Consider the following 57,671-nt stretch of genomic DNA (forward strand, 5'->3'; position numbering starts at 1 on the left):
CCCTTGTTGACCGGCAGCAGGCCGGCGATGGCCCGCAGGATGGTGGACTTGCCGGAGCCGTTGCTGCCGATCAGCCCGATCGCCTCGCCCCGGTACGCGGTGAAGGAGACGCCCTTGACCGCGTGCACCTCCCGGACGTTCGGGGCGTGGGTGCGCTTGACCAGCCGGCGCAACGCGGCCACCGGCGTGGTGCCACCGGAGGCTCCCTGGTGCACCCGGTAGATGATGTGCGCGTCGTCGACCACCACGGTCGGGATGCGCTCCTGGGTCGAGGTCATTGTCGCGCTCGCCTCGGGGGAGGCCTCGATGTGCTCAACCACGGCCGTACTCCTGTTCGCCGCGCCAGAAGTAGATGAAACCGCCGATTCCGGCGACCAGCGCCCACCCGCCGCCGACCAGCCACAGCTGGGTCAGTGACTCGTTGAGCAGCGGCGCGTCCTCGAGCAGCGCGTACCGGGCCAGCTCGATGTAGACCAGCATCGGGTTGTACTGCACCAGCGTGGTCGCCCAGCCGGGCAGTCGGTCGAAGAGGGTGACGCTGTAGAGGACGCCGGAGCCGTACATCCAGGTGCGCAGGACGAACGGCATGACCTGCTTGAGGTCGCTCGCCTTGGACCCGAGCCGGGCCACCAGCAGCACCACGCCGGCGTTGAACAACGCCTGCAGGATCAGCGCCGGCACCAGCAGCAGCCACTTCAGCGTGATCGGCTCGCCGGTGACCAGCACGATGCCGATCAGCACCACCATCGAGGCCAGCAGTTGTTGGAACTGGGTCAACGTCGTGGACAGCGGCAGGCTGGCCCGGGGGAAGTGCAGTGCCCGGATCAGCCCGAGGTTGCTGCTGATCGACTGGGTGCCGGCCAGGACCGCGCTCTGGGTGAAGTTGAAGATGAACAGCCCGGTGGTCAGGTAGGCGATGAAGTTGGGGATCGCCTGCTGGTCCAGCACCACCCCGAAGATCAGGTAGTAGACCGCCGCGTTGGTCAGCGGGGTCAGCACCTGCCAGAGCTGGCCGAGCTTCGCATTGCTGTATGAGGCGACCAGCTTGGCGTTGGCGTACGCGGCGATGAAGTGCCGGTAGGCCCACAATTGGCGGCTGTACTCGACGAGGGTGGGGCGCTCACCGGCGACCCGTAGCCCGTGCCGAGCGGCCAGCTGCGCCTGGGTCAGGCCCGTGTCAGGGTCGACCAGCGCGGTGGTGGCCATGGAAATGGCGCTCCGATCTTTCGTGCAGACGGGTGGCTCACGACGATGGAATCCTAGTTGGACACGTGCGCGGGGCGCCGCCTCGTCGCTGCACGGACAGTAGTCCGAAACACGTCGGGACGCAACCGTATCGTCGTTGCGCTACCCTGGGCACCGTGAGCTGCGAGAAGAGTCCCTGGTGACGACTGAGAAGAGGCGTGCCCCGGCCGGCGCGGCGGTGCTCCGTGGCGAGATCACCACGGCCATCCGACGCGCGTTGACGCAGGAACTCGCCGCGGTCGGCTACGGCCGGCTCTCCATCGAGGCGGTGGCCCGCCGCGCCGGCGTCAGCAAGACGGCAATCTACCGGCGGTGGAACTCCAAGCTCGACCTGGTGCTGGAGATCGTCGCCGCGGCGGCGCACGGCAAGCTGCCGGCACTGGACACCGGCACCCTGCGCGGCGACCTGGCGCTGCTGTTCCAGGCGGTGGCGCACGCGCTGCGCCACCCGCTGGCGTCGCAGATCATCCCGGATCTGCTGGCCGAGGCGGCCCGCAACCCCACCATCGACGCGACCCTGCGTGAGGTGCTGCACGCCCGCCAGCAGGAGATCGGCGGTCGCCTGGTCAGCCGCGCCGTGCAGCGGGGTGAGCTGCCCGCCGACACCGACCTGGACGCGGCGATCGACCTCATCGTGGGCCCGCTCTACTGGCGGCTCGCCATCGCCCGCCTCCCGCTCACCGACAGCTACCTCGACAACCTGGTCGAATCCGTGGCTGCCGGGCTCGGCGCCGACACTGCTCTGTCCCGCCCTCGGGCCGCTCCGATCTCGGGTTGACCAGGCCCCCGACACCCCGCCGGCCGCAGCAGCGGTTCCGCTGTCCGATTCCGCTAGGCTGCCCCCTTGACACCCGGCTGTCGTCGATCAGACATCCGTTTTTCGCCCTCTCAATCCGCCGCCGGACGACAAGGACGCCCCGTGACGCAAGTCGAAGACGCTGCTGTGGCTCCAGCGCCAGCCGACCAGAGGAACGCCCCGAGCGCGGGTGCTCGACCTGGCGGCACCAGCCGGCCCGGCCAGGGTCGCGGTCTGATCGGGCGGATCAACGCCGCGGTGGCGGCTGCGCCCGTCGTGGTCACCGACGTGGCGGTGGTGAGCTTCGCCATCTGGACGCTGCTCTACCACCTCAACCTCGGCCTCGACCTGCGCCCGTCCGTCGTCTTCCTCGTCTGGGTCGTCCTGCAGCCGGTCGCGGCGTACGTGGCCTGGAGGCTTCGCCGTCGCGACCCCGTGGCGCGGCGTGCCGACGACGAGTCTGCGGCGAGCCAGACCGCGGCGCCCGTCGACCGCGCGTCGCTGCTGCGTCGGTACGCCCTGCCGGTGGGCACCGCGGTCGGCGCGGCGATGTTCGCCGCCCTCGGCAAGGGGTCGCTGAGCTGGTGGTTGGCGGCCGCGCTCGGCCTGGTCTCGGTGGTGTCCGCCTGGCTGGCGCTGGGCCGCCGCGGTGACACGGCCGACGCGCCCGCCGCGCCGGCCGTCCAGGCGACCACGCCGGCGCAGGGGTACGTGGTCCTCGTCCTCTCCCTGGCCGCCGCCTACTTCGCCACGCTGATCTCCCGGGTGTCGCTCGACGACGTCTTCTACGTCGGCAAGTCGGTCTGGGTCGCCGAGCGGGACAACATCCCGTTCCGGGACTTCCTGTTCACCGAGGGTGTCCTGCCGGGCGGTTCGGCGAACCCGCCGCTGCCCTCCTTCGAGGTGTTCGTCGGGGCGCTGGCCCGCGCCCTGCACGTGCACACGGCGTCGGTGTTGTGGTACCTCCTGCTGCCGGTGCTGGCCGTCTTCACGATCTTCGCGCTGTGGCGGCTCGTGTTGCGGTGGGCTCCGCGGCGTCCGCTTGTCGTGTTCGTCGTCGCGCTGGCCTACATCCTGCTCGTGGCGTACTACGCCGACGCGCTGAACACCTACCACCTGCCCCGGCTGACCCAGGGCAAGAGCGTCTTCGTCCACGCCCTGATCCCACTCGCCTGGGTGTACCTCACCGACTACCTGGAGCACCGCTCCCGACGTGCCCTGATCCTGCTCACGCTGCTCTCCGTGGCGGGTGTCGGCTACACCACCACCGCCGTCATCCTGCTGCCCCTGCTCGCCGCGGCGGCCGGCGTGGTGCTGCTCGCCATGCGGCGCACGCGGGAGGCCATCGTGTGCTTCGCGGTCCTCTCGGTCTACCCCCTGCTGTCCGGCGTACTCGTCCAGGTCCTGCGCGGCGGGGTGGAGGAGGCCGCCGCGACGTACTCGCCGCTGCTGCCCCTGCGGACCATCTACGAGCTCACCCTGTGGCTCGGTGTCCTCGGCATCATCGGTGGGCTCGCCGTCTGGTGGTCGCCCCTCCTGCTCCGGCGCGGGGTGCCGCAGCAACTCGCCGCCGGCGCCGCGCTGGCGATCACCGCTCTGATGGTCCCCGGCCTGTTGAAGTTCGGCGGTGACCTCAGCGGTCTGACGGCGGTGCTGTGGCGGGTGCCGTGGATCCTGCCCGTGCCGGCGCTCGTCGGTGTCCTCGCGGTCATCCGCCTGCCGGGGCTGGCCCGGACGAGCCGGGTCCTCGCCTTCGCCCTGCCGGTGGTCCTGGTGTTCGCCTTCTACACCCTGGGCGAGCCGATGTGGAAGGGCGACGCGGTCCAGACGAAGCCGACCTGGCGGATGCCGGACAACCGCAAGGCCGCCTCCTTCTGGATCCAGAAGCTGGACCGCCCCGACGGCCTGGTGCTCGCCCCGTCGTCGGTCATGCGGGCGCTCCCGCAGGTCACCTCGGAGGTACGGGTGGTGCTGCCCCGCGACCTGTATCTCGTCGACTACGGCTCGGAGACGCCGTTCGCGCTGGACCGGCTGCTGCTCGCGAAGTTCGCCGACGGAGAACTCGTCTCCATCCCCGAGGTCGCCGCGGCCATGGGCAGGGTGGGCGTGGGCATGGTGTGCGTGTGGAAGGGCAACACGGCCGTCACCGAGGCGGCCCCGACCCTGGGCCTGGAACCCTTCGCATCAAGGAAGGCGCCTGGCGCCATGGTCTGCTATCGCGTCGGCGTGCCCGGCGCGACGACCGGCGGATCCTGAGCCGGTGGTGGCGAGCGTTTTGACCGTTTTACGGCACGGATACCCGCTCGATACCTTCGCGCAGGCTCACGTTAGGGTCGCAGGCATGTCCGTCAGCCTCCGGGCGGCGTGACGTGACGAGCGCCCACCAGGCGCTTCAGTCTCGGCTCCTGGTGTGCGCGATGACCGAGCCCGGCCCGATACGGAAATCGTAGGGAGCGAACTCGTTTGTTCGGCACGTTCTCAGGTCGCATCGGAGTGGCCGCCAGCGCCGCGCTGCTGGTACTGACCTACCTGGTCACGCTCGTCGCAGGTGCCTTCGGCTGGGTCGGCCTGTTCGCCGTCGCCGGCCTGGCAGCCGTCATCGGCGAGTTCGCCGTCGCCCGCTGGTCGCCGCCTTCGCAGCTGCTGCTGGAAAAGGTGGGCCTGCACCTGTCGTACCGGCAGTTGACCCGCGACCTCGCGGCGGTGCTGCTGGTCGCCGCCGAGGTGCGGCTCAGCGGCGGCGAGCTGACCCTGCTGTTGGTGCTGCCGGCCGTGGTGTGGGTCGTCTCGGTCTTCGCCGGGGCGTTCTCCATCATGATCGAGCGTCGTAACCCGCTCTCCGCCATGGTGCGCAACATCGAACTGGGTCCGCTGCAGGCCGCCCCCCAGCCGCCAGCCTGGGCGGCGGCGGTCGCCGGTGACCGGATGCCCCTGCTCAACCTGCTGCTGGTGCCGGCCGCCGTGGCCGCCGCGGTGCAGCATCACCCGACACCGTTCTTCGTCGCCGCCGCGGTGGCGGTCGCGGCGACCGGTGTGGTGGGCGCCATCGTCGCGCTGACCTGGCTTCGGGGCCGGGGCGCGGGAGAGGGGCCACTGCTGCCCGCCGTGCAACGGTGGCTGGACAGCTACCAGCCCGAGGTGGCGCTCTACTTCGCCGGCCCGGCCAAGGACGTCTACCAGGCCAACATGTGGCTCGCCCCGACCGAGGCGCTCCAGCAGCGCGCGGTGGTGCTGCTGCGCAGTCGGGACGCGTTCCTGGAACTGGCCGACACCCGGTTGCCGGTGATCTGCGTACCGACCGGGGTCGACTTCATGAACCTCGAACTCGGCAGCGTCCGTGCGGCCCTCTACTCGGCGAACGTCGGCGCGAACATCCACATGCTCCGCGAGCCGAGCACCAAGCACGTCTTCGTCGGGCACGGCGACAGCGACAAGCAGGCCAGCGTCAACCCGTACAGCAAGGTGTACGACGAGGTCTGGGTCGCCGGCCTGGCCGGCCGGGAGCGTTACGCCCGGGCCGGTGTGGGGGTGCTCGACCAGGACATCGTCGAGATCGGCCGGCCGCAGCTCGCCGGGGTGCACACCTTCGGCGCCGAGTCGGTGGACCGGCCCTTCACCGTGCTCTACGCCCCCACCTGGGAGGGCTGGCTCGACGACGACCCGTACCACACCTCCCTGGTGCTGATGGGTGAGCGGATCGTCAAGGGCATGCTCGCCGCGACCCCTCGGCTGCGCCTGATCTACAAGCCGCACCCGCTCACCGGGTCACGGTCCAAGGCGGCCAGGGCGGTGCACGACCGGATTGTCGCGGCCATCCGCGCTGCCGGCGGCGACGCGAACGCGTCCTCCCTGGACGGCACCGCGCACCTCGTGGTCACCGGCCGTACGCCAGCGCTGTTCGACTGCTTCAACCAGACCGATCTGCTGGTCAGCGATGTGTCCAGTGTGGTCTCGGACTTCGTGCAGAGCCAGCGCCCGTACGTGGTGGCCAACCCGGCCGGCCTGTCCGAGGACGACTTCCGCCGTGAGTACCCGACGGCTCGGGCCGCGTACCTGCTCTCCAAGGACTGTGGCGAGTTGGAGAAGATCGTGGCGGTGACCCGGGCCGGCGACGACCCGATGACCGAGGCCCGCCGGGAGTTGAAGACCTACCTGCTCGGCCCGGCCGAGGCGAACCCGATGGACCGGTTCCAGGAGGAGATCGACCGCCTCTGCCGCCGCTGAGCAACGCGCGTACGGCGCACGGATGGTGCTACGCGCCCGGCCCGACACCTTTCGGGCCGGGCGCGAACGTGTCAGCCCAGCAGGGCGGCCACCGCGTCGGCGACCGGAGTGTCCGCCGGCAACGCCTGCGCCGCCACCACCGCCGCGACCGGCAGCGGGCCGTACACGTGCGGGAAGAGTTGCCCGCCGCGCGACGGCTCCCAGCGCAGCGCGTCGCCCAGCGGGTCCTCGGCCACGCTGAGCAGGGTCAACCCGGTCGCCCCGGCGAAGTGCCGGCGGGCCGTCTCGACCACCTGGTCGGGGCCGGAGAGGTGGATGAAGCCGTCCTGCCGGTCCACGGCGGAGCCGGTGAAGGCACCGGCGGCGAGGGCGTCGTCCCATTCCGTGGTCGACAACAGTTTGTAGATCACCACCGCAGCCTACGGGGGTGCCGTCGGCGCGCTGGCCCGGTTTTCGTCGGTACCGCCGCGCCCGTCGCCTCCCGCCGGGCATGCTCAGGTCAAGGGCCGCGGAGGGATGGGCGATGCAGAGCTACGACGACGACTGGACCGACAGCCAGCGTGCGCTGTACGACGAGTGCTACCGGGCTGGCGGCGAGTGGGCCGAAGACCCGGACACGCCGTCCGATGACGTACAGCACGTGATCAACCTGGCCGAGGCGGACGACGACGCCTTCCAGGACGCGGAGATCGACTACCCGCCCCTGGTCGACGCGGTCACCCAGGCCAGCGGGGTCACCGTCACAAGCGTGCCGGCCAGCCACGAGGATCCGGGCTTCCGCGGCTTCACCGACGGCGTCCGGGACGCCACCGCCGACGACGTCTTCGGTCTGTAACCGGGCCGTGGCAATGTGGGGGCTCCCGCTTCGCGCACGCTTCTGCCACCATTCGCAGAACGGTTGCGACGGACGGGGGCACGGGTGCGGATCCTGCTGGTGGAGGACGACCGCCGGGTGGCCGCTGCGCTCCTTTCCGCCCTCACCCGCCGCGGGTACGAGGTCGAGCACGCGGCCACCGTCGCCGCCGCGCTCTGCGCCGCCCCGTGCGACCTGGCGCTGCTCGACCTGACCCTGCCCGACGGGGATGGCACCGACCTGTGCCGGGAGCTGCGCCGGCGTAGCAGCCAGCTCGGCATCATCGCGGTGACCGCGCGGGGCGAGGAACGCGATCGGGTGCTGGGCCTGCGCCTCGGCGCGGACGACTACGTCGTCAAGCCGTTCTCGATGGTGGAGTTGCAGGCCCGCATCGAGGCGGTGCTGCGCCGGGCCAAGAACGCCGCACCGGAACGGCACCTCATCGAGGCCGGGTCGGTGCACATCGACGTGGCCGCGCGGACCGTGACTGTGGACGGCCGCGCTGTCACGTTGACCCGCAAGGAGTTCGACGTGCTGCTCTCGCTGGCCCGCCAGCCCGGGGTGGCGGTGCCCCGCGACCGCATCCTGCTCGACGCCTGGGGCACCACCTGGGCCGACCGGCACACGGTCGAGGTGCACGTCGGGTCGCTGCGCGGCAAGCTCGGCGACGCCCGCCTGGTGGAGACCGTCCGCGGCATCGGCTACCGGCTGCGTGATGCGTGAGGGGCTGACATGCGTCGGCGACTGGTGATCAGCTACCTGCTGCTGATGGTGCTCGTCCTCATCGCGTTGGAGACACCGCTGGCCACCACCACGGCCAACCGCGAGACCGAACAGGTCCGCGCGGACCGGCTCGCCGACGCCACCCGGTTCGCCTCGCTGGCCGGGCCGGCGTTGCGCGACGGTGGGCCGGGCCCGATCGAGTCGGAGCTGACCAGCTACGACAACCTGTACGGAATCGGCGCCGCGATCGTCGACCGGGACCGCCGCACCTCGGTCGCGTCGCCACGGTGGGAGCCCGGCGCGGGGACCACGGCGGTTCTGGACGTCGCGCTGTCCGGGCAGCAGACCAGCGACCCCGAGTCGGTCTGGCCGTGGACGACCGGCCCGGTGGTGGTGGCGGTGCCGATCAACGACGGTGGTGAGGTGCGCGGCGCGGTGGTGATCGTGACCCCTGCCGCCCCGATCCGCCGGGCGGTCGTCGCGTGGTGGCTGCTGCTCGCCCTGGCCGGTCTGCTCGCCGTGCTGGCCTGCGTGCTCACCGCGTTCGGGCTGGCCGGTTGGGTGCTGCGCCCGGTCACCGAGCTGGACGCGGTCACCCACGAGATCGCCGAGGGCGACCGGGGCGCCCGGGTGCAGCACCGTCTGGGTCCGCCGGAGCTACGTCGCCTCGCGGCCAGCTTCAACCACATGGCCGATGTGGTCTCCGACGTGATGGACCGGCAGCGCGCCTTCGTCGCGCACGCCAGCCACCAGTTGCGTAATCCGCTCACCGCGCTACGGCTGCGGGTGGAAGAGCTGGGCCCCAGCCTCACCGACGAGGACGGTCGATCCGAGCACCGGCTGGCGTTGGAGGAGACCGACCGGCTGGCGTTGGTGCTCGACGCGCTGCTCACCCTCGCCCGCGCCGAACGGGAGGAGAACGAGCGGGTCACTGTGGACGCCACAGCGGTGGCCGCGTCCCGGGTGGCCGCGTGGGCGCCGCTGGCCCGGCACCGTTCGGTCGCGCTGCGGCTGGACACGACCGACACCCCGGCGTACGCACAGACGGTGCCGACAGCCGTCGACCAGGCGCTGGACGCGTTGATCGACAACGCGGTGAAGTTCAGTGGGGACGGTGGGGCGGTCACTGTGACAGTGGCCCGCCGGGACAACGGGGTGGCTCTGGAGGTGCGCGACTCCGGCCCGGGCATGACCGAGAGTCAGCTCGGTCAGGCGACCGAACGGTTCTGGCGGGCGCCGGACGCGCAGAACGTCGACGGCGCGGGGCTCGGCCTGACCATCGCCGCCGTGCTGGTGGACGCGTCCGACGGGCGGCTCACCATGCGCCCGGGGGAGCCGCGCGGGCTGATTGCCGCCCTGTGGTTTCCCGCGCCGGAGGTCGACCCCTCGGTGGAGCCCGTGGACGACGAGCGGCCGGCCGACCTCCTGCCCAGCTCGGCGCGGTAACGCCCGGCCGTCAGGGTTTTGCCGCGCGGTACCAGGCGGCGGCCCCGGGGTGCAGCGGCAGCGGCGCGGTCACGATCGCCGAGCGAGGGCTCATCCGCCCCGCCGCCGGATGCGCGAGGGCCAGCTCGGCTCGGCGCTCCATCAGCAGCCGGGTCACGTCCCGGACCAACTGCTCCGGCAGGTCGGCTCGGACGACCAGGTAGTTCGGATCGGCCACTGTGGTCACAGCGTCCACTCCGTACACCGAGTGGGGAATGTCCCGGGAGACGTAGACCTGGCCGTAGCGGGCGCGCAGCGGCTCGGTCCATTCGCTGAGGTCCACGATCCGGGTGGCGCTGCGCCAGGCCAACTCCGTGATGCCCCGCACGGGCAGGCCACCGGAGAAGAAGAACGCGTCGATTCCACCGGAGCGCAGCGCGGACACCGAGGCGTCCAGCCCGAGTCGTAGGCGTTGCACCCGGTCGCCGCCGAGGTTGGCGACCTCCAGCAGCCGATTCGCGGTGACCTCGGTGCCCGATCCGGATGCGCCGACGGAGACCCGGCGGCCCCGTAGGTCGGCGATCGTCCGGATTGGACCGCCGCCCGTCGTGACCAGGTGCAACTGATCGTCGTACACCCGGGCGATGGCCTCGACCGACGGGTTTTCCGCCGTGGTGGTGGGCAGCACGTCGGCCTGGGTGAAGCCCAACTCTGCTCCACCGGACTCGATCAGTCGGACGTTCTCCGCGGAGGCGGCGGTGAGCACCACGCTGGCCCGGACGTCGGGCAGTTCCCGGTTGAGGATGGCCGCGAGGGACTGTCCGAACGCGTAGTAGACGGCGGTGGGGCTGCCGGTGGCGATCCGGATCGCCGTCGGCTCGGTCGGGGCGTCCCGGCAGCCGGCGGTGTTCAGGGTCGCGGTCAGCAGCACCGCCAACAGGGCGGCCGTCCCCGGGCGGCGGCGGCCCGGTCGGCTGGACAAGATACGACTCACGCGGTGCACTGTGCGCTGTCGGACCGGCGGGCGCAAGCTCCTGGGCGGTGGTGTGCCGGGTGGGTGCGGCCCGAGCACCGATCAGCAGGCTGGGCGGCGTGCCGGTGGCACGACCTCGCCCCACGCCGGTTCCGGCGCTGGCCCGCGCGCCGGCTCCAGTGCCGCGCTGCTCAGGATCCGCGCCCGGTCCGGGCCGGCGGCCACGCTGACCAGGAAGCATCCGGTGCTCGGGCGGAGCCGGGCCGGCACGTCGAGCACGGCAGCGCTGCGGATCAGCACCGCGGCCAGCTCCCGGTCGGTGAACCGCACGCCGAGGATGTGCCGGCGGATGTGCCGCCCGGCGGCCAGCAGCGCCGAACGCCAGGCAGCCGCCGCGAGGCGGGACACCGACCGTCGGCGCGCTGGGGAGGCGCCGGGAGGCGGCCCGCTGAGCAGCTCGCGCCGCCCCTGCCACCAGCCCGCGTCCAACATTCGGGTGTACGCGCCCTGGTGCTCCTGGGGCACCCAGAGGCGGTGCAGCTCGTAGCGGCGGCGCAGGCCGCGGACGGCCACCTCCTGCGTGACCGGGATGTCCAGCCGGGCGAGCAACTGCCGCATCCGCTGCGCGGCGTCCTCCCGGTTGAACTCCACCGGTGCGTGCGCCGCGAGTACGGCGCTCGGCCGGGCGGCGGTCGGTGGCGCTGTGCAGCGGCGCAGGCAGGCGGCCTCGAACGCGTCGCCCAGGGTCAGCCAGTCCAGCGGGGGTGGCGGCGTCGCGGTGCCGGGTCGATCGAGCAGGGCGGTTTGGCGCGTCAACGGGGGCTCCCTCGTCGGGGTCTGGGTTCCCCTACCGTGGCCCCTGGCTCGCCGTTACGGAACTGGTCCGGCCCAGCCTTGAGCAAATCTTGCGGCTGCCCCGCCGTCAGAGGTCGGTGACCACCAGGTCCACCTGCCGCGCCCGACCGGGCGCGGTGGCCTGCTCCTCGACGGTGTGCTTCAACTCCCGCAACGTGCCGACCAACTCCGCGGCGGTGCGCGGTCGGGCGCCGGCGACGAGCAGGTCGCGGACCAGCCGCCCCTTGGTCGCCTTGTTGAAGTGGCTGACCACCGAGCGGACCGGTACGCCGTCGACCTCCCGCTCGTGCAGCACCCGCACGGTGACGGTCCGCTCGGCCAGCTCCCCGCGCGGCGTCCAGGTGGCCGCGTACGCGCCGGAGCGCAGGTCCAGCACCAGGCCCCGGCCGGCAGCGGCGTCCAACACCGGTGCCAGCTCCCTGCGCCAGTACGCCGACAACGCCCCGACGCCCGGCAGGCGGGCGCCGATCGGGCAGCGGTACGGGGGGATCCGGTCGGCCAGTCGGACCGCTCCCCACAGCCCGGAGCTGATCAGGATCGACCGGCGGGCCGTCCGTTGCGCCGCAGCGGGCAACGAGGCGAACTCCAGCGCCTCGTAGAGCACACCGGTGTAGAGCCGCTCGGCCGGCGCGGTGGCGGCCTCCCGCAGGCGGGCGTTGCGCCGCAGCTCGCCCCGCTGGCCCTCGCTGAGGCCGAGCGCCGCCCGTGCCGCCGCCTCGTCCGGCCCGGCGCTGAGCGCGGTGAGGGCGTCCAACACCCGCTCCCGGGCCGGGTTCAGCTCGGGCAGCGAGAGCCGGTCCGGGGACCAGCGTCGCCCGGTGCCGGCGTCGGCCTTGCCCTCCGAGGGTGGCAGCAGGATGAGCATCGGGTCTCCTCGACGGGCGGGACGGCGGCCCGGCCAGCGTACGACCCGCCGTTACCGCCAGGGCCGCACCGGGGTGTCGGGGTGGTACACGCGATAGCCGCCAACCTCGCGCACCGGTGCGGCGTCGGCCCGGTCGGCGAGCAGCCTGCGCAGCCGCCGATCCATCGGGGAGCCGACCTCCACCACGTAGCCCGGTCGCTGGGCACTGCCGACCTGCCGCCAGTACGGGCGGTAGCGGTTCTGGCCGGGGGACAGGTCACCGTCGAGCACCCCGCAGATCACCGTCTCGTCCGTGTTGAAGATCAACCGATTGCAGGTCCAGTAGTCCCCGTACACCTCGTGGGGGCCGTTGGCGCGCAGCGCGGCGGCCAACTCGCGGGCCTGGCGTTCCTCGGTCCGCGACGCCGCGGTGCCGCTGGCCGCGAAGAACACGGTGATCACCAGGGTGGTCGCGGTCAGGGCGACCAGCACGGCGGTGGACAGCGCGCCGGTGAACCGCCCCAGCACGCTGCTGGTGCCCCGCCAGGCCGTCAGCGCCGCCACCCAGAGCGGCCAGAGCACCGCCGGCAGCGACAGTTGCAGCACCGACAGGTAGCGGGCGTTGTCCAGTGGGCTGGTCGCGGCGAGCGGGCTGCGGACGTACGACAGCAGGGTCAACCCGGCACCGGCGACCAGCGCGAGCTGCACCACCGGCCCGACCCGCTCCCCGCGCGACCCGGCGGCGCGGCGGTACGCGAGCACCGCGAGGACCGCGCCGGCCACCAGCAGCACCGGGTACAGCACGCCGAACCACTGTTGCCAGCGGCCGCAGCCGTCCACCGGGCAGAGCCCGTGCGCCAGCGGCACCCCTTCGAGCAGGCCGCCCCGGATCCGTTCGGACCAGGGCGGGAGTGGCCCGGCCTTCGTGCTGATCTCCCGGAACACCGACAGCGAGTCCGCACCGGGCTCGGCGCGCAGGTTGTCGACGATCATCGGCGCCACCCCGACGACGGCACCCGCCACCAGCAGCAGGCCGGACCAGCCGAGCAGTTCCCTGCGCGCCGCCCACACCAGGGCGAGCCCGGCCACCGCCAGGTACGGCAGGATCAGCCAGTCCGACCAGACGGCCAGTCCGACGAGCAGGCCGAACGCCGCGACCGCGAGCCGTCGGCGGCGGATCGTGCCGGCGGCCAGCCCCACGGTGATCAGCAGCATCAGCAGCACCGCCGGCTTCACCTCGGGCCGGCCCCCGACCACGGTGAGTTGGTCGCGCACCACCCGCTCCGGCCCGAGCGCGAGCAGGCCCACGACGAAGACGGCGAACCAGGGTGTGCAGAGCCGGCGGGTCAGCCGGTAGATCAGATAGAGGAAGACCGCGTACAACGCGAGCATCGGCAGCCGCAGCACCGGCCAACTTGGCCCGGCCACCGCCACCAGGGGAGCGGCCAGGTAGGACTCCAACATCCCCATGTAGTGCTGGCCGTACAGGAAGATCGGGCGTTCCCGGCCCTGCCCGATGTGCAACGCGGCGAGGCCGAAGGTCGCCTCGTCGCTGTTCGACACCGGCACCGTGTACAGCGTCAGGACCAGCCGGTAGACGACACCGGCGAGCCCGATCAGCAGCGCGACGAGCGCCGGCCGGTCGAGTCGCGGACGCCATCGCCCGCGGTGCTGCTCTGGATGTGACACGACCACGCCCCCGTCGTCGTCCCGACGGAGTGTTTCACGTTTGGTGGGCCCGCCGAGGTCGATCGGCGGAGCCCGGCCCGGCCCGGCCGGCACCGGCCGGCTCTGCCGGGGCCGGCTCGCGTGGCCGTGGCTCTCGACGTGTGGCAGGGTTGGCGCGTGCCACCCACTCCCGCCGGCCAGCTTGCCGTTCCGAACCTGCATCGGGCTGCACGGATCGAGGACGCCGTCCACCAGCTCGTGCAGCGCCGGCTGCGGCGCACCGGCTGGCGGGTCAACATCGTCGCGTACACCGGCTACGGCGCCCCGGGCTGGGTGCGGGTGATGTGCCGGGTGCTGCTGGGCCGTCCGGACACCCGCCAGCGGGGTCGGCTGGACAAGGTCCGTGGCTGGCGCAGCTTCACCACGCTGCCCAACAAGCACGTCACCGTGACCATCGAGGCCGGCGGGGTGCGGCACGAGACGCAGGCGGATCGCAGCGGCTTCGTCGACACCCTGGTCGAGGCCGACCTGCCACCCGGTTGGGGCACGGTACGCCTCAGCGTCCCGGACGCCGACCCGGTCGACGCGCCGGTGCGCATCCTCGACCCCGACGTCAAGTTCGGCATCATCTCCGACATCGACGACACCGTCATGGTGACCGCGCTGCCCCGGCCGCTGCTCGCCGCGTGGAACACGTTCGTGCTCGACGAGCACGCCCGGGCCGCCGTGCCCGGCATGGCGGTGCTCTACGAGCGGCTGGTCACCGCGCACCCCGGCGCCCCGGTCTTCTACCTCTCCACCGGCGCGTGGAACGTGGCGCCCACCCTGACCCGGTTCCTGTCCCGACACCTCTACCCGGCCGGGCCGCTGCTGCTCACCGACTGGGGCCCGACCGCCGACCGCTGGTTCCGCAGCGGGATGGAACACAAACGGTCCACCCTGGCCCGGCTGGCCCGGGAGTTCCCCGAGGTGCGCTGGCTGCTCGTCGGCGACGACGGCCAGCACGACCAGGAGATCTACCGGGAGTTCGCCGCCGCCCACCCGGAGAACGTCGCCGGGGTGGCGATCCGCCGGCTCTCCCCGACGCAGTCGGTGCTGGCCGGCACCCTGCCCGCTCCGGCCGGTCGCCCGTCGTCGGGGCCGGTGGGGCAGAAGTGGCTGTCCGCGCCGGACGGCGCCGGCCTGTGGCAACTGCTGCGCGACGCCGGCCTGGTCTGACCGCCGGTCCGGCCGAACTGCCGTCTCCCGGGTGGCGACCGACCGGGTGCCTACGGCCGAACGGCAGGCGCCGAACCTCGGCAGTCCCAGGATGAGCGGATCAACTCCCGTTCGGTGGCGGCGAGGTGGGCAGTCGTGGCGAGCCAGGCCCAGGCGTACCGGTCCGGGTCGGGATCGGTACGCCGCCCGAACGCGTCCCGCCCGCGCCGGTCGGACTCGTCGGCGAGCGCGGAGGCCACCGTGGCGGCGGTCGTGAAGCCGGCGCGGCGCAGCGGACCCGTCAGCCCGGTGCCCTCGCCGCGGGCCGCCTCGACGACGGCGCGGCGGCCGCCGGAGACGGCCAGCTCGACCAGCCGGCGAACCCGCCACAGCGGGGACTCCGCGACCGCGTCGGCGTCGAGGGCGAGGACCGGTTCGGTCATCGCCGCCGGGTCACGCGGCGGTAGGTGATTGCCCTGGATCTCGTCGTAGCCGAGGTCCGCCCGGCCGTGCCAGTCCGTTGGCAGCCGGAGCGTCGTGGCGGCACCGGGCACCGGGCCGACCGCGAGCGGTCGCAGCGTGCTGGCCCGGTCCGGGTCCAGCCGGCCGACCACCCGGATCCGCAGGCCCGGCCGGGAGGCGAGCCGCCGCAGGTTGGCCACGTGGGCCAGCATCGGGTGGGAATCGGCTGGCGCCAGCCGGATCACCGGGCCGTCCGGCACCGGCGCCCGCTCCGGTCCGGCGTCGGTGGCGGGGGCCAGCTCGCGGGCCAACACCTGGTCGCCGACGGCACCCACGACCATCAGATCACCGCCGACCAGCGCGGTACCGGCCCGGATCGGGTCCTCCGGGTCGTCGGCGGCGAGTTGGGCGGTCACCACCTCGGCGAGTGGACGCGCGAACAGTTCCGCCAGCGGTCCGGTGGCCCAGTCGGTCTCGATGAGCGGGCTGGCGCGGACCCCCTTGCCGGCGCCGAGCCGGCCGTCCGGTGAAACGGTGGTGCCGGTGATCCGCAGGCCGCCGCGGGCCAACACCGCATGGTTGACCGCGACAGCGCCCATCTCGGTGACCGCCCGGGCGCAGTCCCGCGCCCGCTCCGGGCCACCCGGTTTCACGTCGCCGAAGGAGAGCCGCCGCCCGTCGGCGGCGACCAGGTGGGTGACCACCCCGGCGTATCCGTTCGCGCTGATCACCGGCTCCCGGCAGACGCCGTACACCTCCAGCGTTCCGTCCGGCTGGTAGGCCCTGCGGAGGATGCCGACCAGCGCCGGGTCGGGATCACCGGCGGCCAGCCGGCCGGCCACGTACAGCAGGTCGTGCAGCACCTCGACCAGCTCGGCCAGCCGGTGTCCGGCCTGTCGTTCCCGGTGGGCGCGCAGGCCACGGACCGCGCGCAGCGCGGCGCTCTCGGCCCGCGGCAGGCCGGCCAGCCGGGCGCTGTGGGCGGCCCGCAGCAGTTCGGCCTGGGGAACCGCGCCGGCGGCCGGCACACCGGCCGCGAGCACTGCGGAGGCGGCCCGCCACAGCGCACCGGCGGCGGCCCGTTGCGCCTTCGTCGGTGCCGTGTTCTGACCGGCACGACCGGCGGCCGATCTCTCGGTTCGCCCGGTCCGGCTGGGTTTCGCGCCGTCGCTGTCGGGAGCGGACGACGCGCCGGCGGACGCCGGGTCGGGATGGGTGGCCGGATCGGCGACCGGGCAGGCGACCAGGACCGCGGTCCGGTGCAGACAGCGGGGTGCCAGCAGGCAACTGCACCGTGCCTGGTGCCCCTCGGTGACCGCGCCGGTCGGCCCGGGCGTGAGGGTGACCAGGGCCTCGGCGCCGCAGTCGACCGACACGCCGCCGTCGACCCGGCCGACCGGTACCCCGGCCAGCCGTTCGACGGTGGCGTCCAGCCGCTTGTGCAGCCGGGGTGGCAGGGCGGCTACCGCCGCAGCGGCGACCTCCGGCAGCACCGGCGGCAACAGGTCGGTGGGTGGGCGGTCCGTCAACGTGATCCTCCACGGATGCGATCGCCCACCCAGCGGGCGAGTTCGAGCGGGCTGAGAGCGGCGACCGGCATCCCGGCCGCGACGAGCTGCTCGGCGACCGGCACCGAATAGCAGGGCGCGCCCCTGTCGTTCAGCGCGGCGCAGCCGAGCAGATGCACACCGGAGGTGGCCAGGGTGCGGACCTCGCCGAGCAGCCCGGCCAGCGGGTAGCCCTCCTCGAAGTCGCTGACCACCGCGACGATGGTGCGGCTCGGCACGGTCACCAGCGAGCGGGCGTGGGCCAACCCGGCGGCGATGTGTGTACCGCCGCCGACGCGCACCTCCAACAGCAGCGACAGCGGGTCGTCGACCCGGTCGGTCAGGTCGACCACCTCGGTGGAGAACGCGAGGAAGTGGGTGGAGAGGGTCGGCACCCCGCCCAGCACGGCGGCCGTCAACGCCGACCACACCACCGACGCCTCCATCGAGCCGGACACGTCGACCACCAGCACCAGCCGCCAGTCGGCCTCCCTGCGGGTCCGGGTGTTGAAGACCGGGCGTTCCGGCACCACGACCGTCCGGCCGTCGTCGAGCCGCTGGGTGTGCTGCAGGTTCGCCCGCAGCGTACGGGCGAGGTTGATCCGGCCGCCGGGACGGCGGGACGGACGCGGGTTACTCAGCCCGGTTAGCGCCGGACGCACCTGAGTGGCCAACTGCTTGGTCAACTCCTCGACCAGCCGCCGGACCAGTGGCCGCAGCTTGGCCAGGTGCCCCTCGGGCAGTCCGCCGGCCAGTGACAGCACCGAGGTCAGCAACTCCATCGAGGGGCGTACCGCGGCCGGGTCGAGTTCGGCGAGCACGTCGGTACGGCCGTTCTCGGCCGCCCGGGCGATGACCTCCTCGCGTACCGAGGTGCCGAAGAGCGCCTCGAGTTCGTCGGCCCACTCGCGTGCGGTCGGGAAGGAGGTTCCCTGGCCACCACCGCCGGCCGCCTGGCCGAGGTCGGTGGCGCCCTCGCCCTGGCCCGCCCCGTACAGCTCGTCCAGGGCGAGGGCGTAGCGCCGGGCGCCGGCCGGCAACCGGTCGGGTTGGCGGCCGAGGAGCAGCCGCCACCGGTCGGTGGGGGTGAGCTGGGCGGCCGACGTGTCCAGGTCGGGTTCGGAGTCGGCGGAGCCGGTCGGCGTCTCCGGGCCGGGTTCGGTGTCGGCGGAGCCGCTCGGCGTGCCCGGGATCGGTATGTGACGGGCGATCAGGGCGGCCCGACCGGCGAGGTCGGCGGCGGTCCAGCGGGCCAGCATCTCGGGCGGGACGGACAGTGCCAGATCGAGCCGATCGCCGAGCCGGTCGGCGACGGTGTGCAGCAGCCGGTCCCGGGCCGCCGGGGTGAGCACGTCGAACCCGCCCCGCAGCGCCGGCAGCCGGTCCAGGAACTCGGTGTCGGTGAGCCGCTCGATCCGCTCCAGCAACGGGTCCAACGCGGCCGGGGCGGACTGCAGCAGCGGATGCGCCGCGGTGAGCAGACCCCCGAGTAGCCGGTGCAACTGCCGCCGGGTGTCCGGTCCGGTCGCCGCGTCGATCCAGCCGGCCACCCGGGTGCCCAGGACCTCCACGCCGGTCAGGTCGAGCAGCACCCGGGCGGCCAGGGCAGCGCCCTGGATCAGCGGCGAACCGGCCCGGGTCAGGTGGCCGAGGGCCTCGTCCAGACGTAGGCCGATCCGATCCTCGCCGGCGCGGACCGCGAGGTCGACCAGTGCGGCGGCGTCGGCGGTGGCGTCGCTGCCGGCGAGGCCCGGCAGCCCGCGGACCGCCGCGTCCAGCAGCACGACGGCCAGCTCGGCGGCCCGGACCCGGCCGTCGGCGGTGGTGCCGGGCAGATGCGCGCGGCGCAGGGCCTCCAGCAGGTCCAGGGCGGCCAGCATCTCGGGCAGCGTGCCGGTGCCGGGCAGCACCACGGTGGCCAGTTCGAGCCGGTCGGTGACCAGCTCGGGCAGGTCGCAACGGGCGGCGTCGCGTAGCCCGGTGAGCAACTGCGCGGCGGTGGGGCCGCCGTCGGCGGCCTCCCGGCGGAACCGGTCCCGCAGGGTGCCGGTCGCGGCCAGCGCCGCGGTCACCCCGCGTACGCCGACCAGGTCCAGCCGGGCCGCCACGGACGGCGTCCAGGCCAGCTGCCAACGGGTGGTCAGGGCGGTACCGTCGCCGGTGCCGGAGACCGCGATCGGCTCGCCGTAGCCGACGCCGCAGATCTGCAGGCGTTGCAGCAGGATCTCCCGCCGCCCGTCCAGCTCGGTGCGCAGCGGATCCAGCCGGACCTCGCGGGACTTCGGGCTGTCCGGGTTGGGCAGCCGCAGCGCGGTGAGTTCCGCCTCGACGGCGGGACCGAGGCCGGACCGCGGCGTACCGGGGGCGATCCGGCCGCGCTCGGCGCCAACCAGCACGATCTCCAGCGCCTTGGCCAGCGCTCGGCCGCGGCCGAGCAGCTCACCCTGGCCGAGCACGGTGGTCACCGCCTCCAGCACCTCGCCCCGGCCGGGAGCGGGCAGGTCCCGCAGTCGGGCCAGGTCGCCGCACAGCCGTACCGTCTCGGCGGCCTCGCCGGTACCGGCGGTGTGACCGGCCGAGCGGAGTTCCCGGCAGAGGTCGGTGACCGCCCGTGCGGCGGCGGCCCGGATCTGTTCTGGGTCGCCGGCAGCGGTGAAGACGGACTGCTGCCAGCGGGGGTCACGGATCCCGGCCGGGTAGCCGGAGCGGGAGTCGAGCAGGTCGAACGCGTACGGCACGAGCGAGGTGATCGCCGTGCCGCCGTCCGTGGTGGCCGGCCCGGGCCGGGTCGTCACGGACCGGACCGAACCGGCCTCTGTGGCGTCACCGGCCGTGCTGGCCGTCGGGGTGGGGCCGGTGGCGGTCGACGGGGTGGCGAGCAGGGCCGGGGCGTGGAAGGCGCCGATGACGGCGGCGACCCGCCGGCCGTCCGCGCCGGCCTCGGCCAGCACCCGGCGCATGTGTCGCTCGCGGGCGAGGTCCCGGGCCGGTATGCCGTCGCCGCTGGCGCTGTCGGTACGCATCGCCCAGCCGACGCCGAGGGCGGCCCGCCGGACCGCCTCCGGCGTGCAGCCCGGGGCTTGCACCTCGACCACCCGGTCCCACAGGTCGTCGCCGTCGCGGCCGGTGCCGCTGGCGCTGAGGGCGGCGGCGTAGCCGGACCGGCGCGGGCCGCGCACTGGTTCACCGGCGGCCGGCTCGGACCCGGCGGTCGAGTCGGTGGCCGGGTCGATGGTGTCGGCGCTCCAGCCGGGGTCGGTCAGCGGCAGGTCGCAGCAGACCACCTCGACGTCATGCTGTCGGGCCCAGCGGATCGCGGCCAGCTCCGGGGAGAAATCGGCGAACGGGTAGAAGCCCGTCGGCCCGTCCTCGCCGTGGCTGCCGACCAGGGCCAGCGGGGCCCGGGCGGCCGGGTCGGAAAGGTACGGCAGCCAGCGCTGGAAGTCGGCCGGCAGCTCGATACAGACCACCTCGGCTGCGGCGGCGTCCAGCAGCGCCGGGAGCACCGCCGCCAGGGCCGGACTGTGATGCCGCACCCCGATCAGGTACGGCCGGACGCAACCGGCGAGCGCGTCGACCACGGCTCGTGGGTCGGCCGGCGTCGAATCGACCGTCGAAGGGTCGACCGTCATCGGGTCGACGGTCGGCGGCGCCCCACCGGGCAACGTGCGGGATGCGCTCGTCACCGCAGGTTTTCCCGCAGATCCCAGAGCCGGCGCCACATCGCCGAGCCGTCCTCGGCGCGGCGGCGAACCGGGCCGTCCCAGTAGCCGAGCAGCCGGGCGTGGTCGTTCTGGTCGTCCTTGCGGACCACGCCGAGCAGGTGCCCGGGGACCAGGTCGAGCGCGTCCCCGCCGGGCAGGTACGCGGCGGCCAGCCCGAGCGACGCCGCCACCTGCACCGCCTCGGCGGTGGACATCACCGTGCCGGGCCGTTCCACGTCCCAGCCCTCACCCGACCGGCCGGAACGCAGGTCGCGGAACACGGTGACCAGGGCGTCCAGCACCGCGTCGTCCACGGCGTACGCCGCACCGGCGCGCTGCACGGCGGCGGTGGCCTGCCGGCGTACCAGGTCGGTCTCGGTGTCCACATCCGAGATCGGGTGGATGGTCTCGAAGTTGAACCGACGCTTGAGGGCAGAGGACATCTCCGACACGCCCCGGTCCCGCAGGTTGGCGGTGGCGATCACGCTGAACCCGGGTGCCGCGCGGATCAGGCCGTCCTCGGTGCCGCTCAGCTCCGGTACGTTCATCCGCCGGTCGGACAGGATGGACACCAGCGCGTCCTGCACCTCGGGCAGGCAGCGGGTGACCTCCTCGATCCGGACGACCCGGCCGGTACGCATCGCGGTCAGCACCGGCGAGTCGACCAGCGCCTGGGGGGTCGGGCCCTGGGCGAGCAGCAGGGCGTAGTTCCAGCCGTACCGGAAGGCGTCCTCGGTGGTGCCGGCGGTGCCCTGCACGGTCAGCGCGCTGGTGCCGCAGACCGCGGCGGCCAGCAGCTCGGACAGCATGGACTTGGCGGTACCGGGCTCACCGACCAGCAGCAGGCCCCGCTCGCCGGCCAGGGTGACCACGCACCGCTCGACCAGGCTCCGTTCGCCGACGAACTTCGCCGGGATGGTCATGCTGGCCGGCAGTTCGGTGTCGGCCGGGCAGGTGCGCCGGTCGGCGGGCAGCTGCAGCGCCTCGCCGTCGCTGCCCCGGATGAAGGTGACCACGGCGCGCGGGGTCAACGCCCAACCCGGTGGCCTGGCCCCGTCGTCGTACGCGGCCAGGAACGCCAACTCGTCGGCGTACCGCTGTTCGGCGGAGAGGACCTGGGCGGCGGTCTCCGGCGCCACGGTGGAGCGGACGTGTTCCGTCACGGTCACTGATGTTCCTCGATCTCTGTCTGGTTCGGGCGGGTCAGCGGCGGGGGCCGCGGGTGGGCAGGTTGTCGAATCGGGGCCGGTCGCCGTCGCGGAGGCGTTGCCAGGCCCGCCGGTAGAGGTGGGCGGCCGGCTCGAACGGGACGGTCACGCTGAGTGCGGCCGTACCGTCCGGTGCGAGGCCGAACAGGCTGGTCTTCCAGGCCTCGATCGGTTTCTGCCCGTGGCCGCGCTCCAGCCACGGGCCGGGCAGGAACAGTGACCGGCCGGCCCGGGATCGGCTGGCCTCGACGACCAGTTCGGTGCCGGCCAGTTCGGCGCGGGCCGCCTTCAGCCGGGCTGGCTTCCAGCCGGTCCACTTCGTCGTGTCACGGTCGGTCGGGTCCGGCATGGCCAGCAGCATCAGGTACACCGCCGCCGCGTCGGCGCCCAGGCCGTTTTCGCCGGCTGCCTCGGCAACGAGATCGGGCACCGACCGGGTCGGGTCCTGCGGCCACCAGGTCCCGTCCGCCGCCCGCGCGCCGCCGACCGGCTCCCCCGGATCGCCGAGCAGCGCCGCGAAGCGTGGGTCGCGGGCCAGTCGAAGCGCCACCTCCATCGGGTACGGCTTGGTTGCGTTCGCCCGCAGCGCCGGCAGGTACGGGTCCGTCCCGTCGACGTTGAGCAGGTCCGGCCGCAGCGCGGGCGAGGGTCGGGTGTCGGCGGTGGCCAGGACGATGGCGCCGTAGCGTTCCCAGCCCGGGCCGGTTTCCGACGGGGTGCCGGCCACCTGGCGGAACGCGGGCAGGGAGACGTACTCGTTGAGGTCGAGCAGCAGGTGCGGGTTGGCCAGCCGATCCCGGGTCTGAGCCAGCGCGGCGGGCAGTGCGGCCCGGCACGGATCGCCGGCCGGGGTGTGGTGGGCGACCCAGGCGGCCAGGGTGACCGCGGAGCACAGCACCTCTCCGGTGAAACCCGTTGGCTGACCGTCAGCCGGGTGGGCCCGATCGCCCAGGATCCCGAAGGTCAGGTCGGTGCTCAGCTCGGCCGAGCGGGCGGGGTCGACCAGCGCCGGCAACGCCTTCGTGGGTGCCCAGTCGGTGCGGACCGCGCGCACCGCGTCGACGAGGAGCTGTTCGGGTACCACAGCCCGGCGCCCCACGGCGGCGTTCCAGACCCTCGCGGCGGCGGCCACGTCCACACCGTCGGTCCACAGCCGAGCCGGGTCGTCCGGCAGCAGCGCCGAGACCGCGGCCAGCCGGACCGCCAGGCTTGACTCGTGCAGTAACTCGTAGGCCACGTTGACCGCGCGGCCCTGCTTGATTCCGAGAGCCTTGAGCAACTCGGGCGTGGCGGGGTTCATCGAGTTTCCGGACAGCAGGCCGGCCAACACCAGCTTCCCGGCGGTGGGGGTGACGCCGGTCAGCTCGGCGAACTGCTCGGCCGCTTCCGGCCGCCAGGGCAGTGGGCCGCGCACGGCCCACTCGGTGAGCAGACCGGTCAGCCAACCGGCCGGCCGTTCGGCACCGACCGGCGCCGAAAATCGCACCGTGTACGGCTCGGGCACGGCGAACACGCCGGCCGGGTCGTGGTACAGCGCGTCGAAGAGGTAACCGCCGCCGGTGCCGGTGTGGCTGAGCACGGCGATGAACGCCCCGTCGGGCAGCGGCAGGATGCCCGGCCGGGGGGATCGGCGTGCGCCGTCGGGGTTGGTGAGGTCGTCGTCGCGCAGGTACAGCGAGAATCGACGCCAGCGGGCTGGTTCGGCCGCCGTGCTCAAGTCGAGCCGGTCCAGCTCGGTGAGCAGGGCGCGCAGCGTCTCCCGGTGTTCGTCCGGGGTGACCGCCGCGACCGCCCGGTAGGCGACAGCGGCGACAGCGCCCAGCACGTCCCACCAGTCCAGAGTGACCGGCAGCGGCGGCCCGTCGAGGTGCAGCCGTACGGCGGGTTCGTTCCCGGTGACGGCGGATCGTTGGGCGGCGATCACCTGGAACTGGGTGAAGGCGTGGGTCGAGTTGCTCGCACTGAAGGCGGGGCGCAGACCGTCCAGCGCCAGCCTGAGCTGCTCGTCGGTTGGTCCGCTCGCGGCGGCCGCCGGTGCCACCGCCTTCGGGGCGGACAGCGACCTGGTGAGCCGCTCGCCGACCGCCTCCAGGTCGGTGCGCACGTTGGCGGCCAGCCGCAGCACGCCGGCCACCCCGGCCAACAGCGCGTCATGGCTGATCGTCGGCAGCGTGGAGCGGACCAGTTCGACCAACGCGTCCTCGCCATCGGCGGTGGCGGGTGCGTTGCCCGATGGGCCGACCACGGATCCCGGGAGGGCGATGGGAAGGCCGGTGCTGGACGGCGGGGCCACGGTCAACCCGGATCGGGTCGTCGCCCGGGCTGCGGCCCGTGCGGCAGCCTCGGCCAAGGCGGCGCGGCGTTCGTCGAGGGCAGCCTTGAACAGCGTGGCGGCGATGTCCCGGTCCACCCGGCGCAGGGCCGCGGAGCCGGCCGGATCCCGGTGCAGCATGTTGCCGAGGAACTCCCGCCTCGGCAGCGGGACCACCCGGGCGGTGTAGGGCCGACCGGACGTCGTTCCGGCGGTGGCTGACACCACACCGTCCGGGTCGACCAGGACGAAACCCTCGAGGACGGCCCGTGGCCGGTCGTCGCCGGGCAGCATCAGCGCGGCGATCGGTTCCTGTCCCGGGGCCACGGTGACGGTACGGCCGGCCAGGTCCTCGCCGCGCACCGCGCCGTCCGGCAGGGTGACCACCCGCCAGCCGAGGAGACCGTCCACCGGAGCGGCGGCCGGGGTGACCCGGTCGGACAGGGCCGGCCGTAGCCAGCTGGCCGACTCGTGGAGGCGGCTTCCGCTCACCGGCGACTCGGTCAGGAACCGGGGCAGGCTGCGCCGACCGTGGGTGTTGCTGGCCGGGTCGTACTCGCGCCAGCCGTAGTCGCTGTCCTCGTGGCGGTAGACCCAGTAGGAGGTGCCGTCGGTGATGACCGGCAGCTCCACCGGGACAGCGGTGTCACCGGGGTGCAGCACGCCGTCGCCGGTGGTCCGTCCGCCGCCGGCCAGCGGCAGGGTGACCTTGTTCGGGTGCCGCCGGTTGCGAAGACTGCCGTTGATGGCCTGCGGCTCGCCGGGCGACGAGTGCCAGTAGCCGCACAGGTCGTAGTTGAACGACCGGGATTGCCAGAAGACAAGCAGTTGGCCGTCGACGTAGTGGTAACCGGGCTGGTGCCACATGTCGCCGGCCGGGATGCGCAGGTCGTGGCGGAGCACGATGCCCTCGGCGCCGAGCACGCGCACCGTGGTCGGCCCGCCCATGATCACGTACGGCCAGGCGTCCTGCTGGGTCACCTCGATCCGCCGGTCGCCGCCGGTCACCTCCTGCCAGGCCTGCTCCCAGTCCGGCCAGCCCAGCTCGTCGAGGAGCCCGCCGCGCAGGCTGCGGGCGACGTGCTCCGCGAGGTCGACGTCGAGGACCTGCCTGAGCTCGCTGGCCGCAGCCTGCGCGGCGGGCCCGTCGAGGTCGTCGAAGACCAGCCGCAACGCCTCGACCGGGAGGTTGCCCAGCCACTTCACCGCCTCCGGAAGGTACGGCAGCCCGGTGGTGAACCGGTCGCGGATCCGGGCCCGCAGCCAGTCGGTCAGCAACGGCCGGACGCCCCGCGTCCCGGCCAGCCGGCGCTGGGCCTGCTTCTGGTCGTCGGCCTGGTCGAGACCTCGGCGCAGAGCCGCGGTGAACCGGTCGTCGCCGGCCAGGGCGAGCAACTCCCGCTCTCCCTCGGTATTCACCCAACGCGCCAGGTCCAGGGTGTCGCGTTCCTTCGGCGGAGCCACCGGCAGGTCGAGGGTGAGCAGCAGGTCGAGCAGGTCCAGGTCGCCGGCGACGGCGAGGGCCTCGCCGCTGTCCGCCAGCTCGGCGCGCAGCCGGGCGGCCATCCGCTCGACGAGTGGGTACAGCTCCCGCACTGGCCGGTGGCGGTCCAGGTTGGTCCGATTCAGGAAGCGGCGCAGCCAGCCGACGGAGCCGTCCTGCGGACGGGCCGCGTCCGGCACCTCCGGGTCGGAGAGTCCGGCGAGCGCACCGGTGTTGGCCAACAAGGTCAGCCACATCGCCAGGTTGTTCTGGTTGGCGGGCATCAGATCGAGCAGGCTGCCACGGATCGCCGGGTCGCGACCGGCCAGCGCCGTCACCGCCGGCAGGTGCACCTTCCACCAGCCGGCCGGCGCCTCGGCGGCCACCGGCAGCCGCAGCAGCTCGGCCAGGTAGGCCGCCTCGCGGTCGGCGACGGCGGCGGCGCCGGCCGCACCAGCGGCCTTGGTGGCGGCCCGGACCAGCCGCTGCACCGCGTTGGCCAACTGCGCGGAGGGAACCACGCCGGCGGCCGCTGCCCGCAGCGCCAGCCGGCAGAACCGCTCCAGCGTCTCGTCGGCCGGCAACTGGGCGGACAGCTCCTTCGCGTGGCCGGCCAGCGCGGTCGCGGAGACCACCTTGGCCGCCGCGAACTCCACGTAGACCTCGTCCAGCCGGTTCAGGTCGACCGGCAGGCCGTGCTGCGCCTCCGCCTTGCGCGCCTTGTTGAACAACTGCGTCGCGTAGGTGTCCTGTCCGGCGGCCAGGAACACCCGCGCCGCCTGCTCGAAGAACGTCGGCAGGAAGTGCGGCAGCGTACGGGCGAAGCGGTCGGCGAGGCTCTGGTGCCCATCCAGGGCGGCCTTCGGCCGCGACCGGACCTGCTTGGCCAGCTTCTGCAGCTCCGGCACCACCGCCAACGCGTGCCGGCCGTCCGCCGGGTGGTGCACCAGCACCCACTCGGGGAAGGCCAGCGGGCGGCGGGGGCCCAGCCCGACGAGGGCCGGCTCGGCGCCCGGCGTCAGACCGAGGAACCCGACGGCCATGTCCTCGCCCTCGCCGAGGGCCGCGTCGACCAGGCGGACCACCGGCCGGTCGTCGAGAGCCGGGTGCCGGTAGGTGCGGGCGGTGAGGGGCACCGCCCGGTCGCCGGCGCCGGCGGTGCCGATCGGCAGCACCGCGCCGGCGGTCAGCAGGCTCTCCGCCGACGTCCCGTCCGAGGTGGTCGTCATCCCGGTCACGCCTTCTCCCTCATTCGGGTCGGAGCGCCGGACAGGGCCGTCGCCATCCGTATTCCTTCCGACCAGGCCACCGGCCCGACCTCGGTCAACCGCAACGTCGGCCCGTCCACGACGGACCAGGAGAGGTTGCCGAGCGTCGCCTCGGGGTCCCAGTAGTCCTCGTCGAACCACATGGCGGCCTCGACCGTGCGGCCGGCCTCCCAGACCCGGCACTTGACCTGGGAGCCGGAGACCCGGAAGCCGAGCGTGGCGGCCCGGGCGGCCAGCCGGTTGGGGACCGTGGTGCCGTGGAAGTCGTTGATCGTGGTATCCCGGTCCTTCAGGTTGGCCGGCCTGACCCAGGTGTCCCGGCGTAATTGCTCGACCCGCTGGGTGACGTCCAGTTCGTCGGCGAACTCGCGCAGGTCCGCCAGATCGGGCACGCGCACCGGGTGGGGCAGCGTGGCGGTGACCGGCGAGAGCCGGACGGTGTCCCCGTCGAGGTTGACCACGCGCAGGTCACCGGTGTCCGTGACGTCCCGCAGGAAGCCCGGCTCGGCCGGGTCGTCCCCGAGCACCACCAGGTCGCGCAGCGCGCCCTGCCAGGCCGGGTCCGGCCAGACCCGGGCCAGCAGCCCGGTCGGCACCGGCAGCGAGGACACCACCCAGGTGTCGACCCGCGCCAGGCATTCGGCGGTGTGCCGATCCAGCCACTGGCTGAGCTGGCGCAACCGGTCCACCGCGGGGTCGTCGCGCAGCGCCTTCGGGAGCGTCTTCAGTGGACGACCGCTGGCCCGTGAGCCGGTGGATCGTGCCGCCACCCTTCCGTCCACAAGAGAGATCTCGTACGAGTCTCCCACCGCTACCCAGCCCATCAGGACCGCCCTCCCCAGTGGCAGATCGGCCGGATTGCGTGGCGAATTGGCCGAGACTGATCAACGAGGGGGGAGGCTAACAGTAGTGACCGACACGACAGTCACCCGTCGGCCGGGCGGCGGTGGGGGAGCTCAGTCGCGGCGAAGCCAGATGACGCCCAGTGGGGGGACCTGAAGGGCTGCGGACGCCACCATCCCGTGCCACGGCACGTCCTCGGCCCGCACCTCGCCCAGGTTGCCCACCCCGGACCCGCCGTAGTGGTGCGCGTCGGTGTTGAGCACCTCGGTCCAGGTGCCGCCGGCCGGCAGGCCGATCCGGTAGTCGTGCAGCGGCTGGGCGGAGAAGTTCGCCACGCACACCAGCGTCGAGCCGTCCGGGGCGATCCGCACGAACGACACGGTGTTGTTGGCGACGTCGTCGCCGGCGATCCAGCGGAAGCCGGCCGGTTCGGTGTCCTGTGCCCAGAGCGCCGGGATGTCCCGGTAGACCCGGTTGAGGTCACCGACGAGTCGTTGCACACCGGCGCGGGCCGGGTCGTGCAACAGGTACCAGTCGAGGCCGCGTTCCTCGCTCCACTCCCGGTCGTCGGCCAGCTCGGAGCCCATGAACAGTAACTGCTTGCCGGGATGCGCCCACATGTACGCCAGCAGGGCCCGCACGTTCGCCAGCCGCTGCCAGGTGTCGCCGGGCATCTTGCCGGCCAGTGAGCCCTTGCCGTGCACCACCTCGTCGTGGCTGATCGGCAGCACGTAGTTCTCACTCCACGCGTACGCCAGGGAGAAGGTGAGCTGGTGGTGATGGTGCTGGCGGTAGATCGGGTCCTTCGAGGTGTAGAGCAGGGTGTCGTGCATCCAGCCCATGTTCCACTTGAACCCGAAGCCCAGCCCGCCGTCGGCGGTCGAGCGGGTGACCCCCGGCCAGGCGGTGGACTCCTCGGCGATCATGACGACCCCGGCGTGGTGCTTGTAGACGGTCGCGTTCACCTCCTGCATGAGCGCGATGGCCTCCAGGTTCTCCCGGCCGCCGTACTGGTTCGGGGCCCACTCGCCGTGGTTGCGGGAGTAGTCCAGGTAGAGCATCGAGGCGACGGCGTCCACCCGCAGCCCGTCGACGTGGAACTGGTCGCACCAGTAGAGCGCGTTGGCGACCAGGAAGTTGCGCACCTCGCTGCGACCGAAGTCGAACACGTACGTGCCCCAGTCGGGGTGTTCGCCGCGGCGCGGGTCGGGGTGCTCGTAGAGCGGGGTGCCGTCGAAGCGGCCCAGCGCCCACTCGTCCTTGGGGAAGTGCGCGGGCACCCAGTCGAGGATCACGCCGACGCCGGCGGCGTGCAGCCGGTCGACGAGGTAGCGGAAGTCGTCGGGGTTGCCGAACCGGGACGTCGGCGCGTAGTAGCCGGTGACCTGGTAGCCCCAGGAACCGCCGAACGGGTGCTCCATCACGGGCAGGAACTCCACGTGCGTGAAGCCCAGCTCGGTGACGTACGCGGTGAGCTGCTCGGCCAGTTCGCGGTAGCCCAGGCCGGGCCGCCACGAGCCGAGGTGCACCTCGTAGACGCTCATCGGCTCCTGGTGTGGCTGCCGCTCGGCCCGCCGAACCAGCCAGTCCGCGTCGTTCCACCGGTACGTCGAGTGGTGCACCACCGAGGCGGTGGCCGGCGGCACCTCGGCGTACGCCGCGAGGGGGTCGGCCTTGTCCCGCCACTGCCCGTCGGCGCCGAGCACCCGGTACTTGTAGCGGGCACCGACCCGGGCGTTGGGGACGAACAGCTCCCACACTCCGCTGGCGCCGAGCGACCGCATCGGCCAGCCGTCGTCGGGTGCCCAGCCGGTGAAGTCGCCGATCACCCGGACTCCGCGAGCGTTGGGCGCCCAGACGCTGAACGCGACGCCCTCGTCGAAGACGCGGGCACCCAGCGCCTCCCACAGTCGCTCGTGGCGGCCCTCGCGGATCAGATGCAGGTCCAGTTCGCCGAGGGTCGGCGGGTAGCGGTACGGGTCGTCGTGCGCGGTGCCGTCGACCTCCACCCGGTAGTCGAGCACGGTGCCCTCGACCTGCGTCTCGAAGACGCCGACGTCGTGCACGCGCTTCATCGGGTGCCGCTCGTCGCCGACGAGCAGCACCACGTCGCCGGCGCCCCGGCGCATCGTGCGGATCGTCGTCGAGGAGTCGGCGGGGTGCGCGCCGAGCAGCGCGTGCGGGTCGTGCGTCGCGCCGGTGATCAGCTGGTCCATCGGTCGTCCTTCGGTGCGGGGGCGGTCGGCGCGGTACGGGACGAGCGGGCGGCAGCCGAACGGGCAGCGGACAACCGGGACGCCACCGTGGCCGGGGTCGTCGGCGCGGTACCGCCGGAGAGGTCGTCCGGCACCTCGGCGACGGTGAGGTCGGCCGGCTCGGCGCCCGCCGGCTGCGGCTCGGTCGGCGGGGCCGGCCGGCGCACCGTCAGCACGTGCGCCGGCTGCAGGTACGGGTCGAGCCGGACCGCGTTGCGCTGGCCCCAGTCGTAGCTGGTGCCGGTGAGCTCGTCGTACACGGTGAACCGCTCGTGCCAGTCGTAGCCGAGCGCCGGCATGTCGAGGGTGGTGTTGCCCCACTGCACGACGCGCGGGTCGAACGAGCAGATCACGATGACGGTGTTGCCGGTCTCCGGGTCGTGCTTCGACCAGCAGAGCAGCGCCGGGTTGTCGATCTCGTGGAAGCGCAGGTTGCGGAGCTGGTGCAGGGCCGCGTTGTCGCGGCGTACCCGGTTGAGGGTGGCCAGGAACGGGGCCAGCGAGCGGCCCTGCGCCTCGGCGCCGGCCCAGTCGCGCGGGCGCAGCTCGTACTTCTCGTTGTCCAGGTATTCCTCGGCACCGGGCCGGGCCACGTGTTCGAACAGCTCGAAACCCGCGTACAGGCCCCAGGACGGGGAGAGCAGCGCGGCCAGCACCGCCCGGATCTTGAACATCGGCGGGCCGCCGTGCTGCAACGACTCGTGCAGGATGTCCGGCGTGTTCGGCCAGAAGTTGGGCCGCATGTAGTCGGCCGCCTCGATCAACTCCTCGCAGTACGCCCGCATCTCGGCCGCCGTCGTGCGCCAGGTGAAGTAGGTGTACGACTGCGTGAAGCCGATCTTGCCCAGCCCGTGCATGATGGCCGGCCGGGTGAACGCCTCGGCCAGGAACAGCACGTCCGGGTCGACCTTCTTGACCTCGGCGATCAGCCAGTGCCAGAAGTCGAACGGCTTGGTGTGCGGGTTGTCCACCCGGAAGATCCGGATGCCCTCGCCGACCCAGTGCAGCACCACCCGCAGCACCTCGGCCCGGATGCCCTCCGGGTCGTTGTCGAAGTTGACCGGGTAGATGTCCTGGTACTTCTTCGGCGGGTTCTCCGCGTACGCGATGGTGCCGTCGGCCCGGGTGGTGAACCACTCCGGGTGCTCGGTCACCCAGGGGTGGTCCGGCGCGCACTGCAACGCCAGGTCCATCGCCACTTCCAGGCCGTGCGCCGCTGCCGCGCCGATGAAGGCCTTGAAGTCCGCCGGCGTACCCAGATCGGGGTGGATGGTGTCGTGGCCGCCCTCGGCGGCGCCGATCGCCCACGGCGAGCCCACGTCGTCCGGCCCGGCGGTGAGCGCGTTGTTGCGGCCCTTGCGGTTGACCCGGCCGATCGGGTGGATCGGCGGCAGGTAGAGCACGTCGAAGCCCATCGCGGCCACGCCGGGCAGCCGCTCGGTGGCGGTGGCGAAGGTGCCGGAGACGTTCCCCACCGCTCCTTCGGAGCGGGGGAAGAACTCGTACCAGGCCGAGTAGAGCGCCCGCTTGCGGTCCACCCAGAGGGAGTACGTGTCACCGGCGGTGATCATCTCCCGTACTGGGTGCTCCCAGAGCAGGTCGGCCAGGGCCAGTGCCTCCTCGACCCGCTGCGGCAGCGGCAGGTCGGTGTCGAGCAGCGCGGTGAGCGCCGCCGCGACCCGCGGTCGGTCGGCGGTCGGGACGAGGTCCCGGGCGGCGGAGAGCACCCGCGCGCCCTCGGCGAGGTCGTTGGCCAGGTCGGCCGGCCCCTGCCCAGCGGCGATCTTCTTGGTCACCGCGTTCTGCCAGGTCAGGTACGGATCTTGGAACGCCTCCACGGAGAAGGTCCAGGAGCCGACGGCGTCCGGCCGGATGACGGCGTGCCAGCGGTCCTGGCCGGGCTCGCCGGGGCGCATCCGGGTGAACGGCCGCTGTGCGCCGTCCGGACCGGCCCACACCACGTTGCAGCCCAGCGCGTCGTGCCCCTCCCGGTAGGCGCGTGCCGACACCGGAATCGGCTCGTCGACCACCGCCTTGGCCGGGTACCGCCCGCACGAGACGGCGGGGGAGACGTCTTCGATCGGGAACCGTCCAGTCACCCCGCCAACCTACTGCGCGAGATCCGTTCGCGCGCGGTCAAGCACGCGACGTTGGGGAGCGGGCGCGACCGATAGAACTCATCAAGGGCGGCTGCATGCCTTCTACGTGTCGCGTATCATATGTGACACGTGACAGGGGGTCGGGTATGCGGTTGAACAGCAAGGGCCAGGTCACCATTCCGGCGGCGTTGCGGGCCCAATACAACCTGCATGAGGGCGACGAGGTTGATGTGGTCGAGGAGGGCGGTGCCCTTCGCATCGTTCGAGTTCACGGTGCCGAAACCCGGGGTCAGCGTCTCGTCGGCCACATGCGGGGCCGGGGCAGCGCCAAGGAGACCGAGCACATGTCCACCGAAGAGCTGATGGAGATGCTGCGTGGCGAGTGACCGGCTCCGCGCCGTGCCGTCACTTACACCTGACGCCGTGACGACCCTGGTCGACACCAACGTGCTGCTGGACATCCTCACCGAGGACCCCAAGTGGGCGGACTGGTCCGGGACGGCCCTCGCCGAGGCCCGCGACGCGGGCAACCTGGTGATCAACCCCATCGTGTACGCCGAGGTGTCGGTCCGTTTCGACCGTATCGAAGAGCTGGACGAGGCGTTGCCGGCGGGGGACTTCCTGCGCGAGGAGCTTCCGTACCAGGCGGGCTTCCTCGCGGGTAAGGCCTATGCGCGGTATCGGAAACTGGGCGGCGCGAAGCGGTCGCCGCTGGCCGACTTCTACATCGGCGCCCATGCGGCCGTGTGCCGATACCACCTGCTGACCCGTGATGGGTCGCGATACCGCACGTACTTCCCGACCCTGACGCTGACCACACCAGACAACTGACCGCCGCTCAATCGTCGTCTGGCCATCCACTACCAAGATCCGCGTACTTTCGGTGAAACTGCTGCCTCAACGCTCGTCGACCCAGCAACTTCACCGAAGTTGTGCGGATCTTCGCGGTGTGGTTGCCCTCGCCTGGTTCAGGAGGGCGGTTGCGGCGCCACGAACGAGCCCTTGCCCTGGTGCACCTCGATCCAGCCCCGCTCATCCAGAATCCACAGCGCCCGCTTGATCGGGTTGTCGGACGAGCTGTACTGGCGGGCGAGTTCCGCGATGGTCGGCAATTTGTCGCCGGGCTTGAGGGTGCCGCCTCGGATCGACGTAGTGATGTCATCGACGACCTGCTCGTAGACAGGCTTGCGGGGCATGGTGGGACCACCTCTCGTCAGCCTGTTCAGACTCTCACCATGCGCAACACGGTGTGGACCCTGTGTTGACTCTGGCTACTTAGGGTCCTAAGTTGGGTCGTGTTAGAGGTTCTCTCGTCAGCAGCGGAGTACCTCAGCCGGGGCGGAGTGGTTCCCCCGTGCCGCCCCGCCCCGGCTCCCCTTCCGATCGCCCGCCGTCACCCCATCGCCTGCCGTCACCCCATCGCTCGCGGTCGCACATCACCTACGAGGAGGCACAGTTGGACGAGCGTCTGCCGGATGGGCCGCTGCCGCCCGCGTACCCGATTCCCGGTGCCCGGCCGCCGCAGCCGGATGGAGACCGGGTGCCCTGCCCGCCGCACGCGACGCGGGCACCGCTCACCCGGCGGCAGTACGCCTACGGCATTGCGATTGCGGTGGTCGTACTCGTGCTGTTTGTGGTTGGGATCCTGCGGTGAGCGGGACGGGCCGGCGGTGAACGAGCTGCCGGTGGGTCGCCGGGTCGCCCAGTGGCGGGTGCGGCGGAACATGACGCAGCAGCAGTTCGCCGACCGTCTCGGCAAGTCGAAGAGCTGGGTGGACAAGGTCGAGCGTGGGGTACGCCGGCTGGAGCGGGTGTCCAACCTTCGGGAGATCGCCGAAACGCTCCGCATCGACGTGGAGGTCCTGCTGGCCGCCCGGCCCACGCGGCCGGCTCCGGTCGCCACAGGGGTGGACGGGATCCGGACGGCGCTGGCCTGCTACCACCTGCCGGGCTCGACCCGGCCGCCGAACTTCGAAGAGGTGCGGGCACGGCTGGACCACGCCGAGCAGTGTTATCAGCATGCCCGGTACCCGGCGCTGCTCGCCCTGCTGCCCGGCCTGCTCGATGCCGCCCGCGAGGCGCATGCCGCTCGCCCGGGTGCGACCGACGCTCTGCTGGTGTCGGTGTACGCGCTCATCGCCCTGGTGTTGGTGAAGGTCGACCAGGGGGAGTTGGCCTGGCTGGCCGCCGACCGTGGGATGGCCGCCGCCCTGGCAACTCACGATCCCCGGATGGCCGCCGTCGCCACCGTGTCACTGAGCCAGGCACTGCGGTCCCGTGGTCGGCGGCGGTCCGCACTGGATGCCGCGCTCGCCGCCGCCGACCGCATCGGCGCGCCCCGGTTCGGCGCTGAGTCCTCGGTCAGCGCGTCGCTGCGCGGGACGCTGCTCCTCCAGGCGGCCCTCGCCGCCGCAGGCGGGGGAGACGAACGCGGCGCCCGCCAGGCGCTCGACCAGGCCACCGAGATCGCCCGGCGCGTCGGGGCGGACGGGGGCGGTGCTGACTGCGGAGCCGGCAGCGGTAGCAGCGAAGGCCGTGGTGGTGCGGGCTCCGGTGGCGGTGGCTTCAGCGGTGCGGGCTTCGGTGGCGCGGGGTTCAGCGGTGCGGGCTTCAGCGGTGCGGGCTTCAGTGGCGGTGGCTTCGGGCGGGCCGCGGTCGAGGCGGCTCGGGTGGTGGCCGACGCGGCACTCGGCGACGTCGCAACGGCGACACGGCGGCACGAGCGGCTGGTGGCCGGCGACGAGTGGCGGTGGCTGCCGCCCGAGCACCGGGCCGCGTACCTCCTTGATGTAGCCCGCGCTCACGCCCTGGCCGGCGACCTGCTCAGGGCAGGCCGGACGCTGCTCGACGCGGAACGCACCGCCCACAGCGAGGTGCACCACCGACCGGCCGTACGGAAGCTGGTCGCCGTCGTGTCGCGGTCCGCCGATGCGCCCGCCGGCCTGGCGCAACTCGCCGCCACCCTCCGTGTCGGGTGACGTCGGGCGAACTCGGCGCGCGGACCGCCTTGACGACGGGCCTGACTGGTCGACGGCCTCGTCACCGCGTCTACTCCTGCTGTCCGACTCCTTTGGAAGCGACCTGATGCGGCGACCTCGGGCAGGGGGAGATCAGATGCGAGATGGAGCAGATCAGGAGTGGGCCGGTGGGAGGACGCCGAGGGCCATCGCGGTGGTGACGGCGGCGGTGCGGTCGCTGACGTCGAGTTTGTTGAAGGCGCGGAGCAGGTGGGTCTTCACGGTGGCCTCGGTGATGTGCAGGACGCGGCCGATGTCGGCGTTGGTGTGGCCGGTGGCGACCAGGGACAGGACCTGCACCTCGCGGGCCGAGAGGATCGGGGTGGTGGCGGGGCGGGGCGGGTTGCGGACCTGCTGGACGAGGCGGCCGGCGACGGACGGGGTGAGGACGGTCTCGCCGCGGGCGGCGGCGCGGATGGCGGCCGTGAGGTCGGTGCGAGTGGCGTCCTTGAGGAGGTACCCGCAGGCGCCCGCTTCGACGGCGCGGAGGATGTCGGCGTCGGTGTCGTAGGTGGTGAGGACGACGACCCGGGTCTGTGGCAGCGCGGCGAGGATGCGGTCGGTGGCGCCGGGGCCATCGAGGCCGGGCATCCGCAGGTCCATGAGGATGACGTCGGGGTGGTGGGTGTGCGCGGCGGTGACGGCCTCCTCGCCGGAGCCGGCCTCGCCGACGACGGTCAGATCGGGTTCGGATTCGAGCATGCCGCGCAGGCCGTCGCGGACGACGGGATGATCGTCGACCAGCAGGATGCGGATCATGGCAGCTTCGCTGGACGCGTGGGTCATGAGAGCTCGACCTTGACGGTGGTGCCGACGCCGGGGGGGGCTGTCGACGCGACACGCGCCGCCGGCTTGTTCGACCCGCTGGCGCATGCCGGCGAGCCCAAATCCAGAGACGGAGCCGGGCGCAGGAGCGGCGAAGCCGACGCCGTCGTCGACGACCGTCAGCACGACACCGGTGCCGGCCGTCGTGAGCTGAACGTCGACGGTGGTGGCGTTCGCGTGTTTGCGAATGTTGGTGAGGGCCTCCTGCAGGCAGCGCAGCAGCACGACCTGCGACGCGGTCGGCAGTTCGGCAAGACGCTCGTCGAGGTGGCAGGCGGTGCGGATCCCGGTCTGCGACGCGAGCCGGGACAGCTGCCGACGTACGGCGTCGCCGAGGCCGGACGTGTGCAGGTCGGCGGGACTGAGGGCGGCAACGAGAGCACGGGCCTCGGCCAGGTTCTCGCGAGCGGTGTCGGCGACCTGCGTGAGGCGGTGCTGAACGGTAGCCGGATCGGTGGTGGTTTCGGCGGCTTGGGCGAGGGTGATGATGCTGGCGAAGCCCTGGGCAAGGGTGTCGTGGATTTCGGCGGCGAGGCGGGCTCGTTCGGCGGCGACGCCGGCCTCGTGGGAGAGGTGGGCGACCTCGGCGCGGCTGGCGGACAACTCGGCGATCATCACGGCACGTTCCTCGTTCTGGGCGGTGATGCGATTGATGGAGGTGCCGGCTACGACGGCGAACACGAGGCCGAGCACGGTGAGCGGCACCAAGCCGTGAACCTTGGCCAGAGTGCCGTCGCGGAGCAGGGCGATCGGTATCGGCAGCAGGTCGAGTGCCGCGACGGCGCCGATCGCGGAACGCAACGGCAGCGCCGCGAACAACATCGCCCCCCAGGCGAACAGCGCGAACGATGCGGTGTGGTCGAGCCAGACGGCGGTGAGGTGCAGCAATCCGAGAACGGTGGCGAAGAGCCATCCGGAGAGCGGTAACCGCCGCAGCGCCGCATACCAGGCGAGGCAGAGCACGAGCAGGATCGAGGCGGCCGGGGCGCTCAGGACGCCGGGGGCCCGGTCGACGAGCATGAAGCCGACGACCGCCCCCACCACGACGATGTAGAGCAGATCCCAGAGCGAAAGTGTCACCGGCGCGACCACCGGAACGTCAGCAGGCTCAGCACCAGGCCGATCACGCACCACGCGAGCAGCACCAGAGCGGTTCTGCCGGGCTCCCATGAGCCTGCCACCTCCTCTGAGGCGAGGGCGTCGGGCAGGAACACCGAGCGGAACCCCTGCCCCATCCACTTGACGGGGAACAGCGCCGAGACGTTGACCATCGCCGAGGGCAGCGCGGCGATGTGCACGAAGATGCCGGACGTGAACTGCAGGACGAGCACGGGAAGGTTGAGCACCGCCGGCGCGCTGCGGGCCGAGCTGGCCAGGGAACTCGCGGCGATGCCCAGCAGGGTACAGGCGACCACCGACAACACCATCAGCCAGGCGAACGTGACCCAGTGCGAGACATCGGCGGGTAGCGGCAGGTCGAACATCAGTACGCCGACGAGCAGCAGCAGCGCGACTTCGAAGATGGCGGCGAAGAAGACCAGCACGATCTTCCCGAGGAAGTAGGCGCCGGCGGTGACCGGCGTACCCCGCAGGCGTTTGAGGGTGCCGTCCCCGCGGTCGACGGCGATGCCGATACCCATGCTGATGAAGGCGGTGGACAGGATGCCGTAGGCGATCATGCCGGCGGCGAAGACCTGGCTGTGCGTGGTCGGTGAGCCGGGCATGACGGGCGTGTCGAAGATCAAGCCGAGCAGGATCGTGAGCAGCGCCGGGAACGCGAACGTGAAGATGACCGCGTCCTTCTGCCGGATCAGCTGGAGGACCTCGATGTAGCCCCGGGAGCGGCCGTTCGAGAGCACGGATGGCATGGTCATGACCGGGCTCCGATCAGGTCGAGGTAGACGTCCTCCAGGTTGGGGCGGCGGACTTGCAGGTCGGTCATGTCCGGGCCGGCCTGCGCGATGACGGTGTTGGGTGAGTCGGTGCGGACCTCGTGCAGGCCGGCGCCGTCGCGCCAGGTGACTGTCGCTTGCGCGTGGGCGAGGCCGCCGACGGTGGATGGTGTACCCGCGGCGACGATCCGCCCGCCGACCATGATGGCGAGCCGGCCGGCCAGGGCGGCGGCCTCGTCGAGATAGTGGGTGGTGAGCAGGATCGTGGTTCCATCCGCGGCGAGGGAGCGGATCAGAGCCCAGAACTGCCGGCGGGCCTCCGGGTCGAACCCAGTGGTCGGTTCGTCGAGGAACACCAACTCCGGGTGGCCGACGATGCCCAGCGCCACGTCGACACGGCGCCGCTGCCCGCCGGACAACGACCTGATCCGCGCGTCTGCCTTGGCCGCCAGCCCGACGGCGGAGATGACCTCCTCCGGGTCGCGGGGCGAGGGGTAGTAGCCGGCGAAGTGCCGGACGGTCTCCCGGACCGTGAGGTCGCCGGCATCGGTGGCCGACTGCAGCACGATGCCGATCCGGGACCGCCACCGCCGTCCAGCCGTGCCGGGATCCTCCCCCAGGACCCGAACGTCGCCGCCGTCGCGGCGACGGTGGCCTTCGAGGATCTCGATGGTGGTGCTCTTACCGGCGCCGTTGGGGCCGAGCAGCGCAAAGACCTCGCCACCGTCGACGGACATGTCGATTCCGTCGATTGCGGCCGTGCCACCGTACGTCTTACGGAGGCCGTGAACTTCGATCGGTGTCATGGGAATCAGCAAAGCCGGAACCCCACCCGCCCCGGGACGACCGGAGGACTGACCCGGGCTGTCAACCAGTCGACGGACACCGGCCGGCGGACCCGGTCTGCCGGCGCTGGCCCGGCGCCGTCGAAATGGGGTAAACACCAACTCATCGACGATATTCGGTGGCGGGTGCGGGTGGGCGCTCTGCGATCATGGCCGGGTGGTGACCGGCGGGAGCGACGACAACGTCATTTTCCGGCGTGCCGGAGTCGACGACACGCCCGAGGTGCTCATCGTGCTCGATGAGGCGGCGGCATGGCTGCGGGAACGCGGTATCAGTCAATGGCCCGCACGTTTCGAGCCATCCTGGATCGAAGACGCGATTCGCCGCGGCGAGACCTGGCTGATCGAGATCAACAACGAGACCGCCGGGACTGTCACGCTGGACTGGGTCGATCCCATCTGGGCCGACGTCGGCGGGCAAGCCGCGTACGTCCACAGGATGGCAGTGCGTCGTTGGGCCGGCGGCCTCGGCGCCGTCATTCTGGGGTGGGCTGCGGACACCGCACTCCATCGCAGCCGGCACGCCCTACGCCTGGATTGCGTGGCCTCCAACCTCCGGTTATGCGCCTACTACGAGGCGTCCGGCTTCGTTCATCGTGGTGACGTGGCCGTGGGAGGTGCTCCGGGGCAGCGGGAACAGCAAGGCCCCGTCACCACGGTCAGCCGTTATGAACTGCCGCTACACGCTGCGGGTAAGACCCAGCACAGCATGCTCTGACTGTGAAACACCGCCCCGGGCCTCTCCTGCCGATCATGGATCGGTGCGGCAGGGCGTCTTGGCTAGAGTCTCGCTGTGGTTGTGGTCGACATAGTGGAGAAGTTCGGTGTGGACGATGTCCTCGAATGCTCATGGGAGCTGCCAGCAGAGGTCATCGAGCCGCTGCGCGCGCATGTTGAGGTGACGCCCGGCGGGTGGGTCGTGGACGTGTGGCCCGTGACAGCGCCGCTTGCCGCCATCGTGCAGCCTTGGGTTGATGAGCCCATCGATGTCGGTTCGGATTCCTGGTTCGTCAGCTCTGCGCAAGCCACAGCGTGAGGCGAGTCATCGGGTCATCGGAGCCCGCGACGATCCGATCTCACGTTCCGTCCGCCGTCCATGGGCGAAGCCGTTCGTGGCAGGTCCTCCATGGCCCGAAGCGTTCCGGCAGGTCACGCCACGCCGCAGCCATACTCAGCTTCCGCAGGATCCCGTCGATGACCTGCCGGTGATCCCGCCACTGCCCGCGCGCACCACCCGGCTCCGGCAGCAGTGGCGCGATCATCGCCCACGCCTCATCGGTCAGCTCACCACCGACGCAGCGTCAACGATCAATCAATACAAGATCGACAGGGCAGACACCTAGATGCGTCGGTGGTAGTGGTTGCGGCGGGGGACCTGGTCGGGGTCGAGCCAGGCGGGTGGGATGAACTCCGGCTGGCCGTCGTTGGCGAGGTGGACGGTCCAGTCGCTGTGGTGGAGGTGGCGGTGGTGGTGGCCGCAGAGCAGGACCGCGTTAGCCAGACACGTCGGGCCGCCGTCTGTCCAGTGCTGGATGTGGTGGGCATCGCACCAGCGGGGTGGTCGGTCGCAGCCGGGGAAGGCGCAGCCGCGGTCGCGCAGGACGAGGGCGCGGCGGAGTGGGCCGGTGATGAGGCGGCGTTGTCGGCCGACGTCGAGTGGTTGGCCGTTGCCGCCGAGGATGGCGGGGAGGATGGCGGCGTCGCAGGCGAGGCGGCGCACCGCGTCGGCGCTGAGCTGTCCGCCGGTGTCGAGGGTGCCGGTGGTGAGCTGTTGGCGTAGGACGTCGTAGGTGGTGGTGACGACGAGTTGAGGACGGTCGCCACCGCTTTCGGGGAGGTCGCCGCCGCTCAGGGCGAGCCGGCAGACGTCGGCGAGCGCGTCGTGTCGGCGTTGCCCGGGGGTGCGGGTGTCGTCGGGCCCGGTGGGTGCGGTGAGTGGGTCGATGGCGGTGCGCAGCAGGGCGGCGGCCTCGGTGTCGAGGATGCCGGTGAGGCGTAGTCGGCCGTCGGGTTGTTCGCTGATGGTGAGGTGTCGGTCGCGGGCGGCGCGCGACTCGTCGGCCCGCAGGGCCGCTTCGGCGGCCGCGTCGGCGATCTCGGGGGCGACGTGGTCGAGGATCCGGGTGCCGAGCTTGCGCAACTGGGTGGCGTCGAATTGTGCCGCCCAGTCGACGAGGACGCCGACGGCCTTGTCGGCGGCCGCCGGCCCGGCGGTGGTGTGGACGGTCTCGACCGTCTCGGCGATGACTCGGACCTGCTCGATGTCGACCAATCCGCCGGCCAGGGCGTCGCGCACCCCGGCCGGGCTGGTGTCGAATGTCGCGGCGAGCGCGACGAGTCGGCGGGCCGCGCCGACGCCGAGGCGTAGCCGGTCGCGCAGCCAGACGGCTGTGCAGGACGCGCCCTGCGCGGTGGCGGTGCCGCGACCGTCCAACTCCCGGACGAGGGTCAGCTTGACCGCCGCCAGGCGTTGCTCAAGGCGGTGCGTGGCATCCAACGCCGCGACGAGATCAGGCTCGGAAGCGGCCCAGGCGGACGCGTCGAAGCAGGCCACCACTGCGGCTTCGGCCTGCTCCAACGCATCGATCACCACCAGAGAATAGAACAGGTGTACGACACTTTCGGCCCAAGCGCAGGCCAAGGCGCAGACGCAGGCCCAGGCCCAGCCTCAGCCGCAGACGGAGGCCCAGCCGCAGACGGAGGCCCAAGCGCAGACGGAGGCCCAAGCGCAGGCGGGGGCCCAGGCGCAGGCGGCGCCAGGCCGAGCCCCTTGCTCGGCGGGAGGGTGGGCCGGACAACCTGGGGCAGCTGTCGGAATTGATCTTGCTCTCGTGGATCATTTGCCCTCAGGTGAGTAGCCTCCCGTCCATGATCGAACGGGTGAGAGTCGCGGTTGTCGGTGTCGGCAACAACACGTCGGCACTGGTGCAGGGGATTGCTCTCCACCGCCAGACCGGGAGCCTGGTCGGCATCCGCCGGCCGGTGATCGACGGGCTCGGGGTCGGTGACATCGACTTCGTCGCGGCTTTCGCCAGGTCCGACGAGAAGATCGGCAGGGACCTCACCGAGGCGATCTTCCTGGCGCCCAACAACTTCCCCAAGCTCGACTGCGAACTCCCCACGGCGAACGTCCCCGTGACCAAGGGGCTTGTCGATGCGACTGAGGTCGACCGGGTGGCAGCGGCGCTGGCTGGGGCGGAGGTGCTGCTCTACTCGGCGCCGAGTGGCCGGCCGGAGACCGCCCAGGCCTACGCGGAAGCCGCCCACCGAGCAGGTGTCGCCTTCATCAACACCACCGCCGACCCGATCGCCCGCGACCCAGGGCTGCTGGGCAGGTTCGAAGCGGCCCGGCTGCCGCTGCTCGGCGACGACCTGGCGAGCCAGTTCGGCACCTCGGTGCTGCACGACGCGCTGCTGCGGTTGCTCGCGGAGCGGGGCCTCACGCTGGTCAGTTCCTACCAGGTAAATCTGGGCGGCACCGAAGACTTCCGCAACCTGGTCGAGAACCCGAATTCGAAACACCAGTCCAAGCTCAACGCTCTGTCGGCGGCCGACAAGGTGCAGTTGGCTCCGCTCGGTTACCTGTCGCAGCTCAAGTCGCAGAAGGTGGCGCACCTCAATCTTGAGGCGCAGGGTTGGGGCGAGACGGCGGTGAGCCTCGACGTGAAGCTGAAGGTGCATGACCCGAGTGGCGCCGCGGGGGTCAACATCGACCTGATTCGGATGGCAGCCAGCGCGCTCCGAAAAGGGCAGGGCGGACATGTCGCCGAGGCGAAGCCGATGCTCAAATCACCACCTGGAACGGCGATCTGAGACCGGCCCCGCAGACCGGCCCCGCAGGCCGGCCGCGCAGGCCGGCCGCGGATTACGCGGTGAGCAGGCTCCGGATCCGGTCGTACTCGGCGGCCATCTCCGGGGTGGCGAGAAAGTCGTCGAGATCGGCCGAGACCTGGAAGTCGACCTCCTCGATGGACCGGATGGCGAGCTCGAAGAGCTCCCCGCGCCCGTTCTCCTCCAGGTAGGTCGTCCAGTGCTCAAGCGCGGTGATGACGATCAGGAGCCCCTGATCCAGGTCGCCGTCGGCGAGGATGCCCGCCTCGATCCGTTCCAGTTCGGCGCGTAACTCCGTCGCGTCGGCCGTCCGGACGTTCTCGCGAGCGCTGGTCAGCGCCGCCCACCCGTCCTCGGTCAGCTCGTCGTCCGCGACGGTGTCGAGCAGTTCCGCCCGGACCAGCCGGGTGACTGTGTCGAGGCCGAAGACGCGCAGTTGGTCCTCGCCAGCCGCGACGACCAACTGGAGGACCGCCGCTTCGAGTTCGTCGTACCGCATGTCGACCGTCCCCCTCACGCCGCGCCGGAGCCAGCACCGGAGCCCGCGCCGACGGAGCGGTACACGTCGAGCGTCTGCCGGGCGATGGCGTCCCAGGAGAAGTGCTCCACGGCGCGCTGCCGACCGGCCAGGCCGAGCCGCGCGGTGCGCGCCGGGTCGGCCAGCAGCGTGTTGATCGCCGCCGCCAGGTCGGCGACGAACTTCTCCGGGGCCAGCGGTCGCCCGGACCCGTCGGTGGCCTGGTCGATCGGGACCAGCAGACCTGTCTCACCGTCGGCCACCACCTCGGGGATGCCGCCGGTCGCGGTCGCCACCACGGCCGTCTCGCAGGCCATCGCCTCCAGGTTGACGATGCCCATCGGCTCGTACACGGACGGGCAGACGAAGACGGTGGCGTGGGTGAGCACCTGGATCACCTCGGGCTTGGGCAGCATCTCCGCCACCCACACCACGCCGGAACGGTTGGCCCGCAGCTCGGCGACCAGGCCCTCCACCTCGGCGGCGATGTCCGCGGTGTCCGGGGCACCGGCGAGCAGCACGAGCTGGGTGTCCGCTGGCAGCTCCCGGGCGGCCCGCAGCAGGTAGGGCAGGCCCTTCTGCCGAGTGATCCTTCCCACGTACACGACGCTGGGCCGGGACGGGTCGATGCCGAGCCGGTCCAGCACGTCGGTGCCGCCGTCCGGGGCGTACTGAATGGTGTCGATGCCGTTGTAGACCACCCGGACCCGGGACGGGTCGATCTGCGGGTAGGCGGTGAGCACGTCGTTGCGCATCCCCCCGCTGACCGCGATCACCGCGTCGGCGGCCTCCATCGCGGTGCGCTCGATCCAGGAGGAGAGCGCGTAGCCGCCACCGAGCTGCTCGGCCTTCCACGGCCGCAGCGGCTCCAGGCTGTGCGCGGTCACCACGTGCGGCACCCCGTGCAGCAGCTTCGCGGTGTGGCCGGCGAGGTTCGCGTACCAGGTGTGGCTGTGCACCACGTCGGTGCCGGCCGCGCCGGCGGCCATCTCCAGATCCACGCCCATCGTGCGCAGCGCGGCGTTCGCGCCGGTCAGGCCGGGTGATTCGGCGTACGCGGTGACGCCCGGCTCGGTGCGCGGCAGGCCGAAGCAGTGCACGCGTACGTCGGTGTGGCGGCGCAACTCCCGGGCCAGGTACTCGACGTGCACCCCGGCGCCGCCATAGACCTCCGGCGGGTACTCACGAGTGAGAAGGTCGACGCGCAGAGGGGTGGGTTCCGTCATGACCTCGCACCCTAGTGCAGAAGAGTCCCCGTACGAGTGGTGAAGTCGGACGCGGGTGGATAGCGTCGGGGCATGGCTGCCAAGGTGCTCGCGATCGTCCTGGCGGGTGGTGAGGGCAAGCGCCTGATGCCACTCACCACGGATCGGGCCAAACCGGCCGTCCCGTTCGGCGGGATGTACCGCATGGTCGATTTCGTCCTCTCCAACCTGGCCAACGCCGGCTTTCTCAAGATCGTCGTGTTGACCCAGTACAAGTCCCACTCGCTCGACCGGCACATCACCAAGACCTGGCGGATGTCCACGCTGCTCGGCAACTACGTCACCCCGGTCCCCGCCCAGCAACGGCGTGGTCCCTGGTGGTTCGCCGGCTCCGCCGACGCCATCTACCAGAGCTTCAACCTGATCAACGACGAGCAGCCTGACTACGTGATCGTTTTCGGCGCCGACCACATCTACCGGATGGACCCGCGGCAGATGGTGGACGACCACATCGCCTCCGGCGCCGGGGTGACGGTCGCCGGCATCCGCCAGCCGCTGTCCATGGCCGACCAGTTCGGCGTCATCGAGGTCGGTGAGGACGGCAAGCGCATCCGCGCGTTCCGTGAGAAGCCCACCGACGCCGTCGGCCTTCCGGACGCGCCGGACGAGATCTTCGCCTCGATGGGTAACTACGTCTTCACCACCCGTGCGCTCTGTGAGGCCGTGGAGCGCGACGCGGAAGACAAGACCAGCAAGCACGACATGGGCGGCAGCATCATCCCGATGTTCGTCGAGCGGGGCGAGGCCAACGTCTACGACTTCCGCGACAACGAGGTGCCGGGCAGCGACGACCGGGACCGCGGCTACTGGCGTGACGTGGGGACGCTCGACTCGTTCTACGACGCGCACATGGATCTGATCAACGTGCACCCCGTGTTCAACCTCTACAACTTCGACTGGCCGATCTACACCGAGCAGCCTCCGTGGCCGCCCGCGAAGTTCGTGCACCAGTGGGGCGAGCGGGTCGGCCGGGCGGTCGGCTCGATGGTCTCCCCGGGGTCGGTGATCTCCGGGTCGCTGGTGGAAAACTCGATCATCTCGCCGAAGGTGCGGGTGCACTCCTGGGCGCACGTCGAGGGCTCGGTGCTGATGGAGGGTGTGGAGATCGGCCGGCACGCGGTCATCCGGCGGGCCATCCTGGACAAGAACGTGTTCGTCCCGGAGGGCGTCGAGATCGGCGTCGACCTGGAGAAGGACCGGCAGCGCTACACCGTCTCCGACAATGGCATCGTGGTGATCGGCAAGGGCCAGAAGGTCGAGCCGTGACCGCCGCGCACTTCCCGAGGAGGATCCCGCAGTGACCCACCCCCGTGCCGGCCAGCCCGCCGAGCCCGCCGACCTGGTCGACGTGCCGCGCCTGGTGACCGCCTACTACGCCGAGCATCCGGACCCAGCGGACCCGGCGCAGCAGGTCTCCTTCGGCACCTCCGGCCACCGCGGTTCCAGCCTGCGCAACGCGTTCAACTCCGACCACATCCTGGCGGTCACCCAGGCGCTCTGCGACTACCGGCGGGAGCAGGGGCTGGACGGGCCGCTCTTCCTCGCCCGGGACACCCACGCGCTGTCCGCGCCGGCCGCGGTGGACGCGCTGGAGGTGCTCGCCGCCAACGGCGTCACCGTGCTGGTGGACAGCCGCGACGGCTACACCCCGACTCCGGCGTTGTCGCACGCGATCCTCACGCACAACCGGGGGCGTACCAGCGGGCTCGCCGACGGCATCGTCATCACCCCGTCGCACAACCCGCCCGACGACGGCGGCTTCAAGTACAACCCCACCAACGGCGGGCCCGCCGACACCGACGTGACCCGGTGGATCCAGGACCGGGCCAACGCCATCCTCGCCGCCGGGCTCAAGGAGGTCCGCCGGATCACCTACGCGCGGGCTCGGGCCGCCGACACCACCGGGGAGTACGACTTCCTCGCCCGCTACGTCGACGACCTGCCGGCCGCGATCGACGTCGACGCGATCCGCGCCGCCGGGGTCCGCATCGGCGCGGACCCGCTGGGCGGGGCGAGCGTGGCGTACTGGGGTGAGATCGCCGAGCGGCACCGACTGGACCTGACCGTGCTCAACCCGACGGTCGACCCGACCTGGCGGTTCATGACCCTGGACGGCGACGGCAAGATCCGGATGGACTGCTCCTCGCCCAACGCGATGGCGTCACTGATCGCCGCTCGCGCCGATTTCCAGATCTCCACCGGCAACGACGCGGACGCCGACCGGCACGGCATCGTCACCCCGGACGCCGGCCTGATGAACCCCAACCACTACCTGGCGGTGGCGATCGGTCACCTGTTCCGTACCCGTACCGGATGGGGTCCGTCCGCCGCAGTGGGCAAGACCCTGGTCTCCTCCTCGATGATCGACCGGGTCGCCGCCGACCTGGGCCGGCCACTGTTGGAGGTGCCGGTCGGCTTCAAGTGGTTCGTGCCCGGCCTGCTGGACGGGGCCGTCGGCTTCGGTGGCGAGGAGAGCGCCGGGGCGTCGTTCCTGCGTCGCGACGGTTCCACCTGGACCACCGACAAGGACGGCCTGCTGCTCTGCCTGCTCGCCGCCGAGATTCTGGCCACCACCGGGCGCAGCCCGAGCGAGCACTGGGCCGAGTTGGCCGAGAAGTTCGGCGCCCCCGCGTACGCCCGGATCGACGCCCCGGCCAGCCGGGAGCAGAAGGCCGTGCTGGCCAAGCTCTCCCCGGAGCAGGTCACCGCGACCGAGCTCGCCGGTGAGCCGATCACCGCGACGCTGACCACCGCCCCCGGCAACAACGCCCCGATCGGCGGCCTGAAGGTCAGCACGAAGTCCGGCTGGTTCGCCGCGAGGCCCTCCGGCACCGAGGACGTCTACAAGATCTACGCCGAGTCCTTCCAAGGCCCCGACCACCTGAAGCAGATCCAAGAAGAAGCCAAAAACCTGGTAGACCAAGCCCTAACCACCCCCTAACCACCCCCTAACCCCACCCTCACCCCCACCCCCACCCGCCCCGGGTCCGCGGGCAACCCCGCGTTGATCAAGAGGTTTCGGTCACCCCGCTCGGCGTGTCGTGACGCAAACCTCTTGATCAACGAGGCGGGGCGGGACCGGGGTGGGGGGTGTGGGGGGTGTGGGGAGGGTTGGGGGGTTAGCAGGGTGGGGGTAGTTCTTGTTCGGCTCGGCGGAGGAGTTCTTTGGGGAGTAGCTCGCTGAGTTGGTCGGGTAGGAACGGCAGGTCGAGCAGGCTCATCTTCAACTGGTTGCGTTCCTGGTAGCGCAGCGGGTCCAGGCGGACCACCAGGCCGGCGTTGCGGCGGTAGCTGATGTCCACCGCCCCCTCGGTCGCCGCGTCGCGGAACACCAGGCCGTCCATCTCCACCACGACCGGCGACGACTCGGGCTGCAACTCCAGCCGGATCTTCTCGTCCGCGGCGAGCACCACCGACCGGGAGATGCCGGCCATCGGCGCCGACGGAGTGATCACCACGGAGTCCGCCGCCGGGGAGACCAGCGGGCCGCCGGCCGCGTAGCTGTACGCCGTCGAGCCGATCGGGGTGCTGACCACGACGGCGTCGCAGCGGTAGTAGCCGTACTGCTGGCCGTCGATGGCCAGGGTGAGGTTGACGAAGCCGGAGCCGGGCTGACGGACCAGCGCGATGTCGTTGAACGCCACGACGTCGTCGCCGCAGACGTCACAGGCGAGGCAGGCGTGCGACTCGATGGTGAAGTCCTTCGACAGCAACCGGCTCAGCGCCTCGGGCAGCTCCGGCGGCTCGATCTCGACGAGAAAACCCAGACGACCCAGGTGTACGCCGAGGACCGGCTTCGGGTCCAGGACGGCGGAGCGCAGCGCACCCAGCATGGTGCCGTCGCCGCCGATGCTGATCAACGCGTCGGCGCGCGTGGCGACCTGGTCCGCCGGCACCGATTCGACGCAGGACGGCACGCGGTGCTGGTCCTCTGCACGCACGATCAACGTCTTGTGGTGGCGCGTCGCCCACCGTTCGATGATCCCGACCACCTCGGTGACATCCCGGGTGGGGTGCAGCACAAGTCCCAGCCCCGACACCCGTACAGCTCATCACATCGGCGCTGCCCGCACCCGGCGTACCGCCGAAGGTGCGCCGGCGGTCCGGAGACCACCGGCGCACCGTCGCCACCGTCAGTGGCGGGGTCGACCGGTGAGGTGGGTCAGCGAGCGGGCGACCAGGTCGTCGCGGGCCGCCGGGGGCAGGCCCTCCAGCCCGAAGCCCAGGTACACCGTGTCCCCGGTGACCACCACCGAGCCCTCCTCGAACGCCTGCTGGCTGCGCGACCAGTCGTTGGCGTTGCCGCCGGACCCGGCCGGTGGTCCGGCCACCGTCCAGCCGCCCAGGTCGGCCGACTCGAACGAGGTCTCCGCCACGGTCGCACCGTCGACCAGCACCCGGGCGTCGTCCACGAAGGCGCCGAGACCCTGCGTGGACCAGTCCGAGGCGTACGTGATCGACACCTCGACCTGCTTGCCGGCGTAGCCGGACAGGTCGACCGCGAACTCCTTCCAACCGTTCGACGTCCCCGTCGCGGCGTTCCAACTGCCGGTGCTCCCGGTGGGGGAGCAGTCCGCACCCTGGTAGTGGGTGAGGAACGGGTGCAGCTCGTCCCAGCTGCTGGCGCAGCTCTCCCCAGTGACCGTGCTGGTCTTGCCGTTGGTGTCCGGCAGGGTCGTCCAGTTGTCGCTGCCCACCTCGTGCGCCTCGACGAAGAGGAAGTCCCAGTCCTGCTCGATCTCGTACGAGGTGAAGAAGCGCAGTTCACCACTGCTCGCCCCGGTGAGGTCCACCGTGCGGGTGAGCCGCTTGTACGACTCGTCGGCCTGCCCGCTGTGCAGGTACCACTCACCCGTACGCGGGTCGAACGGGGCCCCGCCCGGTCGGGTCCAGCCCACCGGCGCGGAGCTGGCGAACTGTGGGAACTCGTCCGGTGGCAGGAAGCTCGACGTGGTCAGGAACGACGCGGTGTGCGTCTGGTTCTCCGCCGAACCGGGCGCGTTGAGCTGCCCGCTGAAGCCGGTGAACGGTGCGGCGGTCCCGGCGACCGGGTACGGCTGCCCGTCCGGGCTGGTGCCGCCGTCGCTGACGTAGGTGTGCGCGCCCAGCCAGTACTGCTGGAAGTCGTTCAACAACGGCAGGCAGCTCAGGGCCTCGGCGTCGGTGCACTCCGGCGGCGCGTCCGGGTTGTAGACGTACGACCCGTTGGCGCCCTGCGCGTACAGCGCGTACTGGCCGCTGACCAGGAGCTTGCCACCCTCGTTGAGGTAGTCCCGAACGGCCAGCTCGGTGTCCAGCGCCGCCTTGGCCGTGGTGCCGGCCACCTGGCCGGGGGAACGCAGGATCACGTCGTCGCCGGTTTCCCAGACCACCGCCTGGTAGTGCGACAGCACGCCGAGCGGGTGTGGCGCCTTGCGGCCCATCGCGTCGAAGTCGTACACGTCGCTGCTGCGCCCGGCGGCGCTCAGCGACGCGGCGACCTCGTCGGCGTACTTCGCGGTGGTGCCGGTCTGCGCCGGGCTGAGGCCGGTGACGTCCTCCATCGCGAGGACCAGCACGTCACCGCCGATGTCGCTGTGCACCCGGTAGGTGAAGTGCTCGCTTGCGACCACCCCGGCACGCGGTTTGTTCCCGGTGAACCAGACCTCGACCCGGTCACCCGGCTTCGCGCCGGTGACCGTGCCGCGCAGTTCGGCGTAGTAGTCGTCGTGGGTGTCGCCGTACCGCTCGCCGCCGCGCCACTCGCGGACCGCGACAGTCTTCGGCCGCCCGCCGTTGACGAGGTAGTGCATCCGTACGTTCTGCAGCGAACGGCGGGTGATCGAGGCGACCTGCTGGGTGCGCCCGTACGAGGTGTCGAACGTGTCCACCTGGAAGTCCGGGGTGCTCCGACCGACGACCGACACCGGTTCGTCCGGGTCCGCCGCCGACTTCGCCACGGCCAGCGCGAACGGCAGGTTCTTGCTCACCTCGCCGGCGATGAGGGCCTCGTCGTCGGGGAAGATGAAGCCGCTGACGCAGTCCTCCGGGCGCCACTGGTCGTCCGGGTCGACCGCCGAGGCGGCTTCGCAGGTGGACATCTCCGGGGTGAAGCCCAACGTGCCGTACTTGACGGTGGCGTGGCTGTCGGTGTCACCGTTGGTGGTGTACAGCTCGGCGGAGATGTCCGGGTCGTAGCCGGGCACCGCGGGGTGGGCGTCGTCGCCGGCCATCGCCTCGTAGATCACGTCGTCCGGGGTGGGGGTGCTCACCTGCCAGCCGACGCCGTAGAGCAGCAGCTCGGCCGCCGAGTGGTAGTTGACGAAGAACTCGAAACCGACCCGCTTGAAGAGCCGGTCCAGGGCTACGGTCTCCGGCTCCGAGTTGGGGCCGGGACCACGGTAGGTCTCGCTGTTCGGTTCGGGTGACGAGCCCTCGTTGTCGTACCCCCACTTGTAGCTGAAGTTGCGGTTGAGGTCGACGCCGTCGCCCGAGCTGATCTGCCCGTCGCCGTTGTTGTCGCGCAGGTTCTTGCGCCAGAGCCGGTTGCCGGGGGTGAAGGTGTAGTCGTAGCCGTCCGGGTTGGCGACCGGCAGGAACCACAGCTCGGTCGTGTCCAGAAGACGGGTGATCTCCCGGTCGGTGCCGTAGCTGTTCAGCACGTGGTGCATCAGCCGGCGGGTCATCTCCGGAGTGATCCACTCGCGGGCGTGCTGCGCACCGGCGTAGAGGACCGCCGGTCGTTTGCCGTCCGCGACGGTCCGCGCGTTCTTGGTGACCTTCACGGCGAGGATCGGCTGGCCCTGCTGGCTGCGGCCGACCGTCTCCACCTTCGTCAGTTTCGGGAAGCGGGCGGCGGTGGCGTTCAACTCGTCCCGGAGGCCGCCCGGTTCGCCATAGGGGCGAAACGCCGTCCAGCCGGCCGCGGCCTGCTCCCGCAGCGCCTGCGACGCGTCCTTGCCGTGCACCTTCTTCACCGACAGCGGGACACCCTTGTCGGTCAACCGCTTGGCCTGCCGGCGGCTGAGCACCGTCTCGACAGTCGTCCGGCCGGCCGAGTCCGTCTTCGCGTCGTGGCCGAGGTCGACCCCCGCCGCGCGTAGCTGATCCCGCTGTTTCGCGTCGACCGTGCCGACGTACACCTCCAGGCCGTCGCGTGCGCCGGGGTCGGACGGTGGCTTCGCGCTTGCCGGCGGGGTTATCGCCAGTGCGCCGAGCAGGGTGACCACGCTGGCGATCGCCAGTCGTCTCGGTCTCATCGCGCCTCCTTGGGTGAAGGACCTGTAGGCGCGAGCCTTCTGGTGTGGGGTTATCGATGTCAATAGTTCGATGGGCGTGAGGTTGCTGCCCGTGTCGACGTCGCTGCCTGGTGTAATGGTCGGGGCAGTGCTGGCCCGGAGCGCCGCAGGTGCCCGACGATCGCCTCGCAGAACACCGCCTCGATGTCGCACTTCTCCTCGACGTACCGCCACTGGCCGTCCGCCCGGACGTGGTAGCCGGTCGAATTCTCCGCGGTCACCGTGCCGAAGTGCAGGCACTGGAACTCGAACAGATGGAACTCCGCGCCGTCGTAGCCGATGTCCAGCGAGGCGAGCGGTGTGCCGAGGATGTCGGAAATCTGCTCCGCGTAGTCCAGCAACGCGAACGGATCGACGCCCGCCATATCCGAGAAGTCGAAGTCACCGCTGCCACTGGCCCGGAAGTCACCGGGGCGGTTGCGGCGGTACAGGGTGTAGTAGCGCTCGCCCATCCGAAGCACCTTGAAGTCACCGTTCACGCCCGGCACCAGCGCCTGCACCAGGAACTTCTGTCGGTGCAGCGACTGAGCGTGGTGGTCGCGACGCAGCAGCCGCCGGCCGCGCTCGCGGACGGCCTCGGTGCGGTCGTGGGTCCGGCTGAGGGTGCGGGCGGTGCGCAGCAGTTCCTGTCGGTCGGCGGCGCGGGCCACGAACTGGGAGCCGGCGCCGTACGCCGACTTGACCACCTTCGGCCAGGGCCCGTCCAGCGTCGTCGTGGCCAGTTCCTCGTAGGTCCCGAAGGTGCGGGTACCGAGGCGGCGGGCGTCGGACGGGAAGAGTTGGGCGCGCAGCGCCTCCATCATCACCTTGTTGTGGTGCGCGCGCAGGTAGCGGTAGCCCGGGATGATTCGCGCGCCTGCGGTTTCCAGCGCCAGCACCAGATCCTCGATCCAGCTCTTGTAGTGCAGCCCGCGATCCTCGGACGAGGTGTAGAGCACCGGCACCCCGTGCAGGCCGCCGCTCAGGTCCAGGTCGGCGAACCGGACGACCTCCGGTTCGAGGCCGGCGCGGGTGAGGTACGCGGTGATCTTGTCGAGGTCCATCGTGCACAGGCCATGCTTGGTGCGCGCCGTGGAGTAGAACGTGCCGCGGTAGTCGGTCAGGATCAGAATTCTGGTCATGTCGGTCTCTCTGCTGGCAGAGGCTCTTGGCCGGCGGTGCGGTTCGGACGGTCCGATGAACTGGACGCCGGCCAGTAAAACATGCGCTAATCAGACTACAGCCGCACAAATGCAAACGTATGCAGCGTTCGTGTCGTGTCGGTTGCCATCCTCTGTCCTGCATTTCGGCGATTGCGGCAATGCTGGCGAGTAGGCCGAATTACACTTCGGACCGCGCGATCAGTCCCAGCCGCAGCGAGAACCGGGGGTCAGCGTTGCTCAGCATGGTGCGCGGCATGGCAAGAGCCCTGCGGGACCGGCGGGCCGCCGCCCGGGACCCGGAGGGATTCGCCCGGTCCATCGGCGTCACCCTGCGGGGCCGGGTCCGGTTCTACGGCATCGACCGGGCGATGTTCGGCTCCGAGCCGTGGCTCGTCTCCCTCGGCGACAACGTTTACATCACCGCCGGGGTCCAGTTCATCACCCACGACGGCGGCACGTTGATCCTCCGCAAGGAGGTGCCGGACCTGGAGTGGACCGCGCCGATCAGCATCGGGGACGACGTCTACCTCGGCGTGCGGACGACCATCCTGCCCGGGGTGACGATCGGCAACCGCTGCATCGTCGGCGCCGGCTCGGTGGTGACCCGGGACATCCCGGACAACAGCGTCGCGGCCGGCGTTCCGGCCCGGGTGATCCGCAGCGTCGACGAGTATCTCGACCGGATGCGCGCCCGGTCGCTGGGATGCGGGCACCTGCCGGCAGCCGAGAAGGCCGCGGTGATCCGCCAGATCTACGGGGTGCCCGAGCAGGCCGGCGCCGGCAGGGCGGGAATCTGATGCGAGTTGCCGCCGGTCGACCCGGTGCTCTCCTCGGCCCGGCGGTCGTGGCGCTGGATCGTCTCCTGTGCGCCGGTGCCCGGGCCCGCCGGGCCGTCCGAGGGTTCGCCCTGGCCGGCCGTTTCGCCGCCCGGGGGGACAACTTCACCTTCGACCCGGACGGTGTCTACACCTGCGAGACGATCGAGGTCGGGCACAATGTGGACCTCGGCTACCGGCCGGTCCTGATGGCGGCCCGGGCACGGATCCGGATCGGCGACAACGTCATGTTCGGTCCCGAGGTGACCATCCGGGGTGGCAACCACCGCATCGACCAGGTCGGCGTACCGATGATCGCGGTCGGCAAGGACCCCGACGACGAGACCCACGACCGGGGAGTCGTCATCGGGGACGACGTCTGGGTGGGCACCCGGGCGGTGATCCTGCACGGCGTGACCATCGGCCGGGGCGCGGTGATCGGCGCCGGCGCGGTTGTCACCCGGTCGGTGCCACCGTACGCGGTGGCCGCCGGCAACCCGGCCCGGGTGATCCGACTGCGCTGGCCACTGGAGACCATCCAGGACCATGAGCGGCAGCTCTACCCGCCGGAGCGTCGACTGACCTCCGTCGAACTGGCCGGCCTGGCCGGGCTGCCGGTGCCCGAGCCGCGGCCGGCGCCGGTGACGAAGTCGCTGACCACCGGCCTCCAGGCCCGGTAGTCGAAGCAGTGTGCCCGCTCCCGGGCCGCCCGGCTCATCATCGACCAGCCCGGATCGTCGAGCAGTAGCGCCCGCTCCAGCCCACGCCGGACGTCGTCCACGCCCGAACCGTCGAGCACGATGCCCTCCCGCCCGTCCACGATGTACCGGCGGAGATCGCTCGTGTGGTTGAGCAGCACGGGGCAGCCGGCGGCCAGACTCTCCGGCACCTTGGACGGGAAACCCGCCTGCGCGTAGCCGGCCGGCGGGCGGACCAGCACCGAGAAGTGCGCCCGGCCCAACTCGGCGAGCACCCGGTCACGCGGCACCCACCCGAGGAAGCACACCTGGTCGTCGAGGTCGGCGGAGCTTGCCCCGTTCAGATCGGAGAGGTCGCCAGCCTGTTCCCGGCTGATCCCGGCGATCACCAGGCGCACCCGGGCCCGCTCGGCGGGCGCGAGGCCGCGGATGGCCTCCAGCACCACGGACAGGTGGTCCTTGGCGCCGGCCGAGCCCGCGTAGAGCAGCCGGAGCCCGTCGGTGAGCGAGGGCGGGGCGGGGTCGTCGTAGCCGGCGCAGTCCACCTGTGGCGGCACCACCAGGGTCGGGCGACCCTGGCCGACGAAGTGCCGCTCCAGCACCTCGGAGATGGCGATGACCTGGTCGGCGAACCGGCCGACCAGGGAGAACGCCCACCGGTGCCGGAGGAAGTAGGGCGTGCGCCAGCCCCGGGGAAACTGTGCCCGGTCGTGCCGTTCGAGCACGTCCACGGTCACCGGGCAGCGCACCGCCGCGCGTAGCACCGCCCAGGTGAACAGGTCCCACAGGCCCAGCGGCAGGTATACGCCAGCCAGCCGACTCGGGCGAACGCCCGCGCGACGCAGCGCGGCGAGCACCCGCAGCGGGCGGAGGCGCCGGTGCAGCCAGCGGCCGAGGACCCCACCGCCGATGCGGCGGCGGGGCAGGGTGATCAGTCGCACGTCCGGTGGCAGATCCGGAGCGGCGGCAGGGCGCGACCCGTCGTCGGGCCAGTCGTTGACCACCAGGGTCACCCCGCCCGGTGGGGTGGCCGACCGGGCCAGTTGCAGCAGGCGGTTGGACAGTGCGTCACCGTGCGGAAACCGGTACGCGGCCAGCGCCAGCACCTGCGGCGTCGCGCTGGGCCGCAGGGCCGGGATGAGGTGCGCGATGGCGGCGGGCTGGCCCACGATCTGCTCCCTGAGAATGGGTTCCTGACGGTTTGAGCGTTTAGTCTAGGTTGTCCTGTGTGGTCACGCGCTGTCCCTGCGTCGTGTCGCGGTGCGTCGAGTGACGAATCAGCCACCTTTCGTCACCACCGCAGGTGGCCGTCGTTGTAGGAATGACCTGTCGACGGGGCATGGAGGCGGCACCGGCATGCGACCACCGAGCACCGGGCAGGTGCGTGCCGCCGTCTGCCAACCGCCCCGCAGGAACGATGAGCCGCCGCGGCTCTGCCGCCCAGCGTCCCGGCGGCTCTGCCGCCCAGCGTCCCGGCGGCTCTGCCGCCCAACGTCCCGGCGGCTCTGCCGCCCAACGTCGCCGCGGCTCTGCCGGCCAGCGTCCCGGCGGGTCTGATGCCCCCCCGTCACGGGGCGGTCGGAGAGGCCAGGTCCACATCGACCGCCGGGCGGCACCGGGCGTCCGCCGGCGTGCGGCCGTCGAACCACGTCGATCCGGCCCGACGACGATCATCCCCGGTCACCCCGCACCGGGCGCCGACGTCACGGAGCCGGGTGCTCGCCGGCGGAATCGTGTCCTCGCTGGCCGGCAAGATGGTCGGGCTGGTCGCGCCGCTGCTGATCACGCCGCTGGCGTTCCGCAGCCTGGGGGCCGAGCGGTTCGGCCTCTGGATGGCGGTCACCTCCCTCACCGGGATGGCGCTCTTCGCGGACTTCGGGCTCGGCAACGGTCTGCTGACCCGACTGGCCAGGCTGCGGGGCACCGGCGAGCGGGAGGCGGCTGCCCGGGAGGTTTCCAGCGCCTACGCGCTGCTCGGCGCGGTGTCCGTACTGCTGCTCGTTCTCCTGGCGACGACCCTGCGGTTGGTGCCCTGGTCGGCGCTGCTGAACGCGACGGACCCGGCGGTCGCCCGCGACGCCCGCCCGGTGGTGCTGCTCTGCTTCGGCGCGTTCCTGGTCAACATTCCCCTCGCCCTGATCCAACGCGTCCAGTACGCCCAGCAGCAGGTGGCCCAGAGCAACCTCTGGCAGGCCGGCGGCAGTCTGGTCTCGGTCGCGGTGGTCTACGCGGTGGTCACCGGCGGAGCCGACCCGTTGCTGGTCATCGCCGGCGCGGTGCTCGCGGTGCCGGCGGTCAACCTCGCCAACGCCCTCTGCTACTTCGGTTGGCAGGACCGCGACCTGCGGCCCCGCATCCGGCATGTGCGGGCGGTGGCGGCCCGCGGGCTGCTCCGGCTGGGCGTCCGGTTCTTCCTGCTGTCGGTGCTCTCCTCGGTGGTGCTCAACCTCGACGGCTTCCTGATCGGCCGGGTGCTGGGGCTTCCCGCCGCGGCGACGTACGCGGTCGTCCTGCGCATGTTCGCCCTGCTGACGCTCTTCGTCACGCTGGTGAACCTGCCGCTGTGGCCGGCCAACGGAGAGGCGTTGGCGCGCGGTGACCTGGCCTGGGTGCGGCGCACGACGCCCCGGATGGTCTACCTGTCCGCCGCCGTGGTCACCCTGCCGGGGGCCGCGCTCGTGCTCTTCGGCAACGACGTGCTGCGACTCTGGGTGCGCTCCACCGATCTCGCGCCGGTGCCACGCACCCTGCTCGCCGCGCTCGCCGTCTGGTCGGTGCTGCTGGCCGTCGCGGCCCCGTTGTTCATGGTGCAGAACAGCATCGGTCTGCTCCGCCCGCAGTTCGTCGGTTGGGCGGCCTGCCTGCTGCTGGCCGTACCCCTGAAGATCGTGCTGGCCGCGCGGGTGGGTCTGCCCGGCGTGGCGGTCGCCTCGGCCGGCACGTACGCGTTGACGGTGCTACCGGCCGCCGTCCTCGGCTACCGCCGTGCGCTGGCCGCCGCCGCGCCGGTGTCGGGCCGGCACGCACAGGTCGAGCCCGCCGTGGGCACGTGAACGGGCACCCCCGCGGCGTCGCGTCACCTCACCGCCGGGGCCGCAGTTACCAACCGTGGCGCGGTCACGGCACCCGGATCGGGTCGTCGCTGAGCCGCCGGTGGAATGAGGGTTCATGCAGCGTTTGACCGTGAGTGACAACCCGCGCCGCCCGGAGTCGGTCGGAGTGGCGCCGTGAACCGGCCGGTGGTGGTGCAGCACTCGGCCGGCATTGCCGGGGCCAACGGCCCGTTGACCGCCGTGCAGCGGGTGCTCTCCTCGTCCCTGTCCGACCGGTACGAGTTCGTCCGGATGCACCAGAGCGCGGGCAACGGAAGCCTGAACGTGCCGCTGCTGCGGGAGTGGGTGCGCCTGCTTCGGCGGGTCCGACCCGCGCTGGTGCACGTACGGGGGTTGCAGAACGAGGGCCTGCACGGGGTGCTCGCCGCTCGCCTCGCCGGCTGCCCCCGGGTCCTGGTGACCGTGCACGGCACCGTACGCGACCTGCGTCAGGCCGGCCGGCCCTGGCGGC

Annotated in this window: 44 protein-coding genes and 3 pseudogenes (2 of these 47 only partly in view); 20 read left to right on the forward strand and 27 right to left on the reverse strand. The window is 71.9% G+C overall.

Features of this window, described 5'->3' with window-relative positions; translation table 11 throughout:
- Both C7C45_RS02320 and C7C45_RS02325 read right to left on the reverse strand, forming a co-directional pair.
- Positions 1–278, reverse strand: the start of a protein-coding gene (locus C7C45_RS02320) for an ABC transporter ATP-binding protein (RefSeq protein ID WP_110561953.1). Its footprint begins 499 nt before the window's first position; only the first 278 of its 777 coding nucleotides appear in the window; it begins with the start codon at positions 276–278; its stop codon lies beyond the left edge, outside the window.
- Positions 279–312: 34 nt separating this feature from the next.
- Complete coding sequence (locus tag C7C45_RS02325; RefSeq protein ID WP_110561954.1) at positions 313–1,206, reverse strand: ABC transporter permease; 894 nt, start codon at positions 1,204–1,206, stop codon at positions 313–315.
- 178 nt (positions 1,207–1,384) lie between these two features.
- Between C7C45_RS02325 and C7C45_RS02330 the strand changes: the two genes are divergently transcribed.
- The 3 genes from C7C45_RS02330 (at position 1,385) to C7C45_RS02340 (ending at position 6,265) form a co-directional block, all read left to right on the forward strand.
- Entirely contained in the window at positions 1,385–2,023 is a 639-nt protein-coding gene (locus tag C7C45_RS02330) for a TetR/AcrR family transcriptional regulator (protein ID WP_110561955.1), read from the forward strand.
- A 141-nt stretch (positions 2,024–2,164) separates the two neighbouring features.
- Positions 2,165–4,297: a DUF6077 domain-containing protein gene (locus C7C45_RS02335; protein WP_146247232.1), complete on the forward strand. Its 2,133-nt coding sequence runs from the start codon at positions 2,165–2,167 to the stop codon at positions 4,295–4,297.
- A 207-nt stretch (positions 4,298–4,504) separates the two neighbouring features.
- The gene (locus tag C7C45_RS02340; RefSeq protein WP_110561957.1) at positions 4,505–6,265 is read left to right on the forward strand and encodes a CDP-glycerol glycerophosphotransferase family protein; all 1,761 of its coding nucleotides are present in this window, start codon (positions 4,505–4,507) and stop codon (positions 6,263–6,265) included.
- A 71-nt stretch (positions 6,266–6,336) separates the two neighbouring features.
- Here the strand turns inward: C7C45_RS02340 and C7C45_RS02345 are convergent, their stop codons facing one another.
- The gene (locus C7C45_RS02345) at positions 6,337–6,675 is read right to left on the reverse strand and encodes a DUF952 domain-containing protein (protein ID WP_110562060.1); all 339 of its coding nucleotides are present in this window, start codon (positions 6,673–6,675) and stop codon (positions 6,337–6,339) included.
- Between the two features lie 113 nt (positions 6,676–6,788).
- Here C7C45_RS02345 and C7C45_RS02350 point away from each other — a divergent pair, with 113 nt between their 5' ends.
- The 3 genes from C7C45_RS02350 to C7C45_RS02360 all read left to right on the forward strand — a co-directional run bounded on the left by C7C45_RS02350 (position 6,789) and on the right by C7C45_RS02360 (position 9,287).
- On the forward strand, positions 6,789–7,100 hold the full coding sequence (locus tag C7C45_RS02350) for a hypothetical protein (protein WP_110561958.1): 312 nt from the start codon (positions 6,789–6,791) through the stop codon (positions 7,098–7,100).
- Between the two features lie 84 nt (positions 7,101–7,184).
- Positions 7,185–7,841, forward strand: a complete 657-nt coding sequence (locus tag C7C45_RS02355) for a response regulator transcription factor (protein ID WP_110561959.1) — start codon at positions 7,185–7,187, stop codon at positions 7,839–7,841.
- A 9-nt stretch (positions 7,842–7,850) separates the two neighbouring features.
- Positions 7,851–9,287, forward strand: coding sequence for a sensor histidine kinase (locus tag C7C45_RS02360; protein WP_110561960.1), 1,437 nt, complete (start codon positions 7,851–7,853; stop codon positions 9,285–9,287).
- Positions 9,288–9,297: 10 nt separating this feature from the next.
- Here C7C45_RS02360 and C7C45_RS02365 read toward each other — a convergent pair whose 3' ends face one another.
- The 4 genes from C7C45_RS02365 to C7C45_RS02380 all read right to left on the reverse strand — a co-directional run bounded on the left by C7C45_RS02365 (position 9,298) and on the right by C7C45_RS02380 (position 13,627).
- Positions 9,298–10,269: a TAXI family TRAP transporter solute-binding subunit gene (locus C7C45_RS02365; protein ID WP_425271105.1), complete on the reverse strand. Its 972-nt coding sequence runs from the start codon at positions 10,267–10,269 to the stop codon at positions 9,298–9,300.
- Between the two features lie 72 nt (positions 10,270–10,341).
- A complete protein-coding gene (locus C7C45_RS02370) occupies positions 10,342–11,055 on the reverse strand; it encodes a hypothetical protein (RefSeq protein ID WP_110561962.1) in 714 nt (237 codons plus the stop codon).
- 106 nt (positions 11,056–11,161) lie between these two features.
- Positions 11,162–11,959, reverse strand: a complete 798-nt coding sequence (gene yaaA, locus C7C45_RS02375; RefSeq protein ID WP_110561963.1) for a peroxide stress protein YaaA — start codon at positions 11,957–11,959, stop codon at positions 11,162–11,164.
- Positions 11,960–12,010: 51 nt separating this feature from the next.
- Positions 12,011–13,627 (reverse strand): ArnT family glycosyltransferase, encoded by a 1,617-nt coding sequence (locus tag C7C45_RS02380; RefSeq protein WP_425271106.1) that lies wholly within the window; start codon positions 13,625–13,627, stop codon positions 12,011–12,013.
- A gap of 156 nt (positions 13,628–13,783) precedes the next feature.
- Between C7C45_RS02380 and C7C45_RS02385 the strand changes: the two genes are divergently transcribed.
- On the forward strand, positions 13,784–14,824 hold the full coding sequence (locus tag C7C45_RS02385; RefSeq protein ID WP_110561964.1) for an App1 family protein: 1,041 nt from the start codon (positions 13,784–13,786) through the stop codon (positions 14,822–14,824).
- Between the two features lie 50 nt (positions 14,825–14,874).
- On the opposite strand, the gene C7C45_RS02390 is transcribed toward C7C45_RS02385, so the two are convergent.
- From C7C45_RS02390 to C7C45_RS02420, 7 genes are all read right to left on the reverse strand, one after another.
- Positions 14,875–16,794 carry a hypothetical protein gene (locus C7C45_RS02390; protein WP_110561965.1) on the reverse strand — a complete coding sequence of 640 codons (1,920 nt, stop codon included), beginning with the start codon at positions 16,792–16,794 and terminating at the stop codon, positions 14,875–14,877.
- Positions 16,791–20,444 (reverse strand): vWA domain-containing protein, encoded by a 3,654-nt coding sequence (locus C7C45_RS34705; protein ID WP_110561966.1) that lies wholly within the window; start codon positions 20,442–20,444, stop codon positions 16,791–16,793. Before C7C45_RS34705 ends, C7C45_RS02390 begins: the two co-directional genes overlap by 4 nt.
- Positions 20,445–20,494: 50 nt before the next feature.
- On the reverse strand, positions 20,495–21,685 hold the full coding sequence (locus C7C45_RS02400) for an ATP-binding protein (protein WP_208641041.1): 1,191 nt from the start codon (positions 21,683–21,685) through the stop codon (positions 20,495–20,497).
- A 34-nt stretch (positions 21,686–21,719) separates the two neighbouring features.
- The gene (locus C7C45_RS02405) at positions 21,720–26,756 is read right to left on the reverse strand and encodes a DNA-binding protein (RefSeq protein WP_110561967.1); all 5,037 of its coding nucleotides are present in this window, start codon (positions 26,754–26,756) and stop codon (positions 21,720–21,722) included.
- Entirely contained in the window at positions 26,753–27,556 is an 804-nt protein-coding gene (locus tag C7C45_RS02410; protein WP_244200199.1) for a DUF4132 domain-containing protein, read from the reverse strand. Before C7C45_RS02410 ends, C7C45_RS02405 begins: the two co-directional genes overlap by 4 nt.
- 186 nt (positions 27,557–27,742) lie before the next feature.
- Complete coding sequence (gene glgB / locus C7C45_RS02415; RefSeq protein WP_110561969.1) at positions 27,743–29,845, reverse strand: 1,4-alpha-glucan branching protein GlgB; 2,103 nt, start codon at positions 29,843–29,845, stop codon at positions 27,743–27,745.
- Positions 29,833–31,983 carry an alpha-1,4-glucan--maltose-1-phosphate maltosyltransferase gene (locus C7C45_RS02420; protein ID WP_110561970.1) on the reverse strand — a complete coding sequence of 717 codons (2,151 nt, stop codon included), beginning with the start codon at positions 31,981–31,983 and terminating at the stop codon, positions 29,833–29,835. The genes glgB and C7C45_RS02420 overlap by 13 nt, the downstream gene beginning before the upstream one ends.
- A gap of 146 nt (positions 31,984–32,129) precedes the next feature.
- On the opposite strand from C7C45_RS02420, the gene C7C45_RS02425 reads away from it, so the two are divergent.
- Both C7C45_RS02425 and C7C45_RS02430 read left to right on the forward strand, forming a co-directional pair.
- The gene (locus tag C7C45_RS02425; protein ID WP_110561971.1) at positions 32,130–32,369 is read left to right on the forward strand and encodes an AbrB/MazE/SpoVT family DNA-binding domain-containing protein; all 240 of its coding nucleotides are present in this window, start codon (positions 32,130–32,132) and stop codon (positions 32,367–32,369) included.
- A gap of 37 nt (positions 32,370–32,406) precedes the next feature.
- Entirely contained in the window at positions 32,407–32,814 is a 408-nt protein-coding gene (locus tag C7C45_RS02430; RefSeq protein ID WP_244200200.1) for a type II toxin-antitoxin system VapC family toxin, read from the forward strand.
- A gap of 137 nt (positions 32,815–32,951) precedes the next feature.
- On the opposite strand, the gene C7C45_RS02435 is transcribed toward C7C45_RS02430, so the two are convergent.
- Positions 32,952–33,179 (reverse strand): winged helix-turn-helix domain-containing protein, encoded by a 228-nt coding sequence (locus tag C7C45_RS02435; protein ID WP_110561973.1) that lies wholly within the window; start codon positions 33,177–33,179, stop codon positions 32,952–32,954.
- Positions 33,180–33,439: 260 nt separating this feature from the next.
- Between C7C45_RS02435 and C7C45_RS34710 the strand changes: the two genes are divergently transcribed.
- Positions 33,440–33,637 (forward strand): hypothetical protein, encoded by a 198-nt coding sequence (locus C7C45_RS34710; protein ID WP_244200201.1) that lies wholly within the window; start codon positions 33,440–33,442, stop codon positions 33,635–33,637.
- Between the two features lie 16 nt (positions 33,638–33,653).
- A complete protein-coding gene (locus tag C7C45_RS02440) occupies positions 33,654–34,961 on the forward strand; it encodes a helix-turn-helix domain-containing protein (RefSeq protein WP_244200202.1) in 1,308 nt (435 codons plus the stop codon).
- 153 nt (positions 34,962–35,114) lie between these two features.
- Here C7C45_RS02440 and C7C45_RS34715 read toward each other — a convergent pair whose 3' ends face one another.
- The 4 genes and pseudogenes from C7C45_RS34715 to C7C45_RS02455 all read right to left on the reverse strand — a co-directional run bounded on the left by C7C45_RS34715 (position 35,115) and on the right by C7C45_RS02455 (position 38,523).
- Positions 35,115–35,759 carry a response regulator gene (locus C7C45_RS34715; protein ID WP_244200212.1) on the reverse strand — a complete coding sequence of 215 codons (645 nt, stop codon included), beginning with the start codon at positions 35,757–35,759 and terminating at the stop codon, positions 35,115–35,117.
- Between the two features lie 69 nt (positions 35,760–35,828).
- Positions 35,829–36,995: pseudogene (locus tag C7C45_RS35650) on the reverse strand (sensor histidine kinase); the annotation flags it as partial.
- Positions 36,902–37,699 (reverse strand): ABC transporter permease, encoded by a 798-nt coding sequence (locus C7C45_RS02450; protein ID WP_244200203.1) that lies wholly within the window; start codon positions 37,697–37,699, stop codon positions 36,902–36,904. The pseudogene C7C45_RS35650 and the gene C7C45_RS02450, both read right to left, overlap by 94 nt.
- The gene (locus C7C45_RS02455) at positions 37,696–38,523 is read right to left on the reverse strand and encodes an ABC transporter ATP-binding protein (RefSeq protein ID WP_110561976.1); all 828 of its coding nucleotides are present in this window, start codon (positions 38,521–38,523) and stop codon (positions 37,696–37,698) included. Before C7C45_RS02455 ends, C7C45_RS02450 begins: the two co-directional genes overlap by 4 nt.
- Positions 38,524–38,719: 196 nt before the next feature.
- On the opposite strand from C7C45_RS02455, the gene C7C45_RS02460 reads away from it, so the two are divergent.
- Positions 38,720–39,280 (forward strand): GNAT family N-acetyltransferase, encoded by a 561-nt coding sequence (locus C7C45_RS02460; RefSeq protein ID WP_167454612.1) that lies wholly within the window; start codon positions 38,720–38,722, stop codon positions 39,278–39,280.
- A 75-nt stretch (positions 39,281–39,355) separates the two neighbouring features.
- Positions 39,356–39,598 (forward strand): hypothetical protein, encoded by a 243-nt coding sequence (locus C7C45_RS02465; protein WP_110561978.1) that lies wholly within the window; start codon positions 39,356–39,358, stop codon positions 39,596–39,598.
- 43 nt (positions 39,599–39,641) lie between these two features.
- On the opposite strand, the pseudogene C7C45_RS02470 reads toward C7C45_RS02465, so the two are convergent.
- A pseudogene (locus C7C45_RS02470) lies at positions 39,642–39,845 on the reverse strand (transposase); the annotation flags it as partial.
- A 56-nt stretch (positions 39,846–39,901) separates the two neighbouring features.
- Positions 39,902–41,152: an HNH endonuclease signature motif containing protein gene (locus C7C45_RS02475; protein WP_110562064.1), complete on the reverse strand. Its 1,251-nt coding sequence runs from the start codon at positions 41,150–41,152 to the stop codon at positions 39,902–39,904.
- A 278-nt stretch (positions 41,153–41,430) separates the two neighbouring features.
- On the opposite strand from C7C45_RS02475, the gene C7C45_RS02480 reads away from it, so the two are divergent.
- Positions 41,431–42,375 (forward strand): inositol-3-phosphate synthase, encoded by a 945-nt coding sequence (locus C7C45_RS02480; protein ID WP_110561979.1) that lies wholly within the window; start codon positions 41,431–41,433, stop codon positions 42,373–42,375.
- Positions 42,376–42,427: 52 nt separating this feature from the next.
- On the opposite strand, the gene C7C45_RS02485 is transcribed toward C7C45_RS02480, so the two are convergent.
- Both C7C45_RS02485 and glgA read right to left on the reverse strand, forming a co-directional pair.
- A complete protein-coding gene (locus tag C7C45_RS02485) occupies positions 42,428–42,892 on the reverse strand; it encodes a hypothetical protein (protein WP_110561980.1) in 465 nt (154 codons plus the stop codon).
- A 14-nt stretch (positions 42,893–42,906) separates the two neighbouring features.
- On the reverse strand, positions 42,907–44,136 hold the full coding sequence (gene glgA, locus C7C45_RS02490; protein WP_110561981.1) for a glycogen synthase: 1,230 nt from the start codon (positions 44,134–44,136) through the stop codon (positions 42,907–42,909).
- A gap of 72 nt (positions 44,137–44,208) precedes the next feature.
- On the opposite strand from glgA, the gene glgC reads away from it, so the two are divergent.
- Positions 44,209–45,441: a glucose-1-phosphate adenylyltransferase gene (gene glgC / locus C7C45_RS02495; RefSeq protein ID WP_110561982.1), complete on the forward strand. Its 1,233-nt coding sequence runs from the start codon at positions 44,209–44,211 to the stop codon at positions 45,439–45,441.
- 31 nt (positions 45,442–45,472) lie between these two features.
- A complete protein-coding gene (gene pgm, locus C7C45_RS02500) occupies positions 45,473–47,116 on the forward strand; it encodes a phosphoglucomutase (alpha-D-glucose-1,6-bisphosphate-dependent) (protein ID WP_110561983.1) in 1,644 nt (547 codons plus the stop codon).
- A 178-nt stretch (positions 47,117–47,294) separates the two neighbouring features.
- On the opposite strand, the gene C7C45_RS02505 is transcribed toward pgm, so the two are convergent.
- The 3 genes from C7C45_RS02505 to C7C45_RS02515 form a co-directional block, all read right to left on the reverse strand.
- Positions 47,295–48,206 carry an NAD(+)/NADH kinase gene (locus tag C7C45_RS02505; RefSeq protein ID WP_425271107.1) on the reverse strand — a complete coding sequence of 304 codons (912 nt, stop codon included), beginning with the start codon at positions 48,204–48,206 and terminating at the stop codon, positions 47,295–47,297.
- Positions 48,207–48,308: 102 nt separating this feature from the next.
- Positions 48,309–51,413 (reverse strand): M14 family metallopeptidase, encoded by a 3,105-nt coding sequence (locus tag C7C45_RS02510; RefSeq protein ID WP_110561985.1) that lies wholly within the window; start codon positions 51,411–51,413, stop codon positions 48,309–48,311.
- A 59-nt stretch (positions 51,414–51,472) separates the two neighbouring features.
- Complete coding sequence (locus C7C45_RS02515) at positions 51,473–52,573, reverse strand: ATP-grasp domain-containing protein (protein WP_110561986.1); 1,101 nt, start codon at positions 52,571–52,573, stop codon at positions 51,473–51,475.
- Between the two features lie 275 nt (positions 52,574–52,848).
- On the opposite strand from C7C45_RS02515, the gene C7C45_RS02520 reads away from it, so the two are divergent.
- Together C7C45_RS02520 and C7C45_RS35440 are read left to right on the forward strand one after the other, a co-directional pair.
- On the forward strand, positions 52,849–53,391 hold the full coding sequence (locus C7C45_RS02520; RefSeq protein WP_244200204.1) for a DapH/DapD/GlmU-related protein: 543 nt from the start codon (positions 52,849–52,851) through the stop codon (positions 53,389–53,391).
- The gene (locus C7C45_RS35440; RefSeq protein ID WP_110561988.1) at positions 53,391–54,089 is read left to right on the forward strand and encodes an acyltransferase; all 699 of its coding nucleotides are present in this window, start codon (positions 53,391–53,393) and stop codon (positions 54,087–54,089) included. The genes C7C45_RS02520 and C7C45_RS35440 overlap by 1 nt, the downstream gene beginning before the upstream one ends.
- Before the next feature lie 20 nt (positions 54,090–54,109).
- On the opposite strand, the pseudogene C7C45_RS35655 reads toward C7C45_RS35440, so the two are convergent.
- A pseudogene (locus C7C45_RS35655) lies at positions 54,110–55,276 on the reverse strand (glycosyltransferase); the annotation flags it as partial.
- Positions 55,277–55,822: 546 nt separating this feature from the next.
- Here C7C45_RS35655 and C7C45_RS02540 point away from each other — a divergent pair.
- Together C7C45_RS02540 and C7C45_RS02545 are read left to right on the forward strand one after the other, a co-directional pair.
- Entirely contained in the window at positions 55,823–57,160 is a 1,338-nt protein-coding gene (locus C7C45_RS02540) for a lipopolysaccharide biosynthesis protein (protein ID WP_167454613.1), read from the forward strand.
- A gap of 174 nt (positions 57,161–57,334) precedes the next feature.
- Positions 57,335–57,671 carry the 5' end (the start) of a glycosyltransferase family 4 protein gene (locus tag C7C45_RS02545; protein WP_110561991.1) on the forward strand. It continues 764 nt past the right edge of the window, so the window shows 337 of its 1,101 coding nt (coding positions 1–337); the start codon lies at positions 57,335–57,337; the stop codon falls past the right edge of the window.

Source organism: Micromonospora arborensis, from assembly GCF_003205615.1.
GTDB lineage: Bacteria > Actinomycetota > Actinomycetes > Mycobacteriales > Micromonosporaceae > Micromonospora > Micromonospora arborensis.

Bases quoted from the DNA above. Each gene is read 5' to 3' on its own strand.
- C7C45_RS02325 (WP_110561954.1), bottom strand. From the start codon at position 1,206: ATGGCCACCACCGCGCTGGTCGACCCTGACACGGGCCTGACCCAGGCG.
- C7C45_RS02350 (WP_110561958.1), top strand. From the start codon at position 6,789: ATGCAGAGCTACGACGACGACTGGACCGACAGCCAGCGTGCGCTGTAC.
- C7C45_RS02360 (WP_110561960.1), top strand. From the start codon at position 7,851: ATGCGTCGGCGACTGGTGATCAGCTACCTGCTGCTGATGGTGCTCGTC.
- yaaA (WP_110561963.1), bottom strand. From the start codon at position 11,959: ATGCTCATCCTGCTGCCACCCTCGGAGGGCAAGGCCGACGCCGGCACC.
- C7C45_RS34705 (WP_110561966.1), bottom strand. From the start codon at position 20,444: ATGACGGTCGACCCTTCGACGGTCGATTCGACGCCGGCCGACCCACGA.
- glgB (WP_110561969.1), bottom strand. From the start codon at position 29,845: ATGGACCAGCTGATCACCGGCGCGACGCACGACCCGCACGCGCTGCTC.
- C7C45_RS02425 (WP_110561971.1), top strand. From the start codon at position 32,130: ATGCGGTTGAACAGCAAGGGCCAGGTCACCATTCCGGCGGCGTTGCGG.
- C7C45_RS02435 (WP_110561973.1), bottom strand. From the start codon at position 33,179: ATGCCCCGCAAGCCTGTCTACGAGCAGGTCGTCGATGACATCACTACG.
- C7C45_RS34715 (WP_244200212.1), bottom strand. From the start codon at position 35,759: ATGATCCGCATCCTGCTGGTCGACGATCATCCCGTCGTCCGCGACGGC.
- C7C45_RS02450 (WP_244200203.1), bottom strand. From the start codon at position 37,699: ATGACCATGCCATCCGTGCTCTCGAACGGCCGCTCCCGGGGCTACATC.
- C7C45_RS02455 (WP_110561976.1), bottom strand. From the start codon at position 38,523: ATGACACCGATCGAAGTTCACGGCCTCCGTAAGACGTACGGTGGCACG.
- C7C45_RS02480 (WP_110561979.1), top strand. From the start codon at position 41,431: ATGATCGAACGGGTGAGAGTCGCGGTTGTCGGTGTCGGCAACAACACG.
- C7C45_RS02485 (WP_110561980.1), bottom strand. From the start codon at position 42,892: ATGCGGTACGACGAACTCGAAGCGGCGGTCCTCCAGTTGGTCGTCGCG.
- glgA (WP_110561981.1), bottom strand. From the start codon at position 44,136: ATGACGGAACCCACCCCTCTGCGCGTCGACCTTCTCACTCGTGAGTAC.
- glgC (WP_110561982.1), top strand. From the start codon at position 44,209: ATGGCTGCCAAGGTGCTCGCGATCGTCCTGGCGGGTGGTGAGGGCAAG.
- C7C45_RS02510 (WP_110561985.1), bottom strand. From the start codon at position 51,413: ATGAGACCGAGACGACTGGCGATCGCCAGCGTGGTCACCCTGCTCGGC.
- C7C45_RS02515 (WP_110561986.1), bottom strand. From the start codon at position 52,573: ATGACCAGAATTCTGATCCTGACCGACTACCGCGGCACGTTCTACTCC.
- C7C45_RS02520 (WP_244200204.1), top strand. From the start codon at position 52,849: ATGGCAAGAGCCCTGCGGGACCGGCGGGCCGCCGCCCGGGACCCGGAG.
- C7C45_RS35440 (WP_110561988.1), top strand. From the start codon at position 53,391: ATGCGAGTTGCCGCCGGTCGACCCGGTGCTCTCCTCGGCCCGGCGGTC.